Here is a 57,671-nt window from a genome sequence, read left to right as displayed (position 1 = left end):
CGCTGCGGATCCTGCTGGAACAGGACGCGCATGTGCAGTTGCGCGATTTTTTTCTGGTGCAGTTTTAAAGCTTGCCAGCTGGGAAGGCGGGTGAGGGCGGACATGTTTTCGAACTCTAAAAGCTATTTTTCAGGGGCCAGAATGATTCCAGACAGGGGTGGGATGGTGATCACCAGAGATTGCTCGAAGCCCATCCAGGGCTGCTCCTGGGTTTCCATGCCGACACCGTTGCCGGCATTGCTGCCGCCGTAGTAAGCGGAATCGCTGTTGAAAATCTCCTGGTAGCGGCCGGCCCGGGGCGCGCCGATACGGTAGCCCTGGCGCGCTACGGGCGTGAAGTTGAGGACCACCACGACCACGCTGCCATCCTTGCCCCAGCGCAGAAAGGACAGGATCGAGTGGTCGGCGTCATGACAGTCCACCCAGGAAAACCCGGAAACCTCGAAGTCCTGCTGGTGCAGGGCGGGCGTGTTGCGATAGAGGCGATTGAGGTCGCGGCTGAGATCCTGCACGCCCTTGTGCCAGTGATACTGGAGCAGCGACCAGTCGATTTCTCCGCCGACCCGCCATTCTCGTCCCTGACCGATCTCGTTGCCCATGAAATTGAGCTTCTTGCCGGGATAGGCTATCTGGTAGGTGAGGAGCAGTCGCAGGTTGGCAAACTTCTGCCAGGTGTCGCCGGGCATCTTGTCGAGCAGGGAGCCTTTGCCGTGCACGACTTCGTCGTGAGAAAAAGGCAGCATGAAATTTTCGGTGTAGGCATAAAGCTGGCCGAAAGTCAGCTCGTTGTGATGGAAGCGGCGGTGCACCGGTTCGTGCAGCATGTAGCGCAGCGTGTCGTTCATCCAGCCCATGTTCCATTTCATGGAGAAACCCAGGCCGCCGAGGTAGACAGGCCGGGATACCATGGGCCAGGAGGTGGATTCCTCGGCGAAGGTCAGCGCGCCCGGGAAGTCGTCATGCACCATGATGTTGAGGCTGCGCAGGAACTCGATGGCATCCAGGTTCTCGCGCCCGCCGTACTTGTTGGGAATCCACTCGTCCGCCTTGCGCGAGTAGTCGAGGTAGAGCATGGATGCCACGGCGTCGACGCGCAGGCCGTCGAGGTGGAATTCGGAAAGCCAGTAGTGGGCGCTGGAAAGCAGGAAACTCTGCACTTCGTGACGCCCGTAATTGAAGATGTGGGTGCCCCAGTCCTGGTGGAAACCGAGGCGCGGGTCTTCATGCTCATACAGGGCGGTGCCGTCGAAACGCGCCAGAGCCCAGCTGTCCTGCGGGAAATGCGCCGGCACCCAGTCGAGGATGACGCCGATATTGGCCTGGTGACAGGCGTCCACGAAGAAGCGGAAATCGTCCGGTGTGCCGAAGCGCGAAGTGGGTCCGAAGTAACCGGTGGCCTGGTAGCCCCAGGATTCATCGAGGGGGTGTTCGGATACGGGCATGAGTTCGATATGGGTATAGCCCATGTTGGTGGCGTAGGGTACTAGATGCTCCGCTAGTTCGCGCCAGTTATAGAAGCGCCCGTCAAGATGGCGCTTCCAGGATCCGGCATGGATTTCATAGACATTGAACGGGGCATGCAGCCAGTCGAGCTCCTGGCGCTGCTTCATCCATGCCTGATCGCCCCAGCTGTGGTTTGTGGGGGTGGGTACTTTTGCCGCGGTGCCGGGGCGCAGTTCATATTCCTGGCCGTAGGGGTCGGTCTTGGTCAGGATTTGCCCGCTATGGCGGTTGCGGATTTCGAACTTGTAAAAGCTGCCTGCCGCTAATTCGGGGATAAACAGCTCCCATACTCCGCTTGAACCCAGGCTGCGCATGGGGTGGGCGCGGCCATCCCAATGGTTGAAGTCGCCAACGACGCTGACCCGTTCCGCATTCGGTGCCCACACGGCAAAACGAATGCCGGCAATACCCAGGTGTGTGGTGTGTTGCGCGCCCAGGATGCGGTAACCCTGGTGCAGGCGGCCCGCACCCAGAAGGTAGAGGTCCATCTCGCTGATTTGCTGTGGAAATGCGTAAGGGTCGAAAAATTCGTGATATCCCTCATTGCGCGGAACTCTCAGGCGATAGGGGGGCTCGGGCTTTTCGTTGCCGTGCCAGAAAAAAACGCCGTCCGGGTGGATTTTCTCCAGTAACAGCCATTTTCCTGCAAGAAAAATCTCTACCCGCTGTTCGAACGGGAGAAACGCGCGTACTGACCAGGCATCCCCTTCCTGATGCAGGCCCAGAAAGGCAAAAGGGTCATGGTGCCGGGCTTTGAGCAGGGCCTTAAGGTTTGTGTTGACTTTGGCGCTGATGTTGGGTTTCATGGAAGTGTCGCTACCGCAGGATGATGTGGTTAAGAATATGCCAGAAGGCGGCTTTAGGCAAACGCCAGTGCCGCTCAAAGGGGTATAATGAACCTGTCGCCACCAACAAAGTAAGGGAGAAATTTCTTGTATTCATCCACTACTCCTCGTTTCATCAGTCTGCTGACCAAGAATACGGTAGCACTGATTCTCGCCGGGGGCCGGGGTAGCCGCCTGCATGCGCTCACCGACTGGCGTGCCAAACCGGCGGTACCGTTTGGAGGCAAGTTCCGCATCATTGATTTTCCACTTTCCAATTGCGTCAATTCCGGTATTCGCCGCATCGGCGTCGTTACCCAGTACAAAGCGCACAGCCTGCTGCAGCACCTGCACCGCGGCTGGAGTTTTCTGCGCGGCGAATTCAATGAATTTGTCGAATTGCTGCCGGCGCAGCAGCGTATCCAGGAATCCTGGTACAAGGGCACTGCGGATGCGGTTTTTCAGAATCTCGACATCATCCGGGGCTACAAGTCCGAATATGTGCTCATTCTGGCGGGTGATCATATTTACAAGCAGGATTATGGCGAGATGCTGGCGTTCCATAGCGCCCATGCGGCTGACTTGACCGTGGCCTGTATGGAAGTGCCGGCGGAAGAGGCTTCGGCATTTGGTGTCATCACGGTGGACGAGCAGCAGCGCGTGGTGAAATTTACCGAAAAGCCTGAATATCCGGACGAGATTCCCGGCAAGCCTGGCAGGGTCATGGTAAGCATGGGGGTTTACGTATTCAACACGAATTTCCTGTTCGAACAACTGATCCGGGATTCCGATGACTCCCATTCCAGCCATGACTTCGGCAAAGACATCATCCCGTATCTGGTCAGCCGCTATCGGGTATTCGCGCATCCCTTTGAAGACAGCTGTGTCGGCCTTCAGAACGGTGAACCTTACTGGCGTGATGTGGGAACGATCGACGCCTATTGGGAAGCCAATATGGAGATGACCAAAATCACGCCCTACCTCAATCTCTATGACAAGGAGTGGCCGATCTGGACCTATCAGGAGCAGTTGCCGCCAGCCAAGTTCGTATTTGATGATGACTCCCGGCGTGGCTATGCGGTGGATTCCCTGGTGTCTGGCGGATGCATCATCAGCGGAGCTTCGATTCGCCGCTCCCTGCTGTTTTCCAGTGTCAGCGTCCATAGTTACGCCGAGATCGAGGATTCTGTCATTCTGCCAAACGTGGAGATCGGCCGTTATGTCACCCTCAAGAAAGTGGTGCTGGACAAAGGATGCATTATTCCCGAAGGCATGACGATTGGCGTTGATCTGGTTGAGGATGCCAAGCGTTTTCATGTGACGGAAAAAGGTGTGACCCTGGTTACGCCTGAAATGCTTGGGCAGCAGGTCCACCAGGTTCGTTAATTCCCCCTCCCTTGATTATTGAGCGCCCCCCGCCTGGTGCGGGGAGTGCAGGTTGTTATCGTTTATGCGCCCCCAGAAAAAACTGAAACTTGTCTTTTGCTGGCATATGCACCAGCCGGATTACCGTCACCATGTCACAGGTGAATTTGCCTTGCCGTGGACCTATCTCCATGCCATCAAGGACTATACCGACATGGCTTACCACCTGGAGCAGACGCCGGGTGCGCGGGCAGTCGTCAACTTTGTCCCTATACTGCTCGATCAACTGGAAGATTACAGCGACCAGTTTCAGAGCGGAAAGCTGCGTGATCCCCTGTTGCGTTTGCTCGCGGCCAAGGATCTGGAGCATGTGACCCTGGAGCAGCGCAAGCTGATTCTGGAAAGCTGTTTTCGCAGCAATCACAGCAAGATGATTGAGCCTTATCCTGCTTACAAACGCCTGTACGACCTGTTCAAGGTGCATGAAGCGGAAGGGGTGGAGCACTTTCACTATCTGTCCAGCCAGTACCTGACGGATTTGCTGGTGTGGTATCACCTTGCCTGGACCGGTGAAAGCGTGCGTCGCGAGAATGAGTTGCTGGTGGCCATGATGTCCAAGGGCTGTATGTTTACTTTCAAGGAACGCCAGCAACTGGTGTCCCTGATCGGCGAACTGATTCAGGGCATCATCCCTCGCTACCGCAAACTGGCTGAAGACGGGCAGATTGAGCTTTCCACCACGCCTTATTACCATCCAATAGCGCCACTCCTGCTGGATTTGAACAGTGCGCGCGAGAGTGTGCCAGGGGCCGAGCTTCCCGTGTCGCATGCTTATCCTGGCGGTGCGCAACGGGTGTCGTTCCATGTGTCAGAGGCCTTTGCCATGCATGAGCATTACTTTGCACAGCGTCCGGCTGGCATGTGGCCTGCGGAAGGAGGTGTTTCACAGGCGGCTGCGCTACTGATGGCCAAAAACGGCTGTCGCTGGATCGCTACCGGTCAGGCCGTGCTGAGCAATAGCCTGCGGCAGGCAAAGCAGGAAGAGCTTCTGAAGAACCCGGTCAATTATCTCTACCGCCCTTATCGTATTGCGGATGGGGAGCATGAAATTTCCTGCTTTTTCCGCGATGATCAATTATCCGACAAGATTGGTTTTGAGTACGCCAAATGGTTCGGTCGTGATGCCGTCATCGATTTTTCCCAAAATCTGGAGAAAATCTGGCACAACAGCAGCGGACACGAAAACCCGGTTGTCAGCATTATTCTGGACGGCGAGAATGCATGGGAATATTACCCTTACAACGGCTATTACTTCCTCTCCGAGTTGTATGAAATGCTGCAGGATCATCCGCATATCGAGATGACCACATTTCGTGATTATCTGGATGAGTGCGCCAGGGAGCAGGCTGATGAGCCGCACCCTGCCTACCACTGTGCGGAAAGCAGGACCTTGCCGCATCTGGTGGCGGGAAGTTGGGTCTATGGCGATTTCTCGACCTGGATCGGATGTCCGGAAAAAAATCGCGCTTGGGATTTGCTATGCCAGGCCAAGCAAAGTTATGATCTGGTCATAGCCAGCGACCGGCTTTCTCCGGATCAAAAGGACAAGGCTTCCCGCCAGCTTGCGGTGTGCGAGGGCTCGGACTGGTTCTGGTGGTTTGGCGACTATAATCCGGGCGATAGCGTAAGAAGTTTCGACCAGCTGTATCGCGAGAATCTTGCTGATCTTTACCGCATGCTGATGCTGGTTCCCCCTCTTGAACTTGATGTACCCCTCAGCCAGGGCGGTGGTAATGCAGAAGCAGGCGGGACCATGAGACGGGGTTCCTGAGCGGGTCTTCGGATGGGAAATAAACTTAAAACAGAGAACCTCTGAATCATGACAAAATCGGTTGCACTCCTTCTTGGCGTTCACGCTCATCAGCCTGTGGGTAATTTCCCGGAAGTATTGCAGGATGCCCATGCGCGCTGCTACGGCCCATTCATTCGCACTCTCCACCGCTATCCGGATTTTCCATTCGCGCTGCATTTTTCGGGCTGGCTGCTGGATTACCTGCTGCAGCATTATCCGGAAGACATGGCAATGCTGAATGAGATGGTGCAGCGCGGTCAGGTGGAACTGGTCGGGGCGGGAGAAACCGAACCGGTGTTGGCGGTCATTCCCAATCGTGATCGCATCGGCCAGATTGTCGCGCTTTCAGACAAGCTGGAAAAGAAATTCGGGCAGCGCCCAGAGGGCGCCTGGCTGACCGAGCGGGTTTGGGAGGCGACGGTAGTGCCAGCCCTGGCGGATGCGGGAATCCGCTATGTCACGGTGGACGACTACCATTTCCTGTGCACCGGCAAAATGGCATCCGAGCTCAACGGGTTTTATACGACCGAGGAAGATGGACGCCGTCTGGACCTTTTCCCTATTTCTGAGGCGCTGCGTTACCGTTTTCCCTTTTCTCCCGCGCTTGAAGCGGTTCAGTATCTGGAGAGCCTGGCGGGTGAAGGACAAGAAGCAGCAGTCTATTTCGATGACATCGAGAAATTCGGTATCTGGCCGGAAACTTACGAGTGGGTGTATGAAAAAGGCTGGCTGGAGGATTTTATCCGCGGCGTGCTGGCCTCGCCTTTGATCCGCCCCATGAAATTCAGCGATTATCATGCCGAGGCGCACACATGCGGTATCGTCTATCTGCCTACGACATCCTACATCGAAATGAACGAATGGACCTTGCCCGCGCAGGCTGCCAATACCTATGCAAATCTGGTTCAAGAGGCAAAATCCAGAGGCTTGTTTGATCGCGACAAGGCATTCCTGCGTGGCGGTATCTGGAAAAACTTTATTACCCGTTACCCTGAATCAAACTGGATGCACAAGCGCATGCTGCAATTGTCGCAGCGTTTCCATGCACTGCCGGAGAGCAAGAAAACCGGGAAAATGCAAGAGCTGCTTTACCAGTCCCAGGCCAACGATGCCTATTGGCATGGTTTGTTCGGCGGCTTGTACCTCCCTCATCTGCGACGCGCTATCTACAACGCCATCGTGGCGCTGGAAGCCCTGCTGGACAAGGTGGCTGCACGCCCCCCGGTAATGATCGAGGATCTTGATCTTGATGGCAGGAAGGAAGTGTTTATCCATACTGACGAGATTCAGGCAGTAGCACGCCAGGATGGGAGCGCCGCGATATGCGAACTGGATGCCTATCTCCTGAAACATAATTTTGGCGATACGCTGGCGCGCCAGTCCGAACATTACCACCGGAAGATGCATCTTGCCCGGGATGCGCAGCATTCAGGAGAGGGCATTGCCAACCCCCATGAGCGTGTCAGTTTCAAGCACCATATAACGCAGGCTGATCTGCAAGTGGATGATGTCCAGCGCATGCTTTTCCTTGATAGCCTGGTCAATGGAGAAGCCGTGACACCCTTGCGGAGCTATATTTTGCGTCCGGCAGATGGCCATGTTTCACATTTAACGTTTAGTTGCGAACAAGGCAATGTTTTGATCGATAAACGGATTTCCGTTTCCGGAAAGCGTCTGCGCGTGAGTTACCAGTTCAACGGCGTGATGCATGACCAGTTCCGGACAGAAATCAATCTGGCCATGCCAAGCTGTGATGGTCCGGCAGGTCGATTTGTCTTCAATGACCAGATTCCTGGCGGATTTGGACAGCCTCTGCAATTCGAAAAAGCCAAAAAACTGGATTTGCAGGATGAGGTGCTGGGTGGCGTGCTGTCTTTGCACCTCAATTCTCCGGCACTGATTCAGAGCCAGCCTCACTTCTCGGTCTCGCAGTCCGAAGCCGGTTTCGAGAAAATCATGCAGGCGGTAACGCTGACCCTGACCTGGCCGCTAGCCCGCCAGGTGAAGGAACTCATTGTGGATATTGATGTGAGCAGGCTTGGTGCATGATGCCAGCCGGGCTACAATGCCACCCTTTCGAAATTAATTAAAGATTACGCGCCATGTCTGAAGAAAGAGTTGCCAGGAACAAGGCTGTCTATGTAACGTATTCCATCATCAACCAGTCGGGCTCGGTGTTTGAACAGTCGGACTTGCCCGTGGGCTATGTACATGGCTGCAACAGCCCCTTGTTCGAGAAAATCGAAATGGCACTGGAAGGCCACAAGGTTGGAGACCGGGTTGAAGTTTCGCTCAACCCCGCCGAGGGCTTTGGTCCGCACGATCCCAATCTGACGTTTACCGATGATATCGGGAATGTGCCTCCCGAGTTCCGCCGCATCGGCGCGGAAGTCGAACTGGAGAATGAGCATGGAGAGAGCAGGGTCTTTCGTGTTAGCCATATTGCCGATGGCAAACTGACGGTGGATGCCAACCATGCGCTTGCTGGCCAGACAGTCACCTTTGTGGTGGATGTGATCAATATCCGCGATGCCAACATGGATGAGATCGTCAATGGGCTTCCTGTCGATCAGAGTCATTCGCTGCATTGACAAACCATTGTTCTGGCTGGAGGTGTCGAATTGTCTTGCTGGCAAAAACTGGCTATCCTGTATTCATCGTCTATCTGAACAAGGAATGATTTAATGGCATTTATTGCATTCTATATCGTTGCCATCGCAATTCTGGTTGCGCATTTCACTGGCTGGCTGGCACGCCATAACGTGGAGTGGCTGGTGCTGGTGCTGGCAGCAGCGGTGTTCCCGGCAGTCATTTTCCTCTGATTTGTCTGCGTGTCCGGGTACCAACCCATCTCCTGCGTTCAGCACGAACGCCTCGAATTCAGCGTTTTACGCAAAATTCCGCTACAGATTGAATATTGCCAGGGTGCGGATAAAATCCATCAGACCGTGATGCCGCTGGACGTGGCAACACGCAGCGGCGCGGAGTGGTTGAAATTCAGGGTATGTGGCACTGACGAGATCGTCGAAATCCGGCTCGACAACATCATTTCCTTTGCCGAGCAGTTGCCTTCTTAGCTCCCTTGTCGGCAGGCCTGCGATAAAGCACAAACACCGTGGGGTGTTTGTCGCAATCCGGCAGTTTTCTTTTCCATTCGGCAATGCTTTTTGTGCAGATGTTCTCGCTTGCCAGGGTCAGATCCGTCGCAACACACAACTCGGTTTCATTCGCGCAGGTGGCAACCAGATCTTGCAACAGTTGCTGGTTGCGATAGGGCGTTTCGATGAAAATCTGGGTCTGGTTCAGACGCAGCGAATGCTGTTCGATCTCCTGGATTTTATTGATCCGTGCGGATTTCTCCGCCGGCAGATAGCCGAGGAAGGCAAAACTCTGGCCATTGAGTCCCGACCCCATCAGGGCGAGCAAAATCGACGAAGGGCCTACCAGAGGCACGACCCGGATGTTGCGCGCATGGGCGAGGCGCACCAGGGTGGCGCCAGGGTCGGCAACGGCCGGGCATCCGGCCTCGGACAGCAGCCCGACATCCTCTCCGTCGAGCAGGGGTTGCAGCAGGCTTTGCAGTTCTTCCTTGCGTGTGTGTTCATCAAGGGTGGACATGCGGATTTCCTGCAGTGCGGTCGCAGTCCCGGTCTGCTTCAGAAACTGCCGTGCGGTTTTGGGGTGTTCGGTGACAAAGGTGCGCAGCGTGGCCGCCAGGCGCCGGGCCTGTTCGGGAAGAATGGCCGAAAGCTCGCTGCCTTCGCCGAGCGTGGTCGGGATCAGATATAAAGTGCCCAGCTTATTCATTGCGAGCCCTTAGATGACCGGATAATTCTCGTTGTTGAGCATGTCGATCAGGGCAATCAGCGGCAGCCCGATCAGGGCATTGGGGTCATCGCCCTCCATTCTGGCGATCAGGGCGATGCCCAGACCTTCGGATTTGGCGCTGCCGGCGCAGTTGTAGGGCTGTTCCTTGAGCAGGTAATGCTCGATCTGGGCATCGCTCAGATCGCGGAAGCTTACGGTGAATGGAACCAGGCGGTTCTGCACGCTGCCGGTTTTGCTGTTGTAGAGGCACAGGGCAGTATTGAACACCACCTTTCTGCCGCGCATGCGGCGTAGCTGGCGCGTGGCGTTTTCGTGCGTGTGTGGCTTGCCGAGCTGCTCTCCATCCAGCGTGGCGACCTGATCCGAGCCAATAATGAGGGCATCCGGAAAATGTGAGCCCGCCACGCGCGCTTTGGCTTCCGCCAGGCGCGTGGCGGTGTCAACGGCGGTTTCGCCAGGCAATGGGGTTTCGTCCAGTTCCGGCGCAAAGGTGCTGAACGGCAGTTGCAAGCGGTTCAGCAGGTCGCGCCGGTAGGGCGAGGTGGAGGCGAGGATGAGTTCCATTATTCTGGCTGGATGTCTATCAACATTTCATCGGGGGTGACGCTGTCGCCCTTGGCCACGAATACCGCAACCACGGTGCCGCCGATGGGGGCCTGCACCTCGTTTTCCATTTTCATGGCCTCGATGACCAGCACCGGGTCGCCGGCTTTGACCACGGAGCCTTTTTGCGCCAGGACCTCCACGATAGTACCGGGCATCGCGGTGGTGACGTGCCCCGGGCGCGTCGGACGCGGGCGTTTTCCTGCCGGAGCATTTTTCTTGCCACCTGATCCGCGGGCTTTCCCGCTGCCTGACGCAACACCGCCCGGACCACCATAGACTTCGATTTCACTCAAGGCTTCGACCAGCACCTCCTCAGACACGCCATCCACGGAGACGTAGAAGGGGCGCGTGTCCGCTCCATGCTGTCCCGACCCGGTGACGTGAATATGGTAGGTTTCGCCGTGCAGGGTGACATTGAATTCGTTGGCGGCATAGAACGGTCCGCAAGCCAGGTTGGTCTCAGGAGGCAGTAGTTGCTCCGGCTTCAGGGCGCCAGCGGCGCGCTCCTGCAGGAAGTTGCGCCCCAGTTCGGGAAACATGGCATAAGTCAGCACGTCTTCCTCGCTCTTGGCCAGGCTTTCGATCTCCCCGCGCAGCTTGTCCATTTCGTCTCCCAGAAGGTCTGCCGGGCGGCAGGTGATGACTTCCTGGTTGCCGATGGCGATGCTGCGCACTTCTGAATTGACTGTTCCTGGCGCCTTGCCATAGCGGCCCTGCAGATAGTTTTTCACTTCGGTGGTGATTGACTTGTAACGCTCGCCGGTGAGCACGTTCAATACCGACTGCGTGCCAACAATCTGCGAGGTGGGCGTGACCAGGGGAGGGTAGCCGAGATCCTCGCGCACGCGGGGGATCTCTGCCAGCACTTCGTCCATGCGGTTGAGCGCGTCCTGTTCCTTCAACTGGTTGGAGAGGTTGGAAATCATGCCGCCGGGCACCTGGTTGACCAGCACGCGCGTGTCCACGCCGGTGAAGCCGCTCTCGTATTGCCAGTATTGTTTGCGCACCTCGCGGAAATAGGCGGTGATTTCCTGCAATGCGCCAAGATTGAGGCCGGTGTCGAATTCCGTGCCGGCCAGGGCGGCAACCACGCTTTCCGTGGAGGGGTGGCTGGCGCCTTCACCAAAGGATGAATTACAGGTATCCAGAATGGTGGCGCCGTTTTCCACTGCCTTGAGAAAACACATGGCGGACAGGCCTGAGGTGGCGTGGCTGTGCAGGTGGATCGGAAGGGAAATGGCCACTTTCAGCTCCTTGACCAGTTCGCCAGTGTGATAAGGCGTCAGCAAACCAGCCATGTCCTTGATCGCCAGCGTATCGCAGCCCATGGCTTCCAGTTCCCGTGCCATCTGGACGAAGTAGGAGATGTCATGCATCGGGCTGGTGGTGTAGCTGATGGCTCCCTCGGCAGTTTTGCCGGCTTTCTTCACGGCTTCGATGGAAACCTTCATGTTGCGCAGGTCGTTCATGGCATCGAAGACACGGAACACATCTACACCGTTATCAGCGGATTTCTGCACGAACGCGCGTACCACATCGTCCGAGTAGTGACGGTAGCCAAGCAGGTTCTGCCCGCGCAGCAGCATCTGGATGCGGGAATTGGGCAGCGCTTTGCGCAAGCTCTTGAGGCGATCCCATGGGTCTTCGCGCAGGAAGCGTACACAGGCGTCGAACGTGGCGCCTCCCCAGGCTTCGAGCGACCAGAAACCGGCGTTGTCGAGTTTCTTGCAGATCGGCAGCATGTCCTTGGTGCGCATACGGGTTGCGATCAGGGACTGGTGGCCGTCACGTAAAACAAGTTCGCTGATGAAAACTTTAGCCATGCTCTATATCCTAAATTTTGGATTTCACCGTGTACTAAAGGCCCATATGGGCCGCGATTGCTGCTGAAATGGCGGCCGCAAGCGCATCTCTGGGTGGGCGCACGGAATAATTGACCAGTTCGGGGTGTGCTTCGACAAAGCTGGTGTCAAACTTGCCATTGCGAAAATCGGGATGTTGCAGAATTTCCTGGTAGTAAGGGATGGTCGTTTTTACGCCATACACCACCATGTCGTTCAATGCGCGCTGGCCGCGTGCCACCACGCCTTCCCAGGTCAGATTCCACACCGTCAGTTTTGCGCACATGGAATCGTAATAGGGCGGGATTACATAGCCGGAGTACATGGCAGCGTCGGTGCGCACGCCGGGGCCACCCGGCGCGTAATAGCGCGTGATGCGGCCAAAGCTGGGCAGGAATCCGTTCTTGGGATCTTCCGCATTGATGCGGAATTCCATGGCAAAACCGCGGTAATTTACGTCTTTTTGCTGGTATTGCAGCGGCAGGCCGCTGGCGATGCGTATCTGCTCCTGCACGATGTCGATGCCGGTAATGGTTTCCGTCACGGTGTGCTCCACCTGCAGGCGGGTGTTCATTTCCATGAAGAAGAATTGGTCGTTGGAGTCGAGCAGAAATTCCACCGTGCCGGCGTTGACGTAGCCCACGGCCTTCGCGGCGTCCACTGCCAGATCGCCGATATGGCGGCGCTGCGCTTCGGTGAGCTGGGGCGAGGGGGCGATCTCGATCAGCTTCTGGTTGCGGCGCTGAATCGAACAGTCGCGCTCGAACAGGTGAATGACGTTGCCAAAGCTGTCGCCCAGCACCTGCACCTCGATGTGGCGCGGGTTGACCACGCATTTTTCGAGAAATACTTCCGGTTTGCCAAAGGCCTTGCTGGCTTCGGATACCACGCGATCAAAATTCTTGAGCAGTTCTTCTTCGCTGTTGCAGCGCCGGATGCCGCGCCCGCCACCGCCGTTGGTGGCCTTGAGCATGACCGGATAGCCGATCTTGCCTGCTAGCTGGCGGGCTTCTTCCACGTCAGCCAGATTGCCTTCGCTGCCGGGTACGACCGGCACACCGGCTTCGATCATGGCCTTGCGGGCCTGGATCTTGTCGCCCATCTGGTGAATGACCTCTGCAGACGGGCCGATGAAAGCGATGCCGCGCTTGGCACAAATTTCTGCCAGGACCGGGTTTTCCGAGAGGAAGCCATAGCCCGGGTGAAGCGCGCCACATCCGGCGGCCACCGCCAGATTGACGATATTATGTGCGTTGAGGTAGCCAATGACAGGATCGGAACCGATGTTATAGGCTTCATCCGCTTTTTTTACATGCAGTGCATGGCGGTCGGCATCAGTATAGATAGCCACGGATTTGATGCCCATTTCGGAACAGGCGCGCACGATGCGGACGGCTATTTCACCGCGGTTGGCAATAAGAATTTTTTTGATCACGTGACAACCCGAATCTCAATTTGTTTTTTGCTGATTCTGGCGCTGGCAGGCCAGTATCGATCGTGAGCAGCAGGCGGCGCCATGGCTTGTAAGGTAAAATCCTCAAAGGCTTTTTGACACAAAAGCCGAAAAATTATATCATGTGCGGCTTATGTCTGAACAGGCTGTAATCGATAACCTTGACTTTGCCCGGAACGGGCGGGTGATGCACGGAAGCGTGCCGCTGGCTGAATTGGCCAGGTTGCAGGATGCGCTGCTGTCCGATCAAGGTGTTCTGGATTATACCCTGTCAGGGAAAATTGGCGCAAAAGGCGAGCCTCTGCTGATTTGCAGTGTTGCGGGCAAGCTGGTTTTGCAGTGCCAGCGTTGCCTTGATGCGTTGGAATATCCGCTTCAGGTCGAGTCCCGGTTGCTGCTGGTGCAGGGCGCCACGCAGTTTGATGTTCTTGATGATGGTGATGAAGACGCGGATTCAATACCGGCCAGTGCTGAAATGGATGTGCTGGCGCTGGTTGAAGATGAAGTCTTGTTGAGTTTGCCGATTTCGCCGCTGCATCCTCCGGAATTATGTCTGGGGAAGGGCGCGGACAAAGTGGCAAGCGAAAAAGGAAACAATCCGTTTGGTGTCCTGGCGGCACTGAAGGTTAAATGATTATTCAAGGAGTTTGAAATGGCAGTTCAGCAGAACAAAAAATCCCCGTCCAAGCGTGGTATGCACCGTGCGCACGATTTCCTCACCAACCCGCCTTTGGCCGTTGAGCCAACCACGGGTGAAGTGCATCTGCGCCACCATGTAAGCCCGAGCGGCTTCTACCGTGGGCGCAAGGTTGCCCGCGCCAAAGGCGAATAAGAAGCTTATCCCGTCCGCGGCCGGGCTCCTCCGGCTGCATGCAGCTGATTAGCTGTTCTTATGGATATTACTGTTGCGATTGACGCCATGGGCGGCGACCATGGCGCGCATGTTACCGTGCCCGCTGCGCTGGAAATTCTGCGCCGTGACGCCGATATCAATATCGTCCTGGTTGGCCTGACCGAAGCCATTGAGTTCGAACTTCGCGCATGTCGCGCAGAGGTCGGCCCGCGCCTGCGCATTCACCATGCCAGCGAAGTGGTGACCATGGACGATCCGCCTGCTCAGGCACTGCGTAGTAAAAAAGATTCTTCCATGCGCGTCGCGATCAACCTGGTCAAAAGCGGCGAGGCGAACGCCTGTGTCTCCGCCGGTAACACCGGCGCCCTGATGGCAATTTCCCGATTTGTGTTGAAAACCCTGCCCGGCATTGATCGCCCCGCCATTGCCAGCATGCTGCCCAGCCTCAAGGGACATGTCTACGTGCTCGATTTGGGTGCGAATGTGGATTGCAGTGCGGAGCATCTGTTGCAGTTCGGTATCATGGGTGCAATGCTGGCGTCGGCGGTGGAGCACAAGGAAAAACCCAGCGTTGGTCTGTTGAATATCGGTGAAGAAGATATCAAGGGCAACGATGTGGTGAAGCAGGCAGGCGAACTGCTGCGCAACAGTCACCTCAACTTTTACGGCAACGTGGAAGGTGACGATATTTACAAGGGCACTACCGACGTGGTGGTGTGTGATGGTTTCGTCGGCAATGTGGCGCTGAAAACATCCGAAGGGTTGGCCCAGATGATGGGCAAGTTCCTGCGCCAGGAATTCAGGCGCAATCTGTTTACCAAGCTGCTGGGTTTGCTTGCCATGCCGGTACTGAGTGCATTCAAGAAACGGATGGACCACCGCCGCTATAACGGTGCAAGCCTGCTGGGCCTGCGTGGTATCGTGGTGAAAAGCCACGGCTCGGCTGACAGTTTCGCCTATCAGTTTGCCATTGAAACCGCCGTGGAGGAGGTACGCAACGGCGTATTGCGGCGAATTACAGAACAAACGTCGTTGTTACATAAAGAACAAGGAGCCGTCTGAATGTTTTCCCGGATCACCGGCACGGGCAGCTATCTGCCGAACAAGGTGCTGACCAACCATGATCTGGAACGCATGGTGGATACTTCGCATGACTGGATATTCAGCCGCACCGGCATCAATCAGCGCCATATCGCAGCCGACGATGAATCCACCAGTGATCTGGCCCTGCATGCCAGCCGGCATGCCATTGAGGCGGCAGGCATCGATCCTCAGCAGATCGACCTGATCATCGTCGGCACCACCACGCCGGACCGTGTTTTCCCTAGTACAGCCTGCCTGTTGCAAAACAAGCTGGGCATCAAGAGCGGCGGACCTGCATTTGACATTCAGGCCGTGTGCAGCGGTTTTGTCTATGCGCTTTCCACCGCGGACCAGTTCATCCGCAGCGGGCAAAGCAAATGTGCGCTGGTGGTTGGCGCGGAAACCATGTCGCGCATCGTGGACTGGACGGATCGCAATACCTGCGTTTTGTTTGGCGATGGCGCCGGCGCGGTGATCCTTCAGGCGAGTGAAACCGAAGGCATTATTTCGACTCATTTGCATGCTGATGGCGCTTACAAGGATCTGCTGGCGGTGGAAGGTGGTGGCTGCGGCGTAAGGCGGGAAGGTGATCCGCGCGTGGTAATGGATGGCAGCGCGGTATTCAAGTTTGCCGTGGGCGTGCTGGATTCCATCGTGGAAGAAACCCTCAGCGCCAATGGCATGCAGAAATCCGACATTGACTGGCTGGTGCCGCATCAGGCCAATATCCGCATTATCCAGGCCACCGCAAAAAAACTGGGCTTGCCCATGGAACGCGTGGTGCTGACCGTGGACCGCCATGGCAATACTTCGGCGGCTTCCATTCCGCTGGCGCTGGATACCGCAGTGCGCGAAGGCAGGATCAAGCCCGGCGAAACCATCCTGATGGAAGGTGTCGGCGGCGGTTTTACCTGGGGCTCGGCGCTGGTGCGCTGGTGAAATAGCCTTCAGCGGTCAGCTATCAGCCGTCAGCTGTGACATTAGACGGCGTTTCTCACTGATGGCTGATGGCTGATAGCTGATAGCTAAAGGATAAATATGAAATTGGCATTTGTTTTTCCCGGTCAGGGCTCCCAGTCGGTTGGGATGATGCAGGGCTTCGACGCGCTGCCGGTGGTGCGTAAAACTTTTGAAGAAGCGGGCGAGACCCTGAAACTGGATTTGTGGCAGATGGTGACGGCCGGTCCGGTTGAAACGATCAATCAGACCATCAATACCCAGCCCGTGATGCTGAGCGCCGGTGTGGCGGTGTATCGCGCCTGGCAGGAAATAGGCGGCAGGCAGCCGGAATTCATGGCGGGCCACAGCTTGGGAGAATATACCGCGCTGGTGGCTGCTGGTGCCTTGTCGTTTGCCGATGCGCTGCCGTTGGTGCGCTACCGCGCGCAGGTGATGCAGGAGGCGGTGGCTGAAGGCGTGGGCGGCATGGCGGCGATTCTCGGGCTCGACGATGATGCCGTGCGCGCGGTGTGCGCCGAGGCGGCTCAGGGTGAGGTGGTGGAAGCCGTCAATTTCAACTCGCCCGGCCAGGTGGTGATCGCAGGCAGCAAGGCTGCCGTGGAACGCGGCATGGAACTGGCCAAGGCCAGGGGCGCAAAACGCGCGCTGCCCCTGCCGGTCTCGGTGCCTTCGCATTGTAGCCTGATGAAACCGGCAGCGGAGAAACTGGCGGCTTATCTGCAATCTGTTGCCATGCAGACGCCCCAGGTGCCGGTATTGCACAACGCCGATGTCAGGAGCTACAGCGGCGCGGTGGAAATCAAGGATGCGCTGGTGCGTCAGCTTTACATGCCGGTGCGCTGGGTTGAGACCGTGCAGGCGCTTGCAGCCGCGGGCGTGACGCATGTCGCCGAGTGCGGCCCGGGCAAGGTGCTGGCCGGTTTGAATAAACGCATAGTTGCCGATCTGCAGGGACTGGCGCTGACCGATGCGGCAGCGCTGGAACAAGCCAAGTCAATCTGAGGAAAATGAATATGCTGCAAGGACAAGTCGCGCTGGTGACTGGCGCCAGCCGGGGAATCGGTCAGGCGGTTGCACTCGATCTGGGAAAGAATGGCGCAACCGTGATCGGCACTGCCACCAGCGAGAGCGGAGCGGAAAAGATTTCTGCCTACCTGAAAGAGGCGGGCATCAAGGGCGCAGGCTTTGCGCTGGACGTGAACGACAAGGCGCAGGTCGCCGCCGTGCTGGAAGCGATTCAGAAGCAGTTCGGCGAGATTGCCGTCCTGGTCAACAATGCCGGCATCACCCGCGACAATCTTCTGATGCGCATGAAGGAAGATGAGTGGGACGCGATCATGGAAACCAACCTGAAATCGGTGTTCCGCATGAGCCAGGCAGTGCTGCGCGCCATGATGAAGGCGCGCTATGGCCGCATCATCAGCATCGCGTCGGTGGTCGGCACCATGGGCAATGCGGGTCAGACCAATTATGCTGCTGCCAAGGCGGGCATCATCGGCTTTTCCAAATCCCTGGCACGCGAAGTTGGCAGCCGCAACATCACGGTCAATTGCGTGGCGCCCGGCTTCATCGATACCGACATGACGCGCGCCCTGTCCGAAGACCAGCGCAATGGCCTGCTGGCCCACATCCCGCTGGGGCGTCTTGGCCAGGTTGAAGACATTGCCGCCGCCGTGACCTTCCTGGCTTCGCCCCAGGCGGGTTATGTCACAGGCACGACATTGCATGTCAACGGCGGCATGTATATGGATTGACGCGGCTTTCCGCGCCATTGGTGTGGCGTGCAAAGTCTGTTAAAATACGGCGAATTTTTTGCTGGACCCCAACATCAACACAAAGGAAATTAAAGATGAGCGACATCGAACTGCGCGTTAAGAAAATTGTGGCCGAGCAACTGGGCGTGAACGAAGCCGAAGTCAAGATCGATTCCTCCTTCGTTGACGATCTGGGTGCGGATTCCCTCGACACCGTTGAACTGGTGATGGCGCTGGAAGAAGAGTTCGACTGCGAAATTCCTGACGAAGAAGCGGAAAAAATCACCACCGTGAAACAGGCTGTTGATTACATCAACGCCCATCCCAAGTAATTCCCTGTTTTAACCCGGTAACGGAGTCACCTTGGCTAAACGCAGAGTAGTCATCACCGGATTGGGCGCAGTATCCCCGGTCGGTATCGGGGTCGGCGAGACATGGAGCAACATCGTCGCTGGCAAATCCGGTATCACCCGGATCACCCGCTTCGATGCTTCCGCCTTTGCTTCCCAAATCGCTGGTGAAGTAAAGAATTTTGACGTCACCCAGTATCTTTCTGCCAAGGAAGCCCGCCGCATGGATATTTTTATCCATTACGGCATGGTGGCTGGCATGGAGGCGTTCCGGGACTGCGGCCTGGAAGTCACGCCGGAAAATGCTGACCGTATCGGGGTCAATATCGGTTCGGGCATCGGCGGCTTGCCGATGATCGAAGATACTCACAACACCTATCTGGAAGGCGGTCCGCGCAAGATTTCGCCGTTCTTCATCCCGGGCACCATCATCAACATGATTTCGGGCAACCTGTCGATCATGTTTGGCCTGAAAGGCCCCAATATTGCCGTGGTGACAGCCTGCACCACCGGTCTGCACGCGATTGGCATTAGCGCACGTACCATCGCCTACGGCGATGCGGACGTGATGGTTTGCGGCGGTGCCGAATCGAGCGTATCGCCCCTGGCAGTTGGCGGATTTGCTTCCGCCAAGGCGCTTTCCTCGCGCAACGATGATCCCGCGACGGCAAGCCGGCCCTGGGACAAGGGGCGGGATGGCTTCGTGCTGGGCGAAGGCGCCGGTGTGCTGGTGCTGGAAGAGTATGAGCATGCCAAGGCACGCGGTGCCAGGATTTACGCCGAACTGGCCGGCTTTGGCATGAGCGGCGATGCCTATCACATGACCGCGCCCGATACCGACGGGCCGAAACGCTCCATGGCCAACGCCCTGCGTGATGCTGGCGTCAATCCGGATGAAGTCCATTACGTCAATGCCCACGGCACTTCCACGCCGCTGGGCGACAAGAACGAAACCGAGGCCATCAAGCTGGCTTTTGGCGATGCCGCGCGCAAGCTGGTGGTCAACTCCACCAAATCCATGACCGGCCACCTGCTGGGTGGCGCAGGCGGTCTGGAGTCGGTGCTGACCGTGCTTGCCGTGCACAACCAGATTTCTCCACCCACCATCAACATCTTCGAGCAGGATCCCGAGTGCGATCTGGACTACTGCGCCAACACGGCAAGAAAGATGAAAATCGACGTGGCGCTGAAGAACAACTTCGGTTTTGGCGGCACCAACGGTTCGCTGGTGTTCCGCCGCGTTTAACCCTCTCCCTTCGGGCGCCAAGTGCCGGCCATCGCATTAACCGGCACGCCGCCCGATCTGCTGGCCTTGCATGAGCTGAACCGGCAGCGTTACCCCTATCTGTTGCAGAGTCTCGGCGGCACCGGCCGCTGGGATATTCTGTTTGCCTTTCCGCAACTGCATTATCCGTTTCATGGCGCCGCCCCGGATTTTCTGCCGTCCCTGGACAAGCTATGGCGCGAAGCCGGAGCGCAGGCCGGGGCGGATGAATCGGCGTCGCATCTGCCTTTTCGCGGCGGCTGGTTCGTGTTCTGCGGCTATGAGCTGCTGCATGAGATGGAGCCGTCAGTTGATGTCCGGCCCGCGAACGATGGTTTTCCACTGGCCTGGCTGACGCGCATCCCCGCGGCGGTGCTGGTGGACCGTGAAAACATGCAGAGCTGGTGGGTGGCGGAAGCGGGATATGAAAATCTGTTGACTCAGTTGCAGGAGGATCTTTACCGCACTGTTCCTTTTCACCCCGCGTCCATCAAGGTAGCCGATCTGGCTGAGGAAGACCCTGATCAATTCCTGCAGGGCGTGTCCCGGATCAAGCGTTATATCCGGGACGGTGACGTGTTTCAGGTCAATCTGGCGCGGCGCTGGCAAGCCCGGCTGGAACAGGGTAGCGCGGCCAGTCTGTATGCCGTTTTGCGTGAGCGCAATCCGGCACCCTTCGCCGGGCTTGCCGATTTCGGCGGCTGCCAGATCATCAGTTCGTCGCCGGAGCGCCTGGCGCGCATCCGGGGCGGCGAAATCGAGACCCGCCCCATCGCCGGGACGCATCCCCGTGCTTCTTTACCGGAAGAGGATGCCAGGCTGCGCCAGGCGCTGCTCTCCAGCACCAAGGAACGCGCCGAGCACATCATGCTGGTGGATCTGGAACGCAACGATCTGGGACGCATCTGCCAGCCGGGCAGCGTGCGGGTGGACGAACTGATGGCGGTGCAGAGCTATACCCATGTCCATCACATCGAATCCAGCGTGCGCGGGCGCCTGCGCCCCGGCACGACGCCAGGGCAGGTGCTGCGCGCCCTGTTTCCAGGCGGCACCATCACCGGTTGCCCCAAGGTCCGCACCATGCAGATCATCGCCGAACTGGAAGCCAGCCCCCGCCAGGCCTACACCGGCAGCATGGGTTATGTAAATCACGACGGCAGCATGGACCTGAACATTCTGATCCGCACTTTCATGCTGTCCGGGGAGCGACTCAGCTTCAAGGCCGGGGCCGGCATCGTCGCCGATTCCGAGCCGGAACGCGAACTGGCGGAAACGCGGGCCAAGGCGAAGGGGCTGTTGCGGGCGCTGGGCTAGCGCGATTTCCTAGAAACCGCAGTTCGATAACCACGGAGTTCACGGAGAACACGGAGAAAGGCAGTTTGCGGTCATTTATGGCCTCACCGATCGGGTGAATGCCAAATATCATGCAATCTATTGTTTTTACTCCGTGTTCTCCGTGTTCTCCGTGTTCTCCGTGGTTAATTCGTTTTTACAGGTTTATCCAGCCACACCCCGATGCCCTGGGCATTGAGCTCGAAATCCATGCCCAGCAGCCTGCTGATTTCTTCCAGCGGCAGATCGCAGCCATGGGTCTGCAGGGCCTGCAGCATGATTTCTTCCACGCCTGCCTTGAGGCGCTCGTGGCGTCTTTCCTTCACGTCGCGCAGCTGGCATCCCAGAGCCACAAACGCATCCAGCATGCGGTGCAGGCCGGCCGCCAGCCGTTCCAGCTGGGTAACGGGGCCGTAGTGGGTGAGGTAGATGCAGGAGGGGTGCAGGTCCATGATGCGATCAATCGAGGCGTGCGCCGCATCGGGTTCGAACTGCACCGGCGTGCAGGTGGGGAAGATGAATTCGCGCCCTGCGACGTCGAATTCGCGGTAGGAAATCCCGAACGTATCGCCGCTGAAGAGCGAACGGCTGCGTTCGTCCCAGATGCAGAAGTGGTGGCGGGCATGGCCGGGCGTGTCGAGGAAAAGCAGTTTGCGGCCGTTGAAATCGAGTTCGAAGTTGTCCGGCGCTTCGAGCACGCGCTCTGTGGCCACCGGGATGATTTCTCCATAGGTCTGCCGGACGGCGGCTTCCCCGTACACCGCGCAAGCACCGGCCACCAGCTTGGCCGGGTCGATCATGTGGCGCGCCCCGCGCGGGTGAACCACCAGCCGCGCATTGGGGAACTGTTGCAGCATCAAGCCTGCCGCACCGGCGTGATCCAGATGAACGTGAGTGACGATGACATGGGTCACATCCTGCGGCGAGAGCCCCTTGGTGCGTAGCACCTCCAGCACATGGGGCAGGGAATGGTTGGTGCCGGTGTCGATGATGGCGGCCTGGCCTCCTTCCTCGATCAGATGGATGGCGGCCAGGCGCGGACGCACGAAAAGCGAATCGATGGCCGTGATGCCGTGGCCGAAATCCTGGAATTGGGCGTTCATGGGGATGGTTCCGTGCGCGGATAATGTGCCTGAAGCTAGCAAACTGAGGCATGCCTGTCCAGCTTCGCTACGTGTTGACCTTGCTGGCGCCGCGGTGCAAAGTGGCTGGATCATTGTCCACAAAGATAACAGCATGACAAATATTCAGGCTTTGAGTAATCCACGGGTGCAGGACAGGGAGGCGCTGCTCGAATTTGCCGAAGCACTGACCGACCGGGCGCCGGATATCGAGCGCAACATGGCGCGCCTGGCTCAGGCGCCAACGGACCGGGTGGTGATCGCCGACATCTTTCGCGCCATGCATAACATCAAGGGTGACGCTGCGATGTGCAAGGTGGAGATGGCCGCGTTGATCGCCCATCCGATCGAGTCGCTGCTCACGCGCCTGCGCTCTGGGGAGCTACGTTATTCAAGGATGCTGGGAGAGATCATTCTGCTGGCTGTGGACCGACTTGAACTGGCCACCGAGGCACTGGTGGCGAAGAAGCCGCTGGGCCATCTGAAACTGGTCGAACTGATGGAGGGTCTGGAGAGCCTGTGCCAGGCGCAGCAGTCCGGACTGGATCGTCTTGCGGCACAGACGATTCAGGCAGTGACGGGTTTTCGGCCGCAGGAAACGCTCAAGGCAAAAGCGGGTAAAGTGCCCGCACAGCCCACGGTGACAGATCACATTCTTCCGGATTTGCAGTTTTTTCACTCCCTGGCAAAGCAGTATGAAGCGCGTTCGCCATTGCTTCAGGGGCGTACCGGGCGCATTCTGGAACTTGCGCTTGAAACCAACCGGGCGGCTGGGTCCCCGGTAGACGCTACGCAACTGGAAGCCGCTGTTTTCATGCACGATATCGGGATGATGTTCCTGCCCGAATCGGTCTGGCTCAAGACGGGGAAGGTCAGCGAGGAAGAGCGCCGCGTTCTGCAAGCGCACCCCGGCTTTGCCGCTGGTCTTGTCGAGCGCATGCAAGGCTGGCAGGAAGCGGCGGAAATGGTATTACAGCATCATGAAATGCCGGATGGGGCGGGCTATCCGAATGGAAGCAGGGACGATAAAATTTGCGACGGCGCCAAAATTCTTGCCATTGTGGACGCGTTCGAAGCGGTTACCCTCAAGCATGATGCGCGCGGCCACAAGCGCTCCCTATTGAGGGCCATTGCCGAAGTGAATGCGTGTGATAAACAATTTTCCCCGGAGTGGATCGAACCTTTCAACACCGTGGTCCGACGCATGTTGGAACAGCAATAAGAGCTAATCATGACCATTATCAGGCAGGAAGATTTCATCGCCAGCATTGCAGATGCACTGCAATACATTTCCTATTACCATCCGCTCGATTACATCAAGGCGCTGGGCGAGGCCTACGAGCGTGAGCAGTCTCCCGCCGCAAAAGATGCCATCGCCCAGATACTCACCAACTCGCGCATGAGCGCGGAAGGGCGCCGCCCCATCTGTCAGGACACGGGCATCGTGGTTGCTTTCGTCAAGGTGGGCATGGAGGTGCGCTGGGAAGCAGGCATGGGCGTCAGCGACATGGTCAATGAGGGCGTGCATCGCGCCTACACCAATCCGGACAATATTTTGCGCGCCTCGGTGCTGGCCGACCCGGCAGGGGCGCGCAGGAACACGCGCGACAACACCCCGGCGGTGATCCATTACGAGATTGTTCCCGGCGACAAGGTGGAAATCACGGTCGCGGCCAAGGGTGGCGGATCGGAGAACAAATCAAAATTCACGATACTCAATCCCTCGGACAGTCTGGTGGACTGGGTGCTGAAAACCGTCCCCACCATGGGTGCGGGCTGGTGCCCGCCGGGGATACTGGGCATCGGCCTTGGCGGTACGGCGGAAAAGGCCATGCTGCTGGCCAAGGAAGCCCTGATGGAGCCGGTGGATATTCACGAATTGCAGGCACGCGGACCCAGTAACCGGGTCGAGGAACTGCGGCTGGAACTGTACGAAAAGGTCAACGCGCTGGGCATTGGCGCGCAAGGGCTGGGCGGCCTCACCACCGTGGTGGATGTAAAAATCAGGGACTATCCGACCCATGCCGCCGGCCTGCCGGTCGGCATGATCCCCAACTGTGCCGCCACCCGCCACATTCATTTCACCCTCGATGGCAGCGGACCGGCTGTATTGACGCCGCCCTCTCTCGCAGAATGGCCGAAAGTGGATTGGCAGCCCCACCCCGATGCACGGCGCGTCAATCTGGATACGGTTACGCGCGAGGAAATCGCCACCTGGAAGCCGGGCGAAGCCCTGCTGCTGACGGGAAAACTGCTCACTGGCCGCGATGCCGCCCACAAGCGCATCGCCGAGCTGTTTTCCAGGGGGGAGAGGCTGCCAGCGGGCGTGGATTTCACCAATCGCTTCATCTACTATGTCGGCCCGGTCGACCCGGTGCGCGACGAAGTGGTCGGCCCGGCCGGCCCCACCACGGCCACGCGCATGGACAAGTTCACCGACATGATGCTCGACAAAACCGGGCTGATCGGCATGATCGGCAAGGCGGAGCGCGGCCCGGCGGCAATCGAGAGCATCCGCAGGCACAAGGCGGTCTATCTCATGGCGGTCGGCGGCGCGGCCTACCTGGTGGCCAAGGCGATCAAGTCGGCCAGGGTTATCGCCTTCGCGGACCTGGGCATGGAGGCGATTTACGAATTCGTGGTGCAGGACATGCCGGTGACCGTGGCGGTGGATGCTGGCGGCACTTCGGTGCACGATACCGGTCCGGCGGAATGGCGGGGCCGGATAGGCAAGATTCCCGTGGTGGCTGGATAAGGAGGGAATGATGTCGTCGCATAACTTCATTCAGCGGATAAATCTGAAAAAAGTGCTGCTGTGGGCCGGGGGCGGTTTTATTGTCTTCGTCGTGCTGGGCTTTCTGGCGCTGCCGCCGCTGGTCAAGCATTTTGCGGCCAAAGCCCTGGGCGAGAAATTTCACCGCACGGTGGCGATCCAGGAAGTGAGCATCAACCCGCTCAAGCTGTCGCTGCTCGTCAAGGGTTTCTCCATGTCGGAGCAGGGCGGCAGCCCGCCCTTTTTTGCCATCGAGGAACTGTACGCCAACCTGGAATCGGCTTCCCTGTTCAAGGGCGCGCCGGTGCTGCACGCCATCCAGGTCAAGTCGCCGTATCTCAGAATCGTGCGGCGCGAGGATGCGTCCTACAACGTGGACGACATCCTGGCCGAGTTGCTCAAGCCCTCGGAAGACCCGCCGGCCAGGTATTCCCTCAACAATATCCAGCTCCAGGGCGGCAAGGTCGAGTTCGATGACCGGCCCAAGCAGGCCCTGCACACGGTTTCGGATATCCAGTTCAGCATCCCGTTCCTGTCCAATCTGGCCTATCAGGCCGAGATTTATGTCCAGCCGGATTTTTCCGCCCGGATCAATGGCTCGGCGCTGCACTTGGCGGGAAAGATGAAGCCCTTCAGCAAGAATCATGAAAGCGTTGTTGCGCTGGAGCTTGCCAATCTCGACGTGGCGCGTTATTTCGAATATATCCCGCTGCAGCAGAAAATCGCTGTGCCTTCCGCGTTCCTGGATGCAAAGCTCAACATTAGCTTCGCGCAGCCGCCGGAACAGCCGCCGGCCATCACCCTTTCCGGCACGGCCGCGTTGCGCGATGCCGTGGTGATGCAGGGCAGGGAGAAGGCACTGGCGCGCTTCTCGCTGCTGGCGGTGGAGCTTCTTTCAGCAGACCTGCTGCACAGGAAAGTCCGCCTAAAAAGCCTCAGCCTGAAGCGGCCCGAGCTCCATCTGGCGCTCAACGAGGGACATGAAGTGACTGCCAGCGCCGGGGAAATCAGGCTGAGCGGCAGCGAGCTGGATTATGCCGGCGCGGCGCCGGTATTGCTGCAACCGGCGCTGAATGTGACGGCTCTGCGCTTGCAGCGCACCAACGAGAAAGAAGCCTTTATCGACATTGCTGCCTTTGCGCTCAAGGACATTGCGCTGGATCTGGGCAAACGCAGCGTGACGCTGGGCGAGCTGTCCAGTCCGGGGGGCAGGATTGTGCTGCGGCGCGGCAAGGGCGGCGCAATGGACGTGGCCGAAACATTCAGCGCCGGGCCGGGCAAAGCGGCCGCCAATGAAGCGCCCCGGCCGCAGACCCCGTTCCAGTTTGAAGTGCGGAAACTATCCCTGGCCGGGTATGGCGTCCAGTTCTCCGATGCCTCCATGGATGATCCCATCGCTCTCAACGCGGAAAATATCGGCATTGACGCGGAGAATCTCTCCAGCCAGAAAGACCGTCAGGCCAAGCTGGCGCTGGCACTGAATCTCAACAAGAGCGGCGCCGTGTCGGCTGCGGGCGAACTCGGCATCAACCCGCTGGCCACGCGCTTGGCGCTGGATCTCAAGGGCATCAAGCTGAAGCCTTTCCAGCCGTACTTTACCGGGCAGCTCAATATCACCCTTACCGATGGCGCCGCCTCGGCCAAAGGCGAGCTCAAGGTGGCGGACGAGGGCAAGGAGGCGCCAAGGGTCTCGTTTGCAGGTGATGCCAGCCTGGATCGCCTGGCTGCCATCGACAAGCTGGATGAAGAGGACTTCCTGAAGTGGAACCGTTTGAACTTCAGGCGCATCCATGTCGCCACCCTGCCGCTGCGCATCAGTATCGCCGAGGTTGCGCTGGCGGATTTCTACTCGCTGCTGGTCATTCACCCCGACGGCAGCCTGAATCTGCAACAGATCGTGAAAGAGCAAAACCCCAAAACGGCTGCAAAAGCTCCGGCTGAGAGCGCTGCGGACACACCGCCAAAACCTGCCGTGGCAGCGGCAGACAAGCCGCGCATCAGCATCGCCAGGCTCATCATGAAGAACGGTCAGGTGGATTTTTCCGACCACTTCATTCAGCCCAATTATTCGGCGCATCTGACCGGGCTGGGGGGCACGGTCAAGGGGCTCTCGTCGGATGCCAGCACCCTCGCCGAAGTGGCGCTCAAGGGCCGGGTGGACAATCAGGGGCGGCTGGACATCAGCGGTACGATCAATCCCCTGTCGGGCAATCTGGCGCTCGATCTGCTGGCCAATCTGAATGATTTCGAGCTTTCCTCCCTGACGCCCTATTCCTCCAAATACGCGGGCTATGGCATCCAGAAAGGCAAGCTGTCCTTCGATGTGAAATACACGATCGAGAACCGCAAGCTGGCTGCCGAGAATCACCTCATCCTCAATCAACTGACATTTGGCGACAAGGTGGAAAGCCCCACCGCCACCAAGTTGCCGGTGATGCTGGCAGTGGCGCTGCTCAAGGATCGCAATGGCAATATCGACATCAGCCTGCCGATTGCCGGTTCGCTGGATGATCCCCAGTTCAGCGTTGGCGGCATCATCATCAAGGTGATCGTGAATCTCATCGTGAAGGCGGTAACCGCCCCGTTCGCCCTGATCGGCAGCCTGTTTGGCGGCGGCGAGGAACTGGCCTTCATGGAATACGATTATGGCCGGGCCGAGATTTCCGCTGCTGGCGAGAGCAAGCTTGGCAATATCGCCAAGGCGCTGCACGACCGTCCCGGTCTCAAGCTCGACATCGCCGGGCAGGTGGATCCCGAGCCGGACCGGGAAGGGCTGAAGCGCGTCATGCTCGAACGCAAGGTCAAGACCCAGAAATTCAACGAACTTCATGACAAGAGGACTGATCTTGCCGCGCTCGACCAGATCAAGATCGAGCCGGCGGAATATGCAAAGTACCTGGCCAAGGCGTACAAGCAGGAAAAAATTCCCAACAAGCCGCGCAATCTTGTCGGCCTAGCCAAGGATCTTCCGGTGGAGGACATGGAAAAACTGATGCTCGCGCATTTTCAGGTGGATGACGACGATCTGCGCGAGCTGGTCAATCACCGCGCCCTCGAAGCCAAGGAATACCTGATCAACGAAGGCAAGGTGGAGCCGGAGCGGGTATTCATCGTGACCACCCAGGGTGCACAATCAGGTCAGGAAAAAGCGGCGGATCAGGGAAAACGCAGCCGGGTTAATTTCTCGCTGGGCGCACGCTAGTCCGGTGACGGGTGGCGGGAAGAAGCAGCTCGCTGTGGCGAGAAAACCCGGCCTACGATGTAATGACGTTTATCCTAAAACCTCAGTTCAAGCCACAGAGTTCACAGAGAGCACAGAGAAGTCAGCCCGCGTAGGGCGCAATAACCAACGGGCATTGCGCCGCATGTAGCCTCGTTCCGCACGCCATCCAGGCGAGTCCCATCTTCCGGGGAGCAAGGCACCCGTCTGTACCCATACGATGGGCGTTTCCTGAGCCGGAACAGGTGGAAGGTCGGCAACAAGCATGATTTCGTCTCCTGTCAGTTCAAATTACCGAGGGCGGTTTCAGCGCCGCCCGGGTGCCAGGCGCGTCAATAATCAGGCATGGGGCGAGTATCGGGAGATTTTTCGTTCGGCGCAATGCCCGTTGGTTATTGCGCCCTACGCGGGCTGCGCCAGCGTGGCACCAGTACCGGCGGGGACATTGCCAGTGATCCAATCAAGCGAATCCTCGTCAGTGGTCCCTGCGTAGGAAATTACGATTTCGTTTCCACGCTGGTAGGCTGTTGCCATGAAGCCGCCGCTTCGGAACTGTTGATCCAGCACATCCCAACCGTCTGGAACGGGTAGGGTGTTCTGCGTTGTGCGGACGGGATCGTCTGGTGCGGTTATCTCGGATTTGTTGCCATAAACATTGGCAGAAAGCAGTGCATATTCGATGGTGGTGGTCATGATCAGCGATCCTGAGATGAGTTATTGTCTTTGCCAGCATTGAGTCTTTTCTTGGCTTCTTCGAGTCGTTTGAGCGTTTCCTCTCGGCTGGGATTAACGCTTACCGGAATTTTCTTTTGCCAGTAACCACAGAAATGCAGATTCCAGCGAAACAGATCCTGCGCTCGTTGCTTAGTGCGTGGATCAATGGCTGAGCGTTCAAAGAAGGTCTTAATAGTCTCCGGATTTGTTCTATTGTCGCGGGCGCTCCTGTTGTGCCGGTCATATGGACGGTCGTCTTGCCCATTGAGTCTTAGCAGCCCTTTGGTGTCGTCCTCTGGGTTGTGTCCCCATGGGCTGTGAGACAGGTTCATTCGAATGCGATCCAGAGGGGTTTCCGATTGAGCAATTTCAACCCACTGCCCATTTCTCCATCTCAGTATTTGAATGGCGTAATCTTCGGGCTTCCTCGTGGAACATGCCTGAATGGTTTGTGCGTATCTCACGAGATAAAACGCGCCATCCACGCGGTCGAAGCTCATCAAAGAGCTGTAGATGCCAGCAGCACCTTTCCAATAGATTCTTTCGGGGTCATAGCGGAGTTCGAAATCGATATTCGCGCCACGCGACGAATCTGGGAATCCACTACTCTTGGCTCGTGCTTTTCTCCAAACCACGACCGTGCTGCCGTCGCTTAGTTTGATCTCCTCGGTCCATTCGGCAGTGTCAATGCCTTTGCCGCAGGCAGGCAAAGCGGCCGTGCCGATGACGAAGATCGCAAAAAACATGCGCGAAAATTTGGTGAGCTTGAACCGCTTTCTTCCCCGCAATCGCAAAAAGTTGAGCACACCACTAAAGAAACTCCGTGTGGGCGGGACATATTCATTCTTAAAAGCCATGGCGATGCTCCTGTTCGATATCGATATGCTTGAATTTAGGGGGGCTTATGCAGCAGCCTTGTATCGGCCTTCATTGGTGGCCTGCATGGCCCAGGTTTCGCTTGGCGTCAGCAGTTTCTGTGTCAATTTTCCGGCAGGCCACAGACGGCTGCTGGGGGAGGAGGGCATGCCATCGTTCCCCACCGATTGAATGGTGTCAACGGTGGTAGGCTCGCCGTCGAGCACCACCTCGGAGGGATACACCGCCCAGGTCGCGCCGACGATCCTGGAATTGGGCGGCGGTACATAGGGGTCATCATTCGGGTCTTTGACGCGCGTGCCGTTGTAGGTCCCGCCGGCAAAGATGTAGTCGTTGCCGGCGCCCCCCAGAATATGGTCCTGTCCGGCGCCGCCGGAGAGCAGGTCGTCGCCCGCGCCGCCGTCGATCTCGTCATCGCCCATATAGCCGGAGATGCCGTCATTGCCCTCGCCACCGGAGAGCTTGTCGTTATCATTCGAGCCGAAGATCACATCCGCAAACCCCGGCTGCGCTTCGCCCGTGGTCACGACGTTGTCGTAGCTGTCATAGCTGTAGTTGCCTTCGCCATCGGCAACAGGTTTCTGGTCGCCGGTGACCTGGAAGGCGGGCTGGTCTTTGTCCGCCGGCGTGTCATCCAGGGTGATGCCGAGCTGGCCTGCCTGCCAGTTCTGGATGCGTATGCCGTCATTCTGCCCCCGGCGTGAAATGACCAGGTCGTTGCCGCCGTCGCTATTTTCCACCTGCGTAAAAGTGAACTGCTTGTCGTCCGAGATCCAGTAGCCGTCGGCGAGTTTCTTGCCGCCGCTGAGCGCCTGGCCATCGAACTCGATGCTGCCTTGCCCATCCGCGTCGCGGATCACATCGACGCCGTCGCCTGACGAGAAGCGGTATGTGTCATCGCCTGCGCCGCCTTGCAGCAGGTCACTGCCCGTGCCGCCGGTCAGCACGTCATCGCCATCGTCGCCAAAGAGCTTGTCGCTGCCGTCGCCACCGTCGAGGGTGTCGCCGTCATCGCCGCCGAAGAGCTGATCCGCCCCCGCGCTGCCGTTCAGGGTGTCGTCGCCTGCGCCCCCGCCGCCGCCAAAGAGGTAGTCCTTGTTGGCCGAGCCGGTGAGGGTGTCACTTTGCGCGGTGCCGAACACCAGGTGGTAATCGGACAGCCCGCGTAGGGCGCAATAACCAACGGGCATTGCGCCGCATGTGGCCTCGTTCCGCACACCCTCCAGGCGAGCCCCATCTTCCCCGGAGCGAGGCACCGTCTGCACCCATACGATGGGTGTTTCCTGAGCCGGAACAGGTGGAAGGTCGGCAACAAGCATGATTTCGTCTCCAGTCAGTTCAAATTACCGAGGGCGGTTTCTGCGCCGCCCAAGTGCCAGGCGCGCCGATTTTCTGGCATGGGGCGAGTATCGGGAGATTTTTCGTTCGGCGCAATGCCCGTTGGTTATTGCGCCCTACGCGGGCTTAATGCTGTAACTGCCCATACAGCCGGCTGTAAAGCCCTTCACTTTTCAGCAGCTCCTCGTGGGCGCCTTCCTCGATGATGTGGCCATCCTCGAACACGTAGATGCGGTCTGCCTGTTTCACCGCGGAGAGGCGGTGGGCGACGATAATCGTGGTGCGGTCCTGCAGGAATGCCCGCAGTGCTTTATGCAGTCTGGCTTCTGTTTCCGCGTCCAGGGCGGAGGTGGCTTCGTCGAGGATAACCACCTGGGGTTTGGCCAGGATCATGCGGGCAATGGCGAGGCGCTGGCGCTGGCCGCCGGAGATGCGGATGCCCTGAAGGCCGACGATGGTGTCCAGCCCTTTGGGAAGCTGTTCCACCATGTCCTTGAGCTGCGCCACTTCCAGCGCCTGCCATAGTTCCGTATCGGGGCAGTCGCAGCCCATGGTGAGGTTGGCGCGCACCGTGTCGTTGAAGATGGCCGGATGCTGTAAAACCGTAGCAACGTGCTGGCGCACCACTTCCATGCCGATTTCCGTCACCGGGATGTTGTCGAAATAAAGCGTGCCGGATTCGGTGGGGTAGAGGCCGAGGATAACCTGCACCAGGGTGGATTTGCCGCCGCCCGAGGCGCCCACCAGGGCGATCTTTTCTCCCGGTTTGATGTCGAGGTTGACGTCGTTGAGCACCAGCGGGCCATCGCCGTAGCGGAAGGAGATGTTTTCCATGCGCACGCCCACGGTGTGCTTGCCGCTGAAGGGGTCGTGCAGGGCGGGGTAGTGCGGCTCCTCGTCCAGCTCCATGAGGCGGTTGATCCGGCCGAGGGCAGCCTTGGCGCTGAAATAGGCATATTGTATGCCGAGGATTTCCTGCACCGGCGCCATCATGAACCACAGGTAGCCGAACACCGCCATCATCTCGCCCACCGTGAGGTTGGAGAACACCACCATCAGCATGCTGATGGCGCGGAAAATGTCAAAGCCGATGAGGAAAACCATGAAAGACAGGCGGCTGGCGGCATCACTTTTCCACGAGAACGCAGCGGCGTGGGTGCGGATGCCGCGCGCCCGTTCCAGCACGCGGCTGATGTAATGCTCCTCGCGGTTGGCGGCGCGGATCTGCTGGATGGCGTCGAGGGTTTCGGTGAGCGCCTGCTGGAATAGTTCGAAGGCGCTGTTTTCCTTCTTCTTGAGGGTTTTGACTTTCTTGCCCAGCACGGTGGTGAAGTAGATCACCACCGGGTTCATGAACATGATGAACAGTGCGAGCTGCCAGTGCATCCATAGCAGGATGGCCGCCGTGCCGATAATGGAGAGCAGCGCCACCAGGAATTTGCTGACCGTGGCGCCGATGAAGTCGTCCACGGCGTTAAGGTCGGTAACAAAATGGGAGGCCACCGCGCCGCTGCCCAGGGTTTCATACTCCGACATGGCGATGCGCTTGAGGCGCTGCAGCAGGCCTTCACGCAGGCGGTAGGAAACATCCTTGGCGATGAGGGTGAAATTGCGCGTCTGCCATACCCCCAGCATGGCGGCGACCAGCCGCAGTACCACCGTGATCGCCAGGATGGCGCCGACATACAGCAGCGGGCCGTGCCAGGCGGCAGGAAAGTGGCTGTTGATCCAGCCAACCATGACGCCGGGCTGATGCAGCAGCACTTCGTCCACCAGCAGCGGCATGAGGAGCGGGATCGGCACGCTCGCCAGCGCCGCGAAAACGGCGATGACGTGGGCGGCGATCAGTTCCTTTTTATGTTCCCGGGCGATGCCGAGAATGTAGGGCCAGGTGTAGATGGCGGGTGTCATTTCAACTTTAAAATCAGTTGCAAACCACGGAGAGCACGGAGAGCACGGAGAAAAGACAATCTCGGGTTTTTTAAGGAACCGCTGATTTATTCCGTAGCCCCGTCATTGCGAGCACAGCGAAGCAATCTTGTCCTTCGGTAATCAACAAGTTACAGATTGCTTCGGCGCTTCGCTTCTCGCAATGACGATTAAATCAGTGCTTCCTTAAGGTTCCACCTTGTGGAGGGGTGGCCAAGCAAGCCTGACAAACTTTGTTACTCCGTGCTCTCCGTGTTCTCCGTGGTTAATTGGGGGGGAATCAAGGCAGTAGTTTTACATCCTCGATCACCACGTTTTCCAGCGGCACATCGGAGGGTAAGGGGTCGCGCGGGCCGGTTTTGACCTTGGCGATTTTCATGACGACTTCCTGGCCTTTGACGACCTTGCCGAACACGGCATAGCCCCAGCCGCGCGTGTTGGGGGCGGTATGGTTGAGAAATGCGTTGTCCTTGGCGTTGATGAAAAACTGCGCCGAGGCGGAGTGGGGGTCCATGGTGCGTGCCATGGCAATGGTGTAGATCTCGTTCTTCAGGCCGTTGGTGGCTTCATTCTGGATGGGATAAAAAGTCTCTTTTTCATGCAGATTTTTGTCGAAACCGCCACCCTGTATCATGAAATTGTCGATCACGCGGTGAAATACCGTGCCCTTGTATAGGCCGCCTTTTACATAGCGGAGGAAGTTTTCGACAGTTTTTGGGGATTTGTCCGGATACAGTTCCAGGGTAAAGCTGCCAAGGTTGGTCTTCATTTCAACCATAGGGTTGGCTGCGTATGCGCCAATGCTCAGGGACAGGCCGAAGATCAGGGTGAAAAGGCGTAGCAGTTTCATGTTTCTTTCTCCGAAAATGAAGGGTTAAAAAATTTTTTAGCGGTGCTGCAGCCTGAGTTGAAAGGACTAAACTTCAGTCATGATTCGAATTACACCACAGCTCGCCATCGATGAGCGCGAAATTGTACTGCAATTTATCCGTGCTTCCGGGCCCGGCGGGCAGAATGTCAACAAGGTGGCGACGGCAGTGCAGTTGCGCTTCGACGTGGCCCATTCACCCAACCTGCCCGAGGATGTGCGCGCCCGGTTGATGCGTCTGGCGGGCAGCCGCCTGACGACCGAGGGTGAACTGGTGATCGAGGCGAAGCGCTTTCGCTCCCAGGAACGCAACCGCGAGGATGCGATTGGCCGCCTGGTGGAACTGATTCGCCGCGCCACCGAAAAGCCCAAGCCACGCGTGGCCACCCGGCCCACGCTGGCGTCAAAAAAACGCCGCCTGGAAGCCAAGAAGCAGCGCGGCGAGATCAAGCGCGGACGCGGCTCGGTAAGCGAGTAGGGGCGGATTCATCCGCCCAGGGGGTGATTAAAATCGCCCCTACTTGGCGTTTTCTGCCGCGATCTGCTTATGGACTTCCGCCATGTCCAGCGCCTGGACTTGGGCGATGATGTCTTCCAGCGCAGGCCCTGGCAGGGCGCCTGGCTCGGAGTAGATGATGATTTGTTCGCGGAAGATCATCAGGGTGGGAATGGAGCGGATCTGGAAATGGTGCGCCATTTCCTGTTCCACTTCGGTGTTGACCTTGGCAAATACCACTGCGGGGATTTTTTCTGAAACCGCTTCATAAGTTGGGGCGAAGGATTTGCACGGGCCGCACCACGGCGCCCAGAAATCCACCACGACTATATCGTTACCGGTGATGACATCGGAAAAATTTTCTTTATTCAGATCTACAGTGGCCATGTTGTGCTCCTTGGGTTAAATGGCATTGAGGGGTTGCTCGGATTCTTCCTGTTGCTGCAGCGCCCACATCTGGGCGTAGGCACCATGCAGCGCCAGGAGTTCAAGGTGGGTGCCGCGTTCGGTGATACGGCCTTGATCCATCACCAGGATCTGGTTGGCCTCTACAATAGTGGAAAGCCGGTGGGCGATCACTAGCGTGGTGCGGTTATGGGCGATCTGTTTCAGTTCGGCCTGGATGGCTTTTTCCGATTTGGAGTCCAGGGCAGAGGTGGCTTCGTCGAAGATCAGGATGCGCGGGTTTTTCAGGATGGCGCGGGCGATGGCGACGCGCTGTTTTTCGCCACCGGAGAGCTTCAGTCCGCGCTCGCCTACCAGGGATTCATATTGATCCGGCAGGGATTCGATGAATTCATGGATATGCGCATGACGCGCCGCCTGGATGATTTCCTCCCGTGTCGCGTCCGGGCGGCCGTAGGCAATGTTGTAATAAATACTTTCATTGAACAGCACGGTGTCCTGCGGCACGATGCCGATGGCCTGGCGCAGGGATTTCTGCGTCACGGCGCGGATATCCTGGCCGTCGATCAGGATGCGCCCGGCGGTCACATCATAGAAGCGGAACAGCAGCCGGGAGAGGGTGGATTTGCCCGCACCGGAAGCGCCGGCCACGGCCACGGTTTGTCCTGCCGGCACTTCGAAACTGATGCCATGCAGGATCTGGCGTTTTTCATCGTAATGGAAATGGGCTTCCTCGAAACGGATGGCGCCGTGTTCCAGCTTGAGTTCCGCTGCGCCGGGCTGATCCTGCACCTCGGCATGCTGTTCCACAAGGGCGAACATTTTCTCCATGTCGGCGAGAGAGTGCTTGATCTCGCGGTAGACGAAGCCGAGAAAGTGCAGCGGGATGTAGATCTGGATCATGTAGGCGTTAACCAGCACCAGATCACCCAGTGTCATGGTGCCATCCACCACCCCTTGCCCGGCCAGCAGCATCAGCGCGGTGACGCCGATGGCGATGATAAGGCTTTGGCCGGCATTGAGGGCGGCGAGCGAGGTGGTGTTGCGGATCGCGGCTTGTTCCCACACTTGCAGGTTTTCGTCGTAGCGCCGGGTCTCGAATTCCTCATTGCTGAAGTATTTCACGGTTTCGTAGTTCAGCAAGCTGTCGATGGCGCGGCTGTTGGCCTTGGAATCCATGTCGTTCATGGTGCGGCGGAACACCATGCGCCATTCGGTGATGATCAGGGTGAAGACGATGTAAGCCACCAGGGTGGTGAAGGTGATGATGGAAAACCAGATGTCGTATTTGGCCAGCAGGATGGCGGCTATCAGGCCGATCTCGACCATGGTGGGCAGAATGTTGAAGAGCATGAAATTGAGCAGGAAACCGATACCGCGTGTGCCACGCTCGATGTCGCGCGAAATGCCGCCGGTTTGCCGCTCCAGGTGAAAACGCAGCGCCAGTTCATGCAGGTGGCGGAAGACCTTGAGGGCCACGCGCCGGACGGAGCGCTGGGCCGCCTTGGCAAAAACCGCATCGCGCAGTTCGCCAAACAGCGTGGACATGAAGCGCAGCATGCCATAAGCCAGCAGCAGGAATACCGGCAGGGCCAGCATGGCACGCGGCTGGTCAAGGGCGTCGACTATGTCCTTGAGCACCAGAGGCACGGCCACGTTGGCGACCTTGGCGGCCAGCAGCAACAAAATCGCAAGAACGACCCGGCCCTTGAATTCCCAAAGATAGGGCAGCAGGGTGCGGATGGTCTTCCAGTCGTTGCGGTTTTTTGAGGGAATCGTGCCGTTAGGAGAGGGGCGCATCAGTATTCATGAAAAGGGAATATTAGCGAAAAATTATACTTCATAACCTGAGTTAACCCGCCCCGTTTTTTGGCATACAATGAAGCGGATTTTGCATAGAGCGGGGCAATGTATATGGCTTTTCTGGATGATCTGAAAAAGGAAGCGCAGGCGCTCAAGGAGCGGGAGCAGAACCTGACCCAGGCGCGCGCGCAGGAAGTGACACAAAGCTTTCTGCTGGTTCAGTCCAAGCTCAAAATAATCCAGCTTTATTTGCAGGAACTGGTCAATCATCTCAACACGATTTCAGCCAACACTACCCGCGCCTACTATATTGATGGATTCGGGACGGTAGATGATTTCCGCCCGGAGCGGTTCGTGGTGAACACTGACCGCTTCAGCATCGACGAAAAAGAATTCATCAAGATTGTCTATCTGCGCTTTGCCTGCAAGACGGAGCGGGAAATTGTCATCAGCAAGAACATTCCCTCCATGATAGAAATGCAGCGGCAGTATCTGTGGCAGGCCAACCTCAAATTCCAGTGTACCGAGTTCAAGAATGCAAAGGGTCTGCTGGATCGCGCGACCTTCAATGTGGCAAATGAAATCCCGGTGCATATCAAGTTTGCCGCCGATTTCGAACAGGCCAGAATTTTTCTCTCGATGAAAAATTTCAACGGCTTGACTGTCAACGAGTTTTCTTATGATGCGGATGAAATTGACGAAAGCATGCTGGACGAGTTCGCCAAATATCTGGTGGGCAAGCCGAACACTTTCATTGAACTGGGCCGCCACCAGCAGTCAATGAAACAAATGGTGGTTGCCAGGCGTACCAACATGGGACCCGCTTATGCCCAGCTTGACCCGGAACATGCGGCCAGACTGGATGCCGAGGCGGACGGCACAGCCAAGGAGCGCAAGAAAGGCCTGTTTGGCTCTCTTAAATCCCTGCTTTCCAAGGAATAGGTGACATAAGTGGATCTTGCCCCGGTTTTCAAATTCATGGCGGAGAAGCAGGCTTCTGACCTGTTTATCTCCGCAGGCGCCCCGGTCTATATCAAGATGGAGGGGGAACTGCGCGCCATCAACGCCCAGGTGCTGGACGTGGCCATGGTCAAGAAAGCCATCTTCGGCCTCATGACCGAAGCGCAGATTCAGACTTTCGAGGCGCATTCCGAGCTGAATTTCGGTCTCTCGGTGGCGGATGCCGGGCGCTTCCGCATCAATGTGTTCCGCCAGCGCGGCAGCGTGGCCATGGTGGCGCGTTATATCACCAACCAGATCCCCTCGCTGGAGAAAAGCGGCCTGCCGCCGGTGCTGAAAGACCTGGTGCTTGAGAAGCGCGGCCTGATCCTGGTGGTGGGTGCAACCGGTTCAGGCAAATCCACCACGCTTGCTTCCATGATCGATCATCGCAATACCAGCAAGTCGGGGCATATTCTTACCATTGAGGATCCGATCGAGTTTGTGCACAAGCACAAAAAATCGCTGGTGAATCAGCGTGAAATCGGGATCGATACTGAAACCTATGCCTCCGCCCTGCTCAATTCCCTGCGCGAGGCGCCCGATGTGCTGCTGATCGGCGAGATCCGCGATACCGCGACCATGAAGCAGGCCCTGATCATTACCCAGACCGGCCATTTATGCCTCGGCACCCTGCACGCCAATAACGCGTATCACGCCATCAACCGCATTGTGAGTTTTTTTCCGGAAGACGAGCGCGAGTCCCTGTTGCTCGACCTTTCCATGACGCTGAAGGGGATTATTTCCCAGCGTCTGGTCAAGGGCGTGGACGGCAAGCGGGTGGCTGCGGTCGAGATTCTGCTGAATACTTTTTATGTGTCCGAGCTGATCCAGAAAGGCGAGGTGGACAAGCTCAAGGATGCCATCGAACAGAGCCTGAATGCGGGTTCCCGAACGTTCGAACGTTCCCTGCTGGAGCTTTATGCCAGTGGCAGGATCAGCCGTGAGGAGGCTCTGGTCAACGCCGATTCGCGCACCGACATGGAATGGCTGATCAGCAACGTTTCGCAGGAAAAGGGCAAGGGCGGGACGCGCGGCAATACCCAGGTCGAAATCCAGGCGCCTCGGGAAAGCGTGGGCGAAAGCCTGGAAGGCTTTACCCTCAACCCGGAATTCCTGGAACAGATCGGTTCCTCTTCCCCGGGATTCCCCAAGCGCTAAACTCATCATATTGGGGGCGGAATCATTCATGCAGGATGCTGAAGGCATTGAAACCCGGCGCCATCCGATAGTTCTTAACTCCAGCGAGCTTGAGTCCATGCTGGAGGGGCGGCAGCCGTTCCGCCACGCTTCCCTCGGCAGCCTGCTGGTGCAGGAAAAAATCATCACCCAGGTTCAGCTGGATGACGCGCTTGCCTACCAGGGCAGGCACGCCGGCAGGAAGCTCGGCTCCATTCTTGCAGAGAGGGGGGCGGCTACCTCGCCCCAGATCTTTCTTGCCGTGGCTCGTTCGCTGGGAGCGCCCATTGTTTCTCTCAGCGGCTTCGATTTCGACCACAAGGCGCTCGCCATGGTCACGCCCGATGTGGTGCGAGACCACCATGTGGTTCCCCTGATGTTCCACGGCGAGCGGCTGGTGCTGGCGATGGAAAATCTGCTCGATACCGAGGCCATCCATGCGGTCAGCTTTATCACCCAGCGTGCCATCGAGCCTGTCTTCGCGTCGCACGATGAAATCAGGAACGCGATCAACAAGTACTACGATCTGCAGGAGCAGGAACGCGAGCTGGATCGCCTTGAGCTTTCCGATTTTTATTACGAGGATGATCAGGAGGTCTGGAAGGAAGCGGAGCGCCTCGCCAACGAGACCCCGGTGGTCAAGCTGGTGGACAACCTCATTCTGGCAGCCATTCACCAGCGCGCTTCGGACATTCATATCCGGCCAGGCGGCAAGAAGGTGGACCTGCTTTACCGCATCGACGGCACCCTGATTTTCAAGCGCGAGATCCAGAAAGGCCTGCTGCCGGCAATCGTGAGCCGGATCAAGATCATCAGCCGGCTCAATATTGCCGAGCACCGCCTGCCTCAGGACGGCAGCTCGCGCATGCTGGACGGCAAGAATATCGTGGACATGCGCATTTCAACCATTCCCTGCCAGTTCGGCGAGAGTGTCGTGATCCGCCTCCTCAACAAGGGCGAGGGGCTGCGCTCGATCAAGGATATTGGCTTCAGCGAGCGGGATGAAACGCTTTTCACCCATCTAATCAACAAGAGTTTCGGCATCATCCTGGTGACCGGCCCGACCGGTTCGGGCAAAACCACCACCCTGTATGCCGCCATGCGCGAGGTGGCCAGGCACAGCCTCAATATCGTCACGGTCGAAGACCCGGTGGAATACGAATTCGAGGGCATGCGTCAGATCCACATCCTGCCGCAAATCCATTTCGGCTTCCCGCAGGCGCTGCGCCACATTTTGCGCCACGATCCGGATGTCATCATGATCGGCGAGATCCGTGATGAGGAAACGGCCAAGATCGCCGTGGAAAGCGCGTTGACAGGGCATCTTGTGCTCTCCACCCTGCACACCAACGATGCGCCTGGCGCCATTACCCGCCTGATCGAAATGGGCGTCGAACCCTATCTGCTCAAATCCGCCGTGATCGGGGTCATTGCGCAGCGCCTGGTGCGCCGCAATTGCCCCCACTGCATGGCTGAAGAGGAGGTCGATCCTTTTGTCCGCACCAGCCTGGGCGTGGCGGAGACCGAGGTGTTCTACCGGGGGCAGGGCTGCGAGCGTTGCAATCGCACCGGCTATCTTGGCCGCCTGGCGGCCTATGAGCTGCTGACAATCAACGAGAATATCCGTCGCCATATCGCACCCGGTATCGCCGGTAACGAATTGCGCAAACTGGCCATACAGGAAGGGATGGTTAGCCTGACCGCCAATGCCATCGAGTGGGCGCGCAGCAAGGACACCTCGCTGGCCGAGGTTTACCGGGTCTGCCTGGAAGTATTGTGATGCCGTGCCATGGCGGCGGGATTGTGCCAAATGGGCGGTCTGGACCACCCGGTGTGGGTTAAAATGGCAATAGACTTGAAAGCGGTTCAACTGTTTTTTCCAGGATAAATAAAACCTTGTTCCCCCGCACATGATTCCCAGCGCATTTCTCTCTTTTGTTATCCGTGTGATGGTGTGCTTTGCGGCTACCGGCTCACTCACACTGGCCCTGGCTTTTGCAGATGATCAACTGAGGCTGGTTTTTGATTTCAACAGCCTGATCTGGATGTTGATCGGCGCGCTTGGCTGGGGGGCGGTTTCGTACTGGCTGGGGCGGCGCTCCAGCCGCCGTTCCGATATGTTTTCCGCTTTCGTTCCCCGGCCAGTGCCGGTAAGCCCGGCAAATAATTTCCTGGCCTCCGAGCGCGATAAGGATGAAGAGAGTGACAAAAAAAGCGAAAACCTTTCGGAGTATCTGACGCCGCTGGATGAAACCACCACCGTGACGGTGGAGGAGTTGTCCAATGTAGTGGAACAGGTGGATCTGTTTCTCCTGCTGGGACGTCACGAGGTGGCGGTCAGCATGCTCCTGGCCCGAATCAGGGAAGAGGACAGGAGTGATCCCAGAACCTGGTTCAAGCTGCTGGATGTCTATCATGCAAGCGGGGACCGGGCCAGTTTCGAAAAGCTGGCAAATGATATCCGGGGACACTTCAATGTTGCCCTTCCTACCTGGGAGGACAGTACGCTTCAGGCGGAAGGGCGTCATGGCCTGGAGCACTTCCCGCATTTGCTGGAGAGGATTTCGGATTGCTGGGGGTCTTCTTCCAGCCTGAGCTATCTGCAATCCCTGGTGAAGGACAACCGCAGCGGCGCGCGCACGGGTTTCAATGAGGATGCCTTCCGCGAAGTCATGTTTCTGATCAGCATCCTCGAGCAGGCAAGGGACCGGAAATAGCGGGCTGCTCTGGGGCAGTGTCGTTGACTGGTCAGCGCTTCCTTAATGCGTCCGGGATCAAAATCCGTTAGAATCCAACTTTCCTAACCAGAAAAGGGCACATCACCGTGCCCTTTTTGCTGCATACAAGCAAGCATGAACCAGATACGCAATTTCTCCATCATCGCCCATATCGACCACGGCAAATCCACCCTGGCTGACCGCATCATCCATCTTTGCGGCGGCCTTTCCGACCGCGAAATGGAAGCCCAGGTGCTCGATTCCATGGATATCGAGCGCGAGCGCGGCATCACCATCAAGGCGCAGACCGCCGCGCTGGAATACAAGGCGCGCGACGGCAAGGTTTACCAGCTCAACCTGATCGACACCCCTGGCCACGTGGATTTTTCCTACGAAGTCAGCCGTTCGCTGGCCGCCTGCGAGGGCGCGCTACTGGTAGTGGACGCTTCCCAGGGCGTGGAAGCCCAGAGCGTGGCCAACTGCTACACCGCCATCGAGCAGGGCGTGGAAGTGGTGCCGGTGCTCAACAAGATCGACCTGCCCAGCGCGGACCCGGAGCGGGTGATCAAGGAAATCGAGGACATCATCGGCATCGATGCCAAGGACGCGGTGCTCGCCAGCGCCAAGACCGGCGTGGGCGTGGAAGATACGCTGGAAGCGGTGATCGCGCGCATTCCCCCGCCCCAGGGCAATCCCGATGGGCCGCTCAAGGCGCTGATCATCGATTCCTGGTTCGATAACTACGTTGGCGTGGTCATGCTGGTGCGGGTAGTGGACGGCGTGCTCAAGCCCAAGGACAAGATTCGCCTCATGGCAACCGGCGATGTGCACCTGTGCGAGCAGGTCGGCGTGTTCACGCCCAAGTCCCTGGTACGGCCGCAGCTTTCCGCTGGCGGAGTGGGTTTCATCATTGCCGGTATCAAGGAACTGAAGTCCGCCAAGGTGGGCGATACCGTGACCCTGGCGAACAATCCCGCCAGCGAGGCTTTGCCCGGCTTCAAGGAGATCAGGCCGCAGGTGTTCGCGGGCCTGTACCCGGTGGAATCGCACGACTATGAAGCGCTGCGCGACGCGCTGGAAAAACTCAAACTCAACGATGCATCGCTGCAATACGAGCCGGAAACCTCGCAGGCGCTGGGCTTCGGCTTCCGCTGCGGTTTCCTCGGCCTGCTCCATCTGGAGATCGTGCAGGAGCGCCTGGAGCGCGAATACGACATGGACCTCATCACCACCGCGCCGACGGTGATTTATGAGGTCGTGATGCGCGACGGCACGGTGATCGAGATCGAGAACCCCTCCAAGCTGCCGGACCTGTCGAAAATCGAGGAAATCCGCGAGCCGATCATCACCGCCACCATCCTGGTGCCGCAGGAATATGTCGGCGCCGTGATTACCCTGTGCACCCAGAAGCGCGGCTCCCAGACCAACATGCAGTACATGGGGCGGCAGGTGATGCTGACCTACGACATGCCCATGAACGAAGTGGTGATGGACCTGTTCGACAAGCTCAAGTCCACCAGCCGTGGTTATGCCTCGCTGGATTACGAATTCAAGGAATTCCGCACTGCCGACCTGGTCAAGGTGGATATCCTGATCAACAACGAAAAGGTGGATGCGCTCTCGGTGATCGTGCACCGCGCCAATTCGATTTATCGCGGGCGCGAACTGGCCGCCAAGATGCGCCAGCTGATTCCGCGCCAGATGTTCGATGTGGCGGTGCAGGCAGCCATCGGCTCGCAGATTCTGGCGCGCGAAAACGTCAAGGCCTTGCGCAAGAACGTGCTGGCCAAGTGTTATGGCGGCGATATTTCACGCAAACGCAAACTGCTCGAAAAGCAGAAGGCGGGCAAGAAACGCATGAAGCAGGTGGGCAATGTGGAAATCCCGCAGGAAGCCTTCCTCGCCATTCTGCAGGTGGATAATAAATAGGTGAGGCGTGAGAAGGTGAAGGGTGAGGCGGAAAGTCAAAACCGCGTACAGCCCGATTTTACTCCTCACCCCTCACTCCTCACCCCTCACTAGGGTTGAAAAATGAATTTCGCACTCATCATGCTGATCGCGCTGCTGCTTACCGGCGCCATCTGGCTGTTCGACATCTATCTGGGCAGGCCGCACCGGGCAAAAGAGGCCAAGGAGCCGGTGCTGGTGGAATACGCCAGGAGTTTTTTTCCTGTCATTCTGGCGGTATTTCTGTTGCGCTCGTTCCTGGTGGAGCCGTTCAAGATCCCTTCTGGTTCAATGTTGCCGACGCTGCTGGTGGGCGACTTCATCCTCGTCAACAAATACACTTACGGCATTCGTCTGCCGGTGGCCAATGTCAAAATCATCGACGTGAACCAGCCGCAACGTGGCGACGTGATGGTGTTCCGCTATCCGGAAGACACCTCGCTGGATTACATAAAAAGGGTGGTGGGCTTGCCCGGCGACCGCGTGGTGTACCGCGAAAAACGTCTGTTCATCAATGGCAAGGCGATTGTCATGGAAGATCGCGGTGAACAGTTCAATTACGTTAAAAGCGGCTTGAATTATGTCACCGCCAAACACGCTTACGAGCAGCTGGACAGCCACCAGCATGCGGTGCTGGTCCTGCCTGACTTGCCGCCCGTGCGTCTGGGCGACGTCAAGTCCTTCCAGTCACGGGCCAACTGTGATTACAATGAGGAAGGTTTCAGTTGCACCGTGCCTGAAGGGAACTATTTCATGATGGGCGATAACCGGGACGATAGTAACGACAGCCGTTACTGGGGGTTTGTGCCGGAGCGTAACATTGTCGGCAAGGCATTCATGATCTGGTGGAATTTTGGCGACTTCAAGCGTGTTGGCCAGGCAATCAACTAGGAGGCGGGGAATGAAAAAAAATCAGCAGGGAATGACCTTTTTCGGTGTGATGTTTGTCGGCATGGCCGTGGTGCTCGGCGCTATTCTGGTGATGAAACTGATCCCTCCCTACCTCGAATTCTGGTCGGTTCAGAAAATTATCGGGGTGATGGCAAAGGATTCGGCCCTGCCCGGCATGACCCCGCAGGAAGTCAGAACTTCATTCGACAGGCGTGCCGTGATCGACAATATTAAAGTGATTAATGGCAAAGACCTCGATGTCACCAAGGATCGTGGCGAAACCGTGGTTTCAGCCGAGTACTCGGTGACCGTGCCGGTTGCCGGCAATCTGAGCGCATTGATCGAATTCAAGGCCTCCACCCAGGGCAGCAAGAGCCAGTAGGTGAATCAATCCTTGAGCATATTCCCTTCTTGATGAAGCGCCAGGCACTCTGCCGCTTGCTCGGGCAGGATTTCTCCCGGCCCGAGCTGTTGCAACAGGCACTGACACACCGTAGCTATGGTTCACCCAACAACGAGAGGCTGGAGTTTCTCGGTGACAGCATTCTGAATTGCGTCATTGCGGCCCGCCTGTATCAGCTTTACCCGCGCCTGCCGGAAGGCGACCTGAGCCGCATGCGCGCCGCATTGGTGAAAGAGCAGACGCTGGCGGAGATTGCCGGGCGGCTCAAGCTTGGCGATCACCTCATGCTGGGCGAAGGGGAGTTGAAAAGCGGCGGCTTTCGCCGTCCGTCTATCCTGGCCGATTCCCTGGAGGCGATCATAGGCGCGGCTTACCTGGATGGTGGTTTCGTCAGCGCCGAGGTGATGATTCTTGCCCTGTATGAACCACTGCTGCAAGCTCTCGACCCCAAAAAAATTGCCAAGGACCCCAAAACACAGTTGCAGGAATATCTGCAAAGCCGCAAGCATCCCTTGCCTCAGTACGAAGTGGTCACTATCCGTGGCGAGGCCCATGACCAGGAGTTTGAAGTGGAATGTGTCATCCCCGGTCTTGATATCCGCACTGCGGGTATCGGGCACAGCCGCCGCAGTGCCGAGCAGAATGCCGCCATTGCGGCTTATCAGGCTGCCACAAATGAAACTAGAAACCTTAATTCGATAACCACGGAGTTCACGGAGGACACGGAGAAAGCCGGTTTGCGGTCTTTTAGGGCCTCACCCAAAGGATGAATGCCATGCATTATGCAATCTATTGTTTTTACTCAGTGTTCTCCGTGAACTCCGTGGTTGACAGAGGTTTATAGGATGAATAACCCAATCATGAAAATTGGCTACATCGCCATCGTAGGCCGCCCCAATGTCGGCAAATCAACGCTGCTCAATCACCTTATCGGCCAGAAAGTCAGCATCACTTCGCGCAAGGCCCAGACCACCCGCCACCGCATTACCGGCATCCGCACCGATGCGGATACGCAGTTTATTTTTGTGGATACGCCGGGCTTCCAGACGCAGCATCAGAGCGCGCTGAACCGCGTAATGAACCGCACCGTGACGCAGGCGCTGTCGGATGTGGATGTGGTTCTGTTCGTGATCGAAGCCTTGCGTTTCGACGAACGCGACGAGAAAGTGCTGGCTCTGCTGCCGCGTGATCAGCCGGTGCTGCTGGTGCTGAACAAGATTGACCGTGTTGATGACAAGGAAAAGCTGCTCCCTTTCATCGACAAGATGTCCGCTTTATTTCCCTTCGCCGCCACTGTGCCACTCAGCGCCCAGAAGGGTGGCCCCCAGCTGGATGCGTTACTGGCGGAAGTCCGGCGCTATCTTTCGGACGGGACGGCGATCTATGGCGAGGATGAGATAACCGACCGCAGCGAACGTTTTCTGGCCGCTGAAATCGTGCGCGAGAAAGTTTTTCGCCTTTCCGGCGAGGAAGTTCCCTATTCCGTCAGTGTGGAGATCGAGAAATTCGAAACTACCGGGAAATTGCGCCGCATCTTCGCCGCCATCATCGTGGACCGGGAAGGGCAGAAGCCGATCCTGATCGGCAACAAGGGCGAGAAGCTCAAGGAAATCGGCACCCAGGCTCGCAAGGACATGGAAAAACTATTTGGCGACAAGGTCTATCTGGAATTGTGGGTCAAGGTCAAGGGTGGCTGGGCCGACGATGAGCGCGCGCTGAAGAGCCTGGGGTACGACTAAACGTAAAACATCGAATCACCCAGATGGTGACGCGCTTGCCATGAATGGGAACAGCACGGTAGGACTGATCCTGTTTGCCGGACTTCACGAGCTTGCCGATGATGCCACATGCCTCGCAGGACTTAGGTCCCGATGCCTCGACATGGAAGTGATCGTCGTGGTTTTCCTCGCTGAACCCTACAAAACAGCCAGACTTAATGGGTGCAGCAGGGTGTTGGCGTCATCATGCCTGCCTGGATTTGCCAGCCGCTCCTTTTGCGTCTCGTAGTGAACGAGAATCACACTACGCAAGAACCTTCAAGCCATGTTTCTCGACAATGGAAAGCAGTTTTAAAGCCATGCCGCCAGGACGTTTTGCACCTGTCTCCCACTGCTTCACAGTCGATTCGCTGGTATTAAGGTAACGAGCAAAAACAGGCTGGCTCACGTGATATTTTTCACGAATGAGTTTAATCTTCTTTGGCGCTAGCTCATGCGGGGTCACCAGGCACGATTCATCGAAGGTACGCATAGTTGCTTTGCTGATCGCACCAACCTGCAACAATGCATCAGCCGAGGTGTGGATTGCCTCGAAAGCATCACTTTTGTATTTAGGCTGTTTTCTCATGGCAAATCTCCAGCAACAATTGATTGTTTAACATTTGTGCGACTTGATCCGCCTGCAATACTGCATAGGCTTTCGCCAGCTTGCGGAACGATGCTAACTCGGCGCTATCAATATTTTCCCTATCCTTCTTGGCGAACAGATATGCATACACCCAATATTGCTCGCTCTTTGCCAGTATGACGGACCTATGCATATTGTCATTAAGACGCTTCTTGAGCACGCCACCACCAAGATCATCGGCCTGACCTTTCATCGCCTCGCGAATTGCCGTGCACAATTCGTCATCCGATATGCCCGCTTTCCTCGCAGCCTTTTCGAACCAGGCTGATTTAAATGCGCGAATGGCGTTTTTGTTCTTTTCCAGCATATGAGAACTGTAATACCTAGTGTCCCCTGTGTCAATTCAAGCTTAAATAGACCATCCGCTGCGCTGAAAATTCCTGGAATCTCAGGCGCCCTTGCTGATGGCGGTCAGAATGCCCTGCATGATCGCAAGCGGTGTGGGCGGACAGCCTGGCACCGCGACATCCACCGGGATCACATTCGCAATTCCGCCGCAACTGGCGTAATTTTCGCCGTAAATTCCCCCTGTGCAGCCACAGTCGCCGATCGCAACCACCAGTTTGGGTTCGGGGGTGGCATCGTAAGTACGCCGCAGGGCGATTTCCATATTCTTCGTTACCGGGCCGGTCACCAGCAGCATGTCCGCATGGCGCGGGCTGGCAACGAAATTGATCCCCAGTCCCTCGATGTTGTAGTAGGGATTGTTGACGCAGTGGATTTCCAGTTCACAGCCGTTGCATGAGCCGGCATCCACGTGCCGGATCGCCAGCGCGTGGCCGAAATGCTTGAGGATGTCTTCCTGCAGGCGCTGCTGCACTACCCGCAGGGATTCGTCCGCCTCCGGCGGAGCTTCTGTCTTGATGCCGGTGCGCAGCATCTGCTTGATAATTTGGTACATTTCAGTTGTCAGTTTTCGTCATGTCGTAGGGTGCAATAAGCGAAGCGCATTGCACCAACCTTATTTCACAAATCCTGTCCGGTGTAGCTCAAATTGAACGACTTATTGATGAGCGGGAAATCCGGCACGATATTGCCGATGATGGCGTGCTCCAGCAGCGGCCAGTTCTGCCATGACGGGTCATGGGGGTGCAGGCGCTCGATGCGGTTGTCCTTGCCGCTGTGCAGCGCCATCAGCACCTCGCCGCGCCATCCTTCAACCATGCCGATGCCGAAGGCGTTTTCGGGCACTTTAGGTAATGGCGTCAAAATCGGCCCGCTGGGCATGCGGTCCAGGATCAGGCGGCACAATCTCAGCGATTCAAACACTTCCTCGAAGCGCACGATCACCCTTGCGGCGACGTCGCCATTGCGGTGTGTTGCCATGCGCACGTCGAGCTGGTCGTAGGGCGCGCTCGGGTATTGCGCGCGCAGATCCCAGGATTGCGCGCTGGCGCGGCCGGCGAAGCCGGTCAGGCCGAGATTCGCCGCCAGGTCGGGTTTGACCCGGCCGGTGGTGACGAAGCGGTCCTGGGCGCCGGCGTGCTCTTCATAGATGTCGCGCAGGATGCGCACTTCGCGTTCCAGTTCGTCGCCAGCCTTGATCAGGCGGCCATAATCGGCAGCCTTGATGTCCACCGTGACGCCGCCGGGTACGATGCTGTCCATCAGGTAACGGTGGCCGAACACCGCCTGGCTGCCACGCAGCCAGTCTTCCTTGAGGCGCCAGAACTGGGCGAAGCCGAAGGCCAGGGCGACGTCGTTGCCGAGATAGCCCAGGTCGCCGAGATGGTTGGCGATGCGCTCGCGCTCCAGCAGCAGGGCGCGCAGCCATACTGCGCGCGGCTCGGGAGTGAAGTTCACCAGGCTTTCCGCTGCCATGGCATAGGCCCAGGCATAAGCCACGGTGCTGTCGCCGGAAATGCGGCCCGCCAGCCTTGCACCCTGTTCGATGGTCATGGTTTCCGCCAGTTTTTCCACACCCTTGTGCTTGTAACCCAGGCGCTGTTCCAGACGCAGCACGCGTTCGCCGATGATGGAAAAACGGAAATGGCCGGGCTCGATGGTGCCGGCATGCACCGGGCCCACCGGGATCTCGTGCACGCCGTTGCCGGTGACGGTGACGAAAGGATAGGCATCGTCTTCGAGGGGATATTGCTGCTTGAGATCGAATTCCTTGCGCAGCGGAAACTGGTCTTCCGGCCAGGCGCCGTGGCGCAGCCATTTGCGCGTATCGGGGCTGTCCTGGGCAACCATGCCGAGCAGGTCATATATTGCCCGCTGCATGCGGTTGGCGGTGGGGAAGATGTCGATGATGCTGGGATAGGCGGGGTTCTCGGCAGCGAGCGGCAGGGTCAGGCAGATCAGGCCGGGAGCGTCCATCAGCGCGGCATGGAGGGCAAACCCCTGTCCCTGCGCGCGTTCGTCGCTGCCCCAGAGCGCGATCAGGCGGCCGCCGTGCTCGCGCACCTGGGCGCAGGCGGCGCGGAATTGCGCGGCGTCGACCGTGCCGCGCCAGGCTGGCATGGCTGTCTGAAGCTCGTTCAGAGGTACTGGAAAATTATTCATGGCTCAACCCAGCAAAGCCGCCGCCTGGCGGTACCAGTCAGCCAGATAGGGCGGGATATACAGCCCCAGCAGCAACACCAGCGCCAGATGGACGAAAACCGGTATCAGCGCGGGAGGGTGGGGCAGGCGCAAGCCCTCGGTTTCGCCGAACACCATCGGCTGCACCTTGCCGAAAATGGCGGCGAAGGCCACGCCCAGCGCGATCAGCAGGAAGGGCGTGGCCCAGGAGTGTTCGTGCATGGCGGTGGTGATGATGAGGAATTCGCTGGCGAAAACGCCGAAAGGCGGCATGCCGAGAATCGCGAGCGTGCCCAGGATCAGTCCCCAGCCGATGGTGGGATTGGTCTTGATCAGGCCGCGGATGTTGTCCATGACCTGGGTGCCGGAATTTTGCGCGGCGTGGCCGACGGCGTAAAAGATGGCGGATTTTGTCAGGCAATGCACGGTCATGTGCAGCAGCGCGGCGAAGGTCGCCACCGCCCCGCCCATGCCGAAGGCGAAGGTCATCAGGCCCATGTGTTCGATGGAAGAATAGGCGAACAGGCGCTTGATGTCCTTCTGGCGCGAGAGGAAGAACGCCGCCAAAACGACCGAGAGCAGGCCGAAGCCCATCATCAGGTTGCCGGCAAGGTGAGTTTCGAGGGCACCGTCCACCAGCACCTTGGAACGCACCACGGCGTACAGGGCGACATTCAGCAGCAGGCCGGAGAGCACGGCGGAAATCGGCGTCGGGCCTTCGGCATGGGCGTCTGGCAGCCAGTTGTGCAGCGGCGCCAGCCCGACCTTGGTGCCGTAACCCACCAGCAGGAAGACGAAGGCCAGCGACAATACGGTCGGTTCCAGGTCGGTCTTGACCGCGTTGAGGTGAGTCCACAGCAGGGCCGTGCCGCCGGCGCCGAGCACTTTTTCCGCCGCGAAGTAGAGCAGGATGGTGCCGAACAGCGCCTGGGCGATACCCACGCCGCACAGGATGAAGTATTTCCACGCCGCTTCCAGGCTGGCCGGGGTGCGATACAGCGAAACCAGCAGCACCGTGGTGAGCGTGGCGGCTTCCATCGCCACCCACAGAATGCCCATATTGTTGGTGGTGAGCGCCAGCAGCATGGTGAAGCTGAACAGCTGGTACATGCTGTGGTAGAGGCGCAGCATGTTGCGGCTGAGCTTGCCGTGATGTTCCTCGATGCGCATGTAGGGGCGCGAGAACAGCGAGGTGGTGAAGCCGACGAAAGCCGTCAGGGTGACCAGGAACACGTTGAAGGGATCGATGAAGAACTGTTCGTTGAAGGCCGTCATCGGGCCGTCGCTGATGATTTTCAGAGTCAGTGCCACGGAAGCGGCGAAAGTGGCGAAACTCGTCAGCGAATTTATCTCGGGCGCGTAGTGTTTGCCGCCGAACAGCGCCAGCAGAAGACCGCCTGCGAGGGGGATGCCTAGTAGCCAGATGATTTCCACGTCAGTCCTCTTTCAGCTTTTCCATGTGCTTGATGTCCAGGCTGTCGAACGTCTCGCGGATGTGGAAGAAGAAAATGCCGAAGATGAAGGTGCCCACCAGCACGTCCAGCGCGATGCCCAGTTCCACCACCATGGGCATGCCGTAGGTGGCGCTGGTGGCGGCGAAGAACAGGCCGTTTTCCATGGCGAGGAAGCCGATCACCTGGGGCACCGCCTTGCGCCGCGTGATCATCATCATGAAGGAGAGCAGCACCGTGGCCAGGGCGATGCCCAGCGTGCTTTTGGTGACGGTGGAGGAGAGCGCGGAAATCGGCAGGGCCAGGTTGAAGGCGAACACCACCAGGACGATGCCAATCAGCATGGTGGTGGGGATGTTGAGCAGGGTTTCCACGTCCCACTTGATGTCGAGCTTGCGAATCAGGCGGTGCAGCAGCCAGGGCAGGACCAGCACCTTCAGCAACAGGGTGAGCCCGGCGGAATAATAGAGGTGATGCTGGTTCGAGGTCCACGCCACCACCGCGGCGGAAATCGCCAGAATCAGCCCTTGCCAGGCGAACAGGTTGATCAGGGTGAGCACGCGGCGCTGCGCCAGCATGGCGAATGAGATCAGCAGCAGCAGGGCGGCGAACAGGTTGATGAGTTGCTGGGCCAGGGTCATACCGTCACACCTTCAGCAAGTTCAAAGTGAGGATGCCCAGCACGGCAAGCAGGAACGCGGTGCCGAGGTATTCCGGCGCGCGGAAGATGCGCAGTTTGGCGGAAACCGATTCGAGCAGCGCCAGGCCGAAGCCGGCGGCGGCGAGCTTGAGCGCCAGGATCACCAGCGCCAGCGGCACGGCGCCCCAGTTGCCGGCCTCGGCAATGCCCCAGGGCAGGAACAGGGCGATGCCGATGGTGACGTAGGCGAACAGCTTCATGGCGCTGGCCCATTCGATCAGGGCCAGATGACGCGCCGAATATTCCAGGATCATGGCTTCGTGGATCATGGTCAGTTCGAGGTGGGTGGAGGGATTGTCCACCGGGATGCGGGAATTTTCCGCCAGCAGCACCATGAGAAAGGCGATGCCGCCAAACGCCAGGCTGGGATGGATCACGAACTGTTTGTGGGCGAAGGTTTCCACGATGGTGGTCAATGAGGTCGAATGCGCGATCATGGAAGCGCTGAAAAATACCATCAGCAGGGCCGGCTCGGCGAGAAAGGAAACCAGCATCTCGCGCCGGGCGCCCAGGGTGCCGAAGGAGGTGCCGATGTCCATCGCCGCCAGGGCGATGAACACGCGCGCCAGGGCGAAAATCCCCACCAGGGCGATCACGTCCACCGCGTTGGAAAGAGGCAGGTCGATCGCCAGCACCGGAACCATCGCCGCCGCCAGCCACATGCTGACAAACAGGGCGTAGGGGGTGTAGCGGAAGAGGGGGGAGGCGCTGTTGGCCAGCACGGCATCCTTGTGGAACAGCTTGGCCAGGTTGCGGTAGGGCTGGAAAATGCCGGCGGCGCTGCGGCCCTGCATCCAGGCGCGGCAATTGTTGACCCAGCCGAGCAGCAGCGGGGCGGCCAGGAGCACCAGCGCGTTCTGGAACAACTGGAAGAGCAGGGTGGTGGTGTTCATCGTGCAAACGCCAGCAAGGCAATCAGGGTAACGAAGCTGTACATCAGGTAGAGCGGAATGCGCCCGTGCTGCATTTTGCCGATCAGGGCGGAAAGTTTTTCGACCAGGCTGGCGGCGGGCAGATACAGCAGATTCCATAGCCGGTCGTGAGTTTCGCCGTGGTAATGGGGTTTGCTGTCGAAGGGGCTGGGCACTTCGCGAATTACGCCAAAAAAGAAATCGAAAATCTGCCGGATCGGCTGGCCGAAGCCTTCCGCGCTATCCTGCATGCGCGCGGTCTGGGCCGGGTAGCCGCAATCCCAGGCCGGACCACGCCGCACCCGGCCATGGTAGAACTTGCGCACGGCGAAGAAGGTGAGCAGGGTACCGGAAAGAATGATCAGGAACAGGATCAGCGGACTATAGCTGGCGCGCTCCGCGGCCACGGGGGTGAGCCACAGCCAGCCGGTGCTGGCTGCCGTGCCGCCAAGATCATGCCCTACCAGCACCAGGGCGACGTTGTCGATGAGCAGAATGAAAAACACCGGCGCCAGTCCGAGCACCAGGCACCCGCCAGCCAGCCACAGCAGGCCGGCCCGCTCGAGCAGGCCGGCATCATGCGCTTCACTCAGCTTTTCCTCGCGTGGCTGGCCGAGGAAAATCACGCCGTAGAACTTGACCATGGCGTAGGCCGCCAGCGCTCCGCCCAGCACCAGCGCGGCCGCGCCCAGGGGCAGCAGCATGTTGAGGTAGAGTTGCGGCATGGCAGGCGCGAGCAGGAAAGACTGCAACAACAGCCATTCCGAGACGAAGCCATTGAGCGGCGGCAGACCTGAAATGGCAAGCATGCCGATCAGCACCAATAGCGCCACCCACGGCATCTTGTGGATCAGGCCGCCGAGCTTGCCCATATTGCGCTCGCCGGTGGCGTGCAGCACCGAACCGGTACCGAGGAACAGCAGGGATTTGAAGAAAGAGTGGTTGAGCGCATGGTAAAGCGTGGCGACCAGGGCAAGGGCGGCTACCTGGTCCTGGTGATTGGCGTGGAACAGGATGGCCAGGCCGATGCCGGCAATCAGGATGCCGATGTTTTCGATCGAGGAATAGGCCAGCAGACGTTTCATGTCGGACTGCACCGCCGCGAACAGCACGCCATAGAGCATGGTTGCCAGTCCCAGGGTCAGGGCCAGGATGCCCCACCACCACTGGTGGGTGTGGAGGAAATCGAAAGTGACCCGCAGAATGCCGTAAATCGCGGTCTTCAGCATGATACCGCTCATCATCGCGGAAACCGGCGAAGGGGCCGCGGGGTGGGCCTCTGGCAGCCAGATATGCAGCGGCAGCATGCCGGCCTTGGCGCCGAAGCCGAACAGGGCGAGCAGGAAGGCCACGCTGGTCCATAGCGGGGACAGCTCGTTATGGCGCATGGTGGCAAAAGTATAGTCGCCATGGCCGCCCTGCAGCACGCCGAAACTCATCAGGATGGCGATGGCGCCGATGTGGGCGATCAGCAGGTAGATGAAACCGGCGCTGCGGATCTCGGGAATCTTGTGGTCGGTGGTGACCAGGAAATAGGACGAAATCGCCATGGTTTCCCATGCCACCATGAACAGGTAGGCATCGTCCGCCAGCAGCACCAGCGCCATGCTGGCCAGAAAAAGGTGATATTCGAAGGTGAGCAGGCCGAGCGTGTTGCCCGCCATGCTGCGGAAATAGCCCGCGCTGTAAAGGGATATGCCGAAAGAGGCAGCCCCGAGGATCAGCAGGAAAAAGGCCGACAGGGCATCGAGGCGGAGATGAAATGGCAAGTCCGGCAGGCCCAGCGGCAGAACGGCGACGTTGGGAGTCTGGCCCAGTGCGGCGAGGGCGGTGGCCGCCAGCGCCAGGGAAGCGAGCGCGCCGACAGGAAAGATGAGCCGGGTGATGAGCCGGGGGCTGCCCTGCAATGCCAGGCCGAGCATGGCAAGCACCAGCCATAAGGCAATCACACAGAGGGTATAGTCGATGGGCAGCATGTTCTGGCCTGAATTTAGGCCACAATTATAACGAGGTTTTTCGGCATGTGACGGCGTATTTTTCTGGCGTGCTGAAACGTTGGCTAAGGGCAGATGTGAACGGAGTTTGTGACCACTGGCCGATAATGTCCAAAATCAAGACCCGCCGCGAAGTTATGATGTTGTCGATGCTCTTGAATTGCTTGAAAATGCCACGGGATAAACGATGGCGCTGAATCTGGCTGATGATTCTCTGGTAAAGTATGCCTTGGTAATATTTCGTGTCAGATGAATACCGCCCATAGCAAGAATTCAAAGTTACCAAATGGCCGCCAAAGAAGCACAAGCACGAATCAAACTCAACAAACTGCTGGAAGAGGCCGGCTGGTGTTTCTTCGACGGTGCTCATGGCAAGGCCAACATCGTTCTGGAACCCAAGGTCAAGCTGACAAAGGCCGTTATTGATGCCCTTGGCGAAAACTTTGAAGACACCTCCAATGGCTTTATCGACTTCTTGTTATTGGACGAAAGCGGCTTTCCGTTGGTGGTACTTGAAGCCAAGGCCGAGGACAAAAATCCACTGATCGGCAAGGAACAGGCGCGCAAGTATGCCAAATCCCAAAACTGCCGGTTCATCATCCTTTCCAACGGCAACTTGCATTATTTCTGGGACCTGGAGCAAGGCAACCCGCACATCATCACACGCTTTCCTTCGCCGGATTCCATCAAGGGCTATCATCGCTTCCAGCCCAATCCGCAAATACTGATCACTGAGCTGCTGGGCAAGGACTACATTGCGCTCACACAACTGCCGAACTACGCTGCCGAGGCTGGCTGGATCAACCACGCGGAGCGCGAAGCCTTCACCCAGAAAAACCGCCTGCGCTTCCTGCGTGATTACCAGAAGCGCGCTGTGCTGGCGATTCAGGATGCCGTTGCCGAAGGCCATAGCCGCTTCCTGTTCGAGATGGCGACCGGTACCGGCAAGACACTCACTGCCGCCGCTGTCATCAAGCTGTTCCTGCGCACCGGCAACGCCCGGCGCGTGCTGTTTCTGGTGGATCGCCTGGAACTGGAAGATCAGGCCAACAAAGCTTTCGTCGCCTACCTGAAAAACGACTATACCTCGGTCATCTACAAGGAGCGGCGCGACGAATGGCGCAAGGCCGAGATTGTCGTTACCACGGTACAGTCGCTACTGTTTAACGACAAATACAAACGCCTGTTTTCACCCACTGATTTCGACCTGGTGATTTCCGATGAAGCCCACCGCTCCATCGGCGGCAACGCCCGCGCCGTATTCGAGTATTTTGTCGGCTACAAGCTGGGCCTCACCGCCACGCCACGCGATTACCTGAAGAAGTTCGACGCCAGCAAGCCCTCCACCCGCGACCCGCGCGAACAGGAACGGCGACTCCTGCTCGACACCTACCGCACCTTTGGCTGCGAGAGCGGCCAGCCCACTTACCGTTACTCGCTGCTGGATGGCGTGCGCGAAGGTTTCCTCATCAACCCGGTGGTGGTCGATGCGCGCACCGACATCACCACGCAACTGCTGTCCGACAAAGGTTACGCCATCGCGGCACCCAACCCGGATGGCGAGGCCAGCGAAGAAACTTTCTTCCAGAAGGATTTCGAGAAAAAGTTTTTCTCCGACGCAACCAATCGCCTGTTCTGTGAAACCTTCCTGAAAAATGCGCTACGCGATCCGGTCAGCCGAGAACTCGGCAAATCCATCATCTTCGCCGTCAGCCAGAACCACGCCGCCAAGCTTACGCAAACCCTCAACGAACTGGCCGACGCCATCTGGCCCGGCAAGTATCAATCCGATTTCGCCGTGCAGGTCACTTCGCTGATACCGGACGCCCAGCAATACACTATCAATTTCACCAACAACAACTTGCTCGGCTCGACCCATTTTCTCGATAGCTACAAGACCAGCAAGGCGCGCGTTTGCGTAACGGTGGGCATGATGACCACTGGCTACGATTGTCCGGACATACTTAATCTTGGCCTGATGCGCCCGATCTTTTCGCCATCCGATTTCGTCCAGATCAAGGGGCGCGGCACGCGCAAGCATAATTTCCTGGAACAGCTTTTCGACAAGGCGCTCAAGGAGCAGATTGGCAAGCAGGACAAGACCCAATTCAAGCTGTTCGACTTCTTCGCCAACTGCGAATACTTCGAGGAAAAGTTCAACTACGACGAAGTGCTCAAGCTGCCGCGACCGGGGACGGGTGAAGGACAGGACACCGGCGGCGGGACTACCATCGGCCCGGATGGTCAATATATCTACGGCGGCACTGATGCGGTGGCCTCATTCGCCGAGGAACCGGTCGGTGCACAGGGCATGAAAATCGACCGCATGTTCTTCGAAGGCTTCGAGAGCACGGTGAAAGCCAACCCTATCTTGCAGGAGCAGGTAGAAAACGAGCAATGGGACCAAGCCATCGACCACATCACCACGCATCTTTTCGACAAGCCCGCCGAGTTCTACACGCTGGACAAATTGCGCCGCGCCGCCGGGGTGGATCGCCGCCTGACACTGCGCGAGATTCTGGAAAAGATTTTCGGCCTGATTCCCTATTTCAAGGCCAAGGACGAACTGCTCGACGACGAATTCCAGAAGTTCCTGCTCGATGCCTCGACCGAGGACATCGAAAAGCAGGCCGACAAGATCGTCGCCATGAAGTACTTCTTCAAAGCCTATGCCACCGATGGCCGGTTGCGCGACATCATCGACAAAAAGCGCCTGACCGACCTCAACGTTAATCCCACCTTCGGCATGACCGACTTCAAGGCCGTGCCCAAGGAATGGCGCGACAAGATACCCGAGTACGTGAAAGACTACGTGCCTCTCAATCAGTTCATGTAAGGAATACGAACCCCCATGCTCGACACCGACACCAAGCGGCGCATCGACTCTTGCCGCGATATTCTTGTCGGCAAAGTACCCGACCCCAAATCCCAGGTCGAACAGATCACCATCGCGCTTATCTACAAGTTCATGGACGACATGGACGCCGAGGCCGAGGAGTTGGGCGGCGCGCGCAGCTTCTTTGCTGGCGACTATGCCAAATACGGCTGGGCCAAACTCATGGCCCCCAGCATGGGCGGCTTCGATGTGCTTGCGCTGTATTCCGAAGCCATCGGCAAGATGAACGAAAACCCCGGC

Annotated in this window: 52 protein-coding genes (2 of these 52 only partly in view); 30 read left to right on the top strand and 22 right to left on the bottom strand. The window is 58.1% G+C overall.

All coding sequences use genetic code 11. The features are described from left to right. Both pgi and glgB read right to left on the bottom strand, forming a co-directional pair. On the bottom strand, window positions 1–104 hold the 5' portion of the coding sequence (gene pgi, locus WC392_07180) for a glucose-6-phosphate isomerase (GenBank protein MFA5242145.1). It extends 1,543 nt beyond the left edge of the window; 104 of the gene's 1,647 nt are visible here — the first part of the coding sequence; it begins with the start codon at window positions 102–104; the stop codon falls past the left edge of the window. An 18-nt stretch (window positions 105–122) separates the two neighbouring features. Then, entirely contained in the window at window positions 123–2,309 is a 2,187-nt protein-coding gene (gene glgB / locus WC392_07175; protein ID MFA5242144.1) for a 1,4-alpha-glucan branching protein GlgB, read from the bottom strand. 126 nt (window positions 2,310–2,435) lie between these two features. Between glgB and glgC the strand changes: the two genes are divergently transcribed. The 6 genes from glgC to WC392_07145 all read left to right on the top strand — a co-directional run bounded on the left by glgC (window position 2,436) and on the right by WC392_07145 (window position 8,621). After that, window positions 2,436–3,713, top strand: coding sequence for a glucose-1-phosphate adenylyltransferase (glgC, locus tag WC392_07170; protein ID MFA5242143.1), 1,278 nt, complete (start codon window positions 2,436–2,438; stop codon window positions 3,711–3,713). A gap of 64 nt (window positions 3,714–3,777) precedes the next feature. Next, on the top strand, window positions 3,778–5,523 hold the full coding sequence (locus WC392_07165; protein MFA5242142.1) for a glycoside hydrolase family 57 protein: 1,746 nt from the start codon (window positions 3,778–3,780) through the stop codon (window positions 5,521–5,523). A gap of 48 nt (window positions 5,524–5,571) precedes the next feature. After that, the gene (locus WC392_07160; GenBank protein MFA5242141.1) at window positions 5,572–7,593 is read left to right on the top strand and encodes an alpha-amylase/4-alpha-glucanotransferase domain-containing protein; all 2,022 of its coding nucleotides are present in this window, start codon (window positions 5,572–5,574) and stop codon (window positions 7,591–7,593) included. Window positions 7,594–7,646: 53 nt separating this feature from the next. After that, the gene (locus WC392_07155; protein ID MFA5242140.1) at window positions 7,647–8,135 is read left to right on the top strand and encodes an FKBP-type peptidyl-prolyl cis-trans isomerase; all 489 of its coding nucleotides are present in this window, start codon (window positions 7,647–7,649) and stop codon (window positions 8,133–8,135) included. A gap of 93 nt (window positions 8,136–8,228) precedes the next feature. After that, a complete protein-coding gene (locus WC392_07150; protein ID MFA5242139.1) occupies window positions 8,229–8,366 on the top strand; it encodes a hypothetical protein in 138 nt (45 codons plus the stop codon). Between the two features lie 9 nt (window positions 8,367–8,375). After that, on the top strand, window positions 8,376–8,621 hold the full coding sequence (locus WC392_07145; protein MFA5242138.1) for a transcriptional antiterminator, Rof: 246 nt from the start codon (window positions 8,376–8,378) through the stop codon (window positions 8,619–8,621). Here the strand turns inward: WC392_07145 and WC392_07140 are convergent. Genes WC392_07140 through WC392_07125 form a run of 4 tightly spaced genes read right to left on the bottom strand, consistent with a single transcriptional unit; the run spans window position 8,590 to window position 13,254 of the window. Next, window positions 8,590–9,351, bottom strand: coding sequence for an SAM-dependent methyltransferase (locus tag WC392_07140; GenBank protein ID MFA5242137.1), 762 nt, complete (start codon window positions 9,349–9,351; stop codon window positions 8,590–8,592). The two genes, WC392_07145 and WC392_07140, sit on opposite strands and share 32 nt — an antisense overlap. Window positions 9,352–9,360: 9 nt before the next feature. Then, complete coding sequence (locus WC392_07135; protein MFA5242136.1) at window positions 9,361–9,936, bottom strand: Maf family nucleotide pyrophosphatase; 576 nt, start codon at window positions 9,934–9,936, stop codon at window positions 9,361–9,363. Next, window positions 9,936–11,801 (bottom strand): sodium-extruding oxaloacetate decarboxylase subunit alpha, encoded by a 1,866-nt coding sequence (gene oadA / locus WC392_07130; protein ID MFA5242135.1) that lies wholly within the window; start codon window positions 11,799–11,801, stop codon window positions 9,936–9,938. The genes WC392_07135 and oadA overlap by 1 nt, the downstream gene beginning before the upstream one ends. 34 nt (window positions 11,802–11,835) lie before the next feature. Next, the gene (locus tag WC392_07125; GenBank protein MFA5242134.1) at window positions 11,836–13,254 is read right to left on the bottom strand and encodes an acetyl-CoA carboxylase biotin carboxylase subunit; all 1,419 of its coding nucleotides are present in this window, start codon (window positions 13,252–13,254) and stop codon (window positions 11,836–11,838) included. A gap of 217 nt (window positions 13,255–13,471) precedes the next feature. On the opposite strand from WC392_07125, the gene WC392_07120 reads away from it, so the two are divergent. The 9 genes from WC392_07120 (at window position 13,472) to WC392_07080 (ending at window position 20,850) form a co-directional block, all read left to right on the top strand. Next, the gene (locus tag WC392_07120) at window positions 13,472–13,906 is read left to right on the top strand and encodes a YceD family protein (GenBank protein MFA5242133.1); all 435 of its coding nucleotides are present in this window, start codon (window positions 13,472–13,474) and stop codon (window positions 13,904–13,906) included. Between the two features lie 18 nt (window positions 13,907–13,924). Next, window positions 13,925–14,104: a 50S ribosomal protein L32 gene (gene rpmF / locus WC392_07115; protein MFA5242132.1), complete on the top strand. Its 180-nt coding sequence runs from the start codon at window positions 13,925–13,927 to the stop codon at window positions 14,102–14,104. 60 nt (window positions 14,105–14,164) lie between these two features. Then, window positions 14,165–15,187 carry a phosphate acyltransferase PlsX gene (plsX, locus tag WC392_07110; protein ID MFA5242131.1) on the top strand — a complete coding sequence of 341 codons (1,023 nt, stop codon included), beginning with the start codon at window positions 14,165–14,167 and terminating at the stop codon, window positions 15,185–15,187. Next, window positions 15,188–16,147, top strand: coding sequence for a beta-ketoacyl-ACP synthase III (locus WC392_07105; GenBank protein MFA5242130.1), 960 nt, complete (start codon window positions 15,188–15,190; stop codon window positions 16,145–16,147). It begins immediately after the preceding gene. Window positions 16,148–16,246: 99 nt separating this feature from the next. After that, window positions 16,247–17,170: an ACP S-malonyltransferase gene (fabD, locus tag WC392_07100; GenBank protein ID MFA5242129.1), complete on the top strand. Its 924-nt coding sequence runs from the start codon at window positions 16,247–16,249 to the stop codon at window positions 17,168–17,170. Window positions 17,171–17,181: 11 nt separating this feature from the next. Continuing rightward, entirely contained in the window at window positions 17,182–17,922 is a 741-nt protein-coding gene (gene fabG, locus WC392_07095) for a 3-oxoacyl-ACP reductase FabG (GenBank protein ID MFA5242128.1), read from the top strand. A 95-nt stretch (window positions 17,923–18,017) separates the two neighbouring features. Next, window positions 18,018–18,254, top strand: coding sequence for an acyl carrier protein (gene acpP, locus WC392_07090; protein ID MFA5242127.1), 237 nt, complete (start codon window positions 18,018–18,020; stop codon window positions 18,252–18,254). 31 nt (window positions 18,255–18,285) lie between these two features. Next, window positions 18,286–19,518, top strand: a complete 1,233-nt coding sequence (gene fabF, locus WC392_07085) for a beta-ketoacyl-ACP synthase II (GenBank protein MFA5242126.1) — start codon at window positions 18,286–18,288, stop codon at window positions 19,516–19,518. A 21-nt stretch (window positions 19,519–19,539) separates the two neighbouring features. Further along, on the top strand, window positions 19,540–20,850 hold the full coding sequence (locus WC392_07080) for an aminodeoxychorismate synthase component I (protein ID MFA5242125.1): 1,311 nt from the start codon (window positions 19,540–19,542) through the stop codon (window positions 20,848–20,850). Between the two features lie 164 nt (window positions 20,851–21,014). Here WC392_07080 and WC392_07075 read toward each other — a convergent pair whose 3' ends face one another. Continuing rightward, complete coding sequence (locus WC392_07075) at window positions 21,015–21,971, bottom strand: MBL fold metallo-hydrolase (protein MFA5242124.1); 957 nt, start codon at window positions 21,969–21,971, stop codon at window positions 21,015–21,017. A gap of 133 nt (window positions 21,972–22,104) precedes the next feature. Here WC392_07075 and WC392_07070 point away from each other — a divergent pair, with 133 nt between their 5' ends. From WC392_07070 to WC392_07060, 3 genes are read left to right on the top strand one after another with little or no spacing between them, the layout of a single operon-like run. Beyond that, complete coding sequence (locus WC392_07070; GenBank protein MFA5242123.1) at window positions 22,105–23,211, top strand: HD domain-containing phosphohydrolase; 1,107 nt, start codon at window positions 22,105–22,107, stop codon at window positions 23,209–23,211. A gap of 9 nt (window positions 23,212–23,220) precedes the next feature. Then, window positions 23,221–24,744: a fumarate hydratase gene (locus WC392_07065; protein MFA5242122.1), complete on the top strand. Its 1,524-nt coding sequence runs from the start codon at window positions 23,221–23,223 to the stop codon at window positions 24,742–24,744. Window positions 24,745–24,751: 7 nt separating this feature from the next. Further along, window positions 24,752–27,964, top strand: coding sequence for a DUF748 domain-containing protein (locus WC392_07060; GenBank protein ID MFA5242121.1), 3,213 nt, complete (start codon window positions 24,752–24,754; stop codon window positions 27,962–27,964). Window positions 27,965–28,384: 420 nt separating this feature from the next. On the opposite strand, the gene WC392_07055 is transcribed toward WC392_07060, so the two are convergent. From WC392_07055 to WC392_07035, 5 genes are all read right to left on the bottom strand, one after another. Next, window positions 28,385–28,675, bottom strand: coding sequence for a hypothetical protein (locus WC392_07055; GenBank protein MFA5242120.1), 291 nt, complete (start codon window positions 28,673–28,675; stop codon window positions 28,385–28,387). A 2-nt stretch (window positions 28,676–28,677) separates the two neighbouring features. After that, a complete protein-coding gene (locus WC392_07050; GenBank protein MFA5242119.1) occupies window positions 28,678–29,553 on the bottom strand; it encodes a hypothetical protein in 876 nt (291 codons plus the stop codon). A gap of 45 nt (window positions 29,554–29,598) precedes the next feature. Next, a complete protein-coding gene (locus WC392_07045; protein MFA5242118.1) occupies window positions 29,599–30,891 on the bottom strand; it encodes a calcium-binding protein in 1,293 nt (430 codons plus the stop codon). Between the two features lie 145 nt (window positions 30,892–31,036). After that, on the bottom strand, window positions 31,037–32,821 hold the full coding sequence (locus tag WC392_07040; protein MFA5242117.1) for an ABC transporter ATP-binding protein: 1,785 nt from the start codon (window positions 32,819–32,821) through the stop codon (window positions 31,037–31,039). Between the two features lie 298 nt (window positions 32,822–33,119). Next, window positions 33,120–33,617 carry a peptidylprolyl isomerase gene (locus tag WC392_07035; GenBank protein MFA5242116.1) on the bottom strand — a complete coding sequence of 166 codons (498 nt, stop codon included), beginning with the start codon at window positions 33,615–33,617 and terminating at the stop codon, window positions 33,120–33,122. Window positions 33,618–33,768: 151 nt separating this feature from the next. On the opposite strand from WC392_07035, the gene arfB reads away from it, so the two are divergent. Continuing rightward, a complete protein-coding gene (gene arfB / locus WC392_07030; GenBank protein ID MFA5242115.1) occupies window positions 33,769–34,185 on the top strand; it encodes an alternative ribosome rescue aminoacyl-tRNA hydrolase ArfB in 417 nt (138 codons plus the stop codon). A 39-nt stretch (window positions 34,186–34,224) separates the two neighbouring features. Here the strand turns inward: arfB and WC392_07025 are convergent, their stop codons facing one another. Together WC392_07025 and WC392_07020 are read right to left on the bottom strand one after the other, a co-directional pair. Next, window positions 34,225–34,590, bottom strand: coding sequence for a thioredoxin domain-containing protein (locus WC392_07025; protein ID MFA5242114.1), 366 nt, complete (start codon window positions 34,588–34,590; stop codon window positions 34,225–34,227). A gap of 15 nt (window positions 34,591–34,605) precedes the next feature. Next, a complete protein-coding gene (locus WC392_07020; protein ID MFA5242113.1) occupies window positions 34,606–36,408 on the bottom strand; it encodes an ABC transporter ATP-binding protein/permease in 1,803 nt (600 codons plus the stop codon). Window positions 36,409–36,522: 114 nt separating this feature from the next. Here WC392_07020 and WC392_07015 point away from each other — a divergent pair, with 114 nt between their 5' ends. From WC392_07015 to era, 9 genes are all read left to right on the top strand, one after another. Further along, the gene (locus tag WC392_07015) at window positions 36,523–37,353 is read left to right on the top strand and encodes a hypothetical protein (GenBank protein ID MFA5242112.1); all 831 of its coding nucleotides are present in this window, start codon (window positions 36,523–36,525) and stop codon (window positions 37,351–37,353) included. A 9-nt stretch (window positions 37,354–37,362) separates the two neighbouring features. Next, entirely contained in the window at window positions 37,363–38,571 is a 1,209-nt protein-coding gene (locus WC392_07010; GenBank protein MFA5242111.1) for a PilT/PilU family type 4a pilus ATPase, read from the top strand. 28 nt (window positions 38,572–38,599) lie between these two features. Further along, window positions 38,600–40,369 carry a GspE/PulE family protein gene (locus tag WC392_07005; GenBank protein MFA5242110.1) on the top strand — a complete coding sequence of 590 codons (1,770 nt, stop codon included), beginning with the start codon at window positions 38,600–38,602 and terminating at the stop codon, window positions 40,367–40,369. A 130-nt stretch (window positions 40,370–40,499) separates the two neighbouring features. Next, entirely contained in the window at window positions 40,500–41,306 is an 807-nt protein-coding gene (locus tag WC392_07000; GenBank protein MFA5242109.1) for a hypothetical protein, read from the top strand. Between the two features lie 135 nt (window positions 41,307–41,441). Next, window positions 41,442–43,235, top strand: a complete 1,794-nt coding sequence (gene lepA / locus WC392_06995; GenBank protein ID MFA5242108.1) for a translation elongation factor 4 — start codon at window positions 41,442–41,444, stop codon at window positions 43,233–43,235. 102 nt (window positions 43,236–43,337) lie between these two features. Continuing rightward, window positions 43,338–44,144 carry a signal peptidase I gene (gene lepB, locus WC392_06990; protein MFA5242107.1) on the top strand — a complete coding sequence of 269 codons (807 nt, stop codon included), beginning with the start codon at window positions 43,338–43,340 and terminating at the stop codon, window positions 44,142–44,144. A 10-nt stretch (window positions 44,145–44,154) separates the two neighbouring features. Further along, window positions 44,155–44,526, top strand: coding sequence for a DUF4845 domain-containing protein (locus tag WC392_06985; protein ID MFA5242106.1), 372 nt, complete (start codon window positions 44,155–44,157; stop codon window positions 44,524–44,526). Between the two features lie 32 nt (window positions 44,527–44,558). Then, window positions 44,559–45,317 (top strand): ribonuclease III, encoded by a 759-nt coding sequence (gene rnc, locus WC392_06980; protein ID MFA5242105.1) that lies wholly within the window; start codon window positions 44,559–44,561, stop codon window positions 45,315–45,317. Window positions 45,318–45,407: 90 nt separating this feature from the next. Continuing rightward, the gene (gene era / locus WC392_06975) at window positions 45,408–46,286 is read left to right on the top strand and encodes a GTPase Era (GenBank protein ID MFA5242104.1); all 879 of its coding nucleotides are present in this window, start codon (window positions 45,408–45,410) and stop codon (window positions 46,284–46,286) included. A gap of 283 nt (window positions 46,287–46,569) precedes the next feature. Here the strand turns inward: era and WC392_06970 are convergent, their stop codons facing one another. From WC392_06970 to hyfB, 8 genes are all read right to left on the bottom strand, one after another. Then, window positions 46,570–46,893 (bottom strand): DNA-binding transcriptional regulator, encoded by a 324-nt coding sequence (locus tag WC392_06970; GenBank protein MFA5242103.1) that lies wholly within the window; start codon window positions 46,891–46,893, stop codon window positions 46,570–46,572. Further along, window positions 46,877–47,260, bottom strand: coding sequence for a type II toxin-antitoxin system RelE/ParE family toxin (locus WC392_06965; protein MFA5242102.1), 384 nt, complete (start codon window positions 47,258–47,260; stop codon window positions 46,877–46,879). The genes WC392_06970 and WC392_06965 overlap by 17 nt, the downstream gene beginning before the upstream one ends. Before the next feature lie 81 nt (window positions 47,261–47,341). Continuing rightward, complete coding sequence (locus tag WC392_06960; GenBank protein MFA5242101.1) at window positions 47,342–47,854, bottom strand: NADH-quinone oxidoreductase subunit B family protein; 513 nt, start codon at window positions 47,852–47,854, stop codon at window positions 47,342–47,344. A 65-nt stretch (window positions 47,855–47,919) separates the two neighbouring features. Then, a complete protein-coding gene (locus WC392_06955; GenBank protein ID MFA5242100.1) occupies window positions 47,920–49,461 on the bottom strand; it encodes an NADH-quinone oxidoreductase subunit C in 1,542 nt (513 codons plus the stop codon). Window positions 49,462–49,464: 3 nt separating this feature from the next. Further along, entirely contained in the window at window positions 49,465–50,913 is a 1,449-nt protein-coding gene (locus tag WC392_06950) for a hydrogenase 4 subunit F (protein ID MFA5242099.1), read from the bottom strand. Window position 50,914: 1 nt separating this feature from the next. Beyond that, window positions 50,915–51,571, bottom strand: a complete 657-nt coding sequence (locus tag WC392_06945; protein ID MFA5242098.1) for a formate hydrogenlyase — start codon at window positions 51,569–51,571, stop codon at window positions 50,915–50,917. Window positions 51,572–51,575: 4 nt separating this feature from the next. Next, window positions 51,576–52,523 (bottom strand): NADH-quinone oxidoreductase subunit H, encoded by a 948-nt coding sequence (locus WC392_06940; GenBank protein ID MFA5242097.1) that lies wholly within the window; start codon window positions 52,521–52,523, stop codon window positions 51,576–51,578. Then, on the bottom strand, window positions 52,520–54,517 hold the full coding sequence (gene hyfB / locus WC392_06935) for a hydrogenase 4 subunit B (protein MFA5242096.1): 1,998 nt from the start codon (window positions 54,515–54,517) through the stop codon (window positions 52,520–52,522). Before hyfB ends, WC392_06940 begins: the two co-directional genes overlap by 4 nt. 304 nt (window positions 54,518–54,821) lie before the next feature. Here hyfB and WC392_06930 point away from each other — a divergent pair, with 304 nt between their 5' ends. Both WC392_06930 and WC392_06925 read left to right on the top strand, forming a co-directional pair. Further along, window positions 54,822–57,371 carry a DEAD/DEAH box helicase family protein gene (locus WC392_06930; protein ID MFA5242095.1) on the top strand — a complete coding sequence of 850 codons (2,550 nt, stop codon included), beginning with the start codon at window positions 54,822–54,824 and terminating at the stop codon, window positions 57,369–57,371. A 15-nt stretch (window positions 57,372–57,386) separates the two neighbouring features. Continuing rightward, window positions 57,387–57,671, top strand: partial view of an N-6 DNA methylase gene (locus WC392_06925; GenBank protein MFA5242094.1) — the 5' end (the start) only. The gene runs 2,202 nt beyond the window's last position; 285 of the gene's 2,487 nt are visible here — the first part of the coding sequence; the start codon lies at window positions 57,387–57,389; its stop codon lies beyond the right edge, outside the window.

The sequence above is a fragment of the Sulfuricella sp. genome (assembly GCA_041651995.1).
Lineage (GTDB): Bacteria > Pseudomonadota > Gammaproteobacteria > Burkholderiales > Sulfuricellaceae > Sulfurimicrobium.
Note: the sequence above shows the minus strand (reverse complement) of the source record. Positions and strands in the feature narration are given on the sequence as shown.

Bases quoted from the DNA above. Each gene is read 5' to 3' on its own strand.
- WC392_07005 (MFA5242110.1), top strand. From the start codon at position 38,600: ATGCAGGATGCTGAAGGCATTGAAACCCGGCGCCATCCGATAGTTCTT.
- WC392_07070 (MFA5242123.1), top strand. From the start codon at position 22,105: ATGACAAATATTCAGGCTTTGAGTAATCCACGGGTGCAGGACAGGGAG.
- WC392_06985 (MFA5242106.1), top strand. From the start codon at position 44,155: ATGAAAAAAAATCAGCAGGGAATGACCTTTTTCGGTGTGATGTTTGTC.
- glgB (MFA5242144.1), bottom strand. From the start codon at position 2,309: ATGAAACCCAACATCAGCGCCAAAGTCAACACAAACCTTAAGGCCCTG.
- WC392_07015 (MFA5242112.1), top strand. From the start codon at position 36,523: ATGGCTTTTCTGGATGATCTGAAAAAGGAAGCGCAGGCGCTCAAGGAG.
- rnc (MFA5242105.1), top strand. From the start codon at position 44,559: ATGAAGCGCCAGGCACTCTGCCGCTTGCTCGGGCAGGATTTCTCCCGG.
- acpP (MFA5242127.1), top strand. From the start codon at position 18,018: ATGAGCGACATCGAACTGCGCGTTAAGAAAATTGTGGCCGAGCAACTG.
- WC392_06970 (MFA5242103.1), bottom strand. From the start codon at position 46,893: ATGAGAAAACAGCCTAAATACAAAAGTGATGCTTTCGAGGCAATCCAC.
- WC392_07025 (MFA5242114.1), bottom strand. From the start codon at position 34,590: ATGGCCACTGTAGATCTGAATAAAGAAAATTTTTCCGATGTCATCACC.
- WC392_07020 (MFA5242113.1), bottom strand. From the start codon at position 36,408: ATGCGCCCCTCTCCTAACGGCACGATTCCCTCAAAAAACCGCAACGAC.
- lepB (MFA5242107.1), top strand. From the start codon at position 43,338: ATGAATTTCGCACTCATCATGCTGATCGCGCTGCTGCTTACCGGCGCC.
- WC392_07165 (MFA5242142.1), top strand. From the start codon at position 3,778: ATGCGCCCCCAGAAAAAACTGAAACTTGTCTTTTGCTGGCATATGCAC.
- WC392_07035 (MFA5242116.1), bottom strand. From the start codon at position 33,617: ATGGTTGAAATGAAGACCAACCTTGGCAGCTTTACCCTGGAACTGTAT.
- WC392_07160 (MFA5242141.1), top strand. From the start codon at position 5,572: ATGACAAAATCGGTTGCACTCCTTCTTGGCGTTCACGCTCATCAGCCT.
- oadA (MFA5242135.1), bottom strand. From the start codon at position 11,801: ATGGCTAAAGTTTTCATCAGCGAACTTGTTTTACGTGACGGCCACCAG.
- WC392_07135 (MFA5242136.1), bottom strand. From the start codon at position 9,936: ATGGAACTCATCCTCGCCTCCACCTCGCCCTACCGGCGCGACCTGCTG.
- plsX (MFA5242131.1), top strand. From the start codon at position 14,165: ATGGATATTACTGTTGCGATTGACGCCATGGGCGGCGACCATGGCGCG.
- arfB (MFA5242115.1), top strand. From the start codon at position 33,769: ATGATTCGAATTACACCACAGCTCGCCATCGATGAGCGCGAAATTGTA.
- WC392_06945 (MFA5242098.1), bottom strand. From the start codon at position 51,571: ATGACCCTGGCCCAGCAACTCATCAACCTGTTCGCCGCCCTGCTGCTG.
- WC392_07075 (MFA5242124.1), bottom strand. From the start codon at position 21,971: ATGAACGCCCAATTCCAGGATTTCGGCCACGGCATCACGGCCATCGAT.
- WC392_07150 (MFA5242139.1), top strand. From the start codon at position 8,229: ATGGCATTTATTGCATTCTATATCGTTGCCATCGCAATTCTGGTTGCG.
- WC392_06965 (MFA5242102.1), bottom strand. From the start codon at position 47,260: ATGCTGGAAAAGAACAAAAACGCCATTCGCGCATTTAAATCAGCCTGG.
- WC392_07045 (MFA5242118.1), bottom strand. From the start codon at position 30,891: ATGCTTGTTGCCGACCTTCCACCTGTTCCGGCTCAGGAAACACCCATC.
- WC392_07040 (MFA5242117.1), bottom strand. From the start codon at position 32,821: ATGACACCCGCCATCTACACCTGGCCCTACATTCTCGGCATCGCCCGG.
- WC392_06960 (MFA5242101.1), bottom strand. From the start codon at position 47,854: ATGTACCAAATTATCAAGCAGATGCTGCGCACCGGCATCAAGACAGAA.
- WC392_06930 (MFA5242095.1), top strand. From the start codon at position 54,822: ATGGCCGCCAAAGAAGCACAAGCACGAATCAAACTCAACAAACTGCTG.
- fabD (MFA5242129.1), top strand. From the start codon at position 16,247: ATGAAATTGGCATTTGTTTTTCCCGGTCAGGGCTCCCAGTCGGTTGGG.
- rpmF (MFA5242132.1), top strand. From the start codon at position 13,925: ATGGCAGTTCAGCAGAACAAAAAATCCCCGTCCAAGCGTGGTATGCAC.
- WC392_07055 (MFA5242120.1), bottom strand. From the start codon at position 28,675: ATGACCACCACCATCGAATATGCACTGCTTTCTGCCAATGTTTATGGC.
- WC392_07000 (MFA5242109.1), top strand. From the start codon at position 40,500: ATGATTCCCAGCGCATTTCTCTCTTTTGTTATCCGTGTGATGGTGTGC.
- WC392_06940 (MFA5242097.1), bottom strand. From the start codon at position 52,523: ATGAACACCACCACCCTGCTCTTCCAGTTGTTCCAGAACGCGCTGGTG.
- WC392_07105 (MFA5242130.1), top strand. From the start codon at position 15,188: ATGTTTTCCCGGATCACCGGCACGGGCAGCTATCTGCCGAACAAGGTG.
- lepA (MFA5242108.1), top strand. From the start codon at position 41,442: ATGAACCAGATACGCAATTTCTCCATCATCGCCCATATCGACCACGGC.
- WC392_07060 (MFA5242121.1), top strand. From the start codon at position 24,752: ATGATGTCGTCGCATAACTTCATTCAGCGGATAAATCTGAAAAAAGTG.
- hyfB (MFA5242096.1), bottom strand. From the start codon at position 54,517: ATGCTGCCCATCGACTATACCCTCTGTGTGATTGCCTTATGGCTGGTG.
- era (MFA5242104.1), top strand. From the start codon at position 45,408: ATGAAAATTGGCTACATCGCCATCGTAGGCCGCCCCAATGTCGGCAAA.
- WC392_06955 (MFA5242100.1), bottom strand. From the start codon at position 49,461: ATGAATAATTTTCCAGTACCTCTGAACGAGCTTCAGACAGCCATGCCA.
- WC392_07065 (MFA5242122.1), top strand. From the start codon at position 23,221: ATGACCATTATCAGGCAGGAAGATTTCATCGCCAGCATTGCAGATGCA.
- WC392_07140 (MFA5242137.1), bottom strand. From the start codon at position 9,351: ATGAATAAGCTGGGCACTTTATATCTGATCCCGACCACGCTCGGCGAA.
- WC392_07050 (MFA5242119.1), bottom strand. From the start codon at position 29,553: ATGGCTTTTAAGAATGAATATGTCCCGCCCACACGGAGTTTCTTTAGT.
- WC392_07155 (MFA5242140.1), top strand. From the start codon at position 7,647: ATGTCTGAAGAAAGAGTTGCCAGGAACAAGGCTGTCTATGTAACGTAT.
- fabG (MFA5242128.1), top strand. From the start codon at position 17,182: ATGCTGCAAGGACAAGTCGCGCTGGTGACTGGCGCCAGCCGGGGAATC.